This is a genomic window from Mesorhizobium sp. M0833 (genome assembly GCF_040319905.1).
Classification (GTDB): Bacteria; Pseudomonadota; Alphaproteobacteria; order Rhizobiales; family Rhizobiaceae; genus Mesorhizobium.
Window position 1 is genome coordinate 111,303 of record NZ_JAMYOQ010000006.1, and the last position, 56,782, is coordinate 168,084.

The 56,782-nt window shown below is 62.0% G+C and carries 54 protein-coding genes and 2 tRNA genes (2 of these 56 only partly in view); 33 read left to right on the forward strand and 23 right to left on the reverse strand.

Features of this window, described 5'->3' with window-relative positions:
• The 11 genes from NKH98_RS09355 to NKH98_RS09405 all read left to right on the forward strand — a co-directional run.
• Positions 1–2,006 carry the 3' portion of an SPOR domain-containing protein gene (locus NKH98_RS09355; RefSeq protein WP_352897869.1) on the forward strand. It extends 1,684 nt beyond the left edge of the window, so 2,006 of the gene's 3,690 nt are visible here — the last part of the coding sequence; its start codon lies off the left edge, out of view; the stop codon is at positions 2,004–2,006.
• A 118-nt stretch (positions 2,007–2,124) separates the two neighbouring features.
• Positions 2,125–3,144: a beta-N-acetylhexosaminidase gene (nagZ, locus tag NKH98_RS09360; protein ID WP_352505845.1), complete on the forward strand. Its 1,020-nt coding sequence runs from the start codon at positions 2,125–2,127 to the stop codon at positions 3,142–3,144.
• Positions 3,145–3,202: 58 nt separating this feature from the next.
• Positions 3,203–4,003: a segregation and condensation protein A gene (locus NKH98_RS09365; RefSeq protein WP_352505869.1), complete on the forward strand. Its 801-nt coding sequence runs from the start codon at positions 3,203–3,205 to the stop codon at positions 4,001–4,003.
• Positions 4,000–4,779 (forward strand): SMC-Scp complex subunit ScpB, encoded by a 780-nt coding sequence (gene scpB / locus NKH98_RS09370; RefSeq protein ID WP_352451389.1) that lies wholly within the window; start codon positions 4,000–4,002, stop codon positions 4,777–4,779. Before NKH98_RS09365 ends, scpB begins: the two co-directional genes overlap by 4 nt.
• 178 nt (positions 4,780–4,957) lie before the next feature.
• Positions 4,958–5,179: a twin-arginine translocase TatA/TatE family subunit gene (locus NKH98_RS09375; protein WP_352505846.1), complete on the forward strand. Its 222-nt coding sequence runs from the start codon at positions 4,958–4,960 to the stop codon at positions 5,177–5,179.
• 28 nt (positions 5,180–5,207) lie between these two features.
• Complete coding sequence (gene tatB / locus NKH98_RS09380) at positions 5,208–5,894, forward strand: Sec-independent protein translocase protein TatB (RefSeq protein ID WP_352897870.1); 687 nt, start codon at positions 5,208–5,210, stop codon at positions 5,892–5,894.
• Positions 5,891–6,754, forward strand: coding sequence for a twin-arginine translocase subunit TatC (tatC, locus tag NKH98_RS09385; RefSeq protein ID WP_254818322.1), 864 nt, complete (start codon positions 5,891–5,893; stop codon positions 6,752–6,754). The genes tatB and tatC overlap by 4 nt, the downstream gene beginning before the upstream one ends.
• Before the next feature lie 425 nt (positions 6,755–7,179).
• On the forward strand, positions 7,180–8,484 hold the full coding sequence (gene serS, locus NKH98_RS09390; protein WP_352897872.1) for a serine--tRNA ligase: 1,305 nt from the start codon (positions 7,180–7,182) through the stop codon (positions 8,482–8,484).
• Positions 8,484–9,242 carry a 5'/3'-nucleotidase SurE gene (gene surE / locus NKH98_RS09395; RefSeq protein WP_352897874.1) on the forward strand — a complete coding sequence of 253 codons (759 nt, stop codon included), beginning with the start codon at positions 8,484–8,486 and terminating at the stop codon, positions 9,240–9,242. Before serS ends, surE begins: the two co-directional genes overlap by 1 nt.
• The gene (locus NKH98_RS09400; RefSeq protein WP_352897876.1) at positions 9,239–9,904 is read left to right on the forward strand and encodes a protein-L-isoaspartate(D-aspartate) O-methyltransferase; all 666 of its coding nucleotides are present in this window, start codon (positions 9,239–9,241) and stop codon (positions 9,902–9,904) included. Before surE ends, NKH98_RS09400 begins: the two co-directional genes overlap by 4 nt.
• A 263-nt stretch (positions 9,905–10,167) precedes the next feature.
• Positions 10,168–11,700 (forward strand): peptidoglycan DD-metalloendopeptidase family protein, encoded by a 1,533-nt coding sequence (locus NKH98_RS09405; RefSeq protein WP_352897878.1) that lies wholly within the window; start codon positions 10,168–10,170, stop codon positions 11,698–11,700.
• A gap of 97 nt (positions 11,701–11,797) precedes the next feature.
• Here NKH98_RS09405 and NKH98_RS09410 read toward each other — a convergent pair whose 3' ends face one another.
• Entirely contained in the window at positions 11,798–12,673 is an 876-nt protein-coding gene (locus NKH98_RS09410) for an ATP-binding protein (protein WP_352804866.1), read from the reverse strand.
• A 289-nt stretch (positions 12,674–12,962) separates the two neighbouring features.
• Here NKH98_RS09410 and yajC point away from each other — a divergent pair, with 289 nt between their 5' ends.
• From yajC to NKH98_RS09435, 5 genes are all read left to right on the forward strand, one after another.
• Positions 12,963–13,304, forward strand: coding sequence for a preprotein translocase subunit YajC (yajC, locus tag NKH98_RS09415; RefSeq protein ID WP_254818328.1), 342 nt, complete (start codon positions 12,963–12,965; stop codon positions 13,302–13,304).
• Between the two features lie 76 nt (positions 13,305–13,380).
• Positions 13,381–14,427: a SecDF P1 head subdomain-containing protein gene (locus NKH98_RS09420; RefSeq protein WP_254818329.1), complete on the forward strand. Its 1,047-nt coding sequence runs from the start codon at positions 13,381–13,383 to the stop codon at positions 14,425–14,427.
• 88 nt (positions 14,428–14,515) lie between these two features.
• The gene (secDF, locus tag NKH98_RS09425) at positions 14,516–17,068 is read left to right on the forward strand and encodes a protein translocase subunit SecDF (protein ID WP_352897880.1); all 2,553 of its coding nucleotides are present in this window, start codon (positions 14,516–14,518) and stop codon (positions 17,066–17,068) included.
• A 15-nt stretch (positions 17,069–17,083) separates the two neighbouring features.
• Positions 17,084–17,473, forward strand: a complete 390-nt coding sequence (locus NKH98_RS09430; RefSeq protein ID WP_352505854.1) for an Mth938-like domain-containing protein — start codon at positions 17,084–17,086, stop codon at positions 17,471–17,473.
• 25 nt (positions 17,474–17,498) lie between these two features.
• Positions 17,499–18,326: a phytoene/squalene synthase family protein gene (locus NKH98_RS09435; protein ID WP_502894221.1), complete on the forward strand. Its 828-nt coding sequence runs from the start codon at positions 17,499–17,501 to the stop codon at positions 18,324–18,326.
• Between the two features lie 27 nt (positions 18,327–18,353).
• Here the strand turns inward: NKH98_RS09435 and trmFO are convergent, their stop codons facing one another.
• The 3 genes from trmFO to NKH98_RS09450 form a co-directional block, all read right to left on the reverse strand.
• Positions 18,354–19,763, reverse strand: coding sequence for a methylenetetrahydrofolate--tRNA-(uracil(54)-C(5))-methyltransferase (FADH(2)-oxidizing) TrmFO (gene trmFO / locus NKH98_RS09440; RefSeq protein ID WP_352897884.1), 1,410 nt, complete (start codon positions 19,761–19,763; stop codon positions 18,354–18,356).
• 373 nt (positions 19,764–20,136) lie between these two features.
• Positions 20,137–20,277 carry a DUF1127 domain-containing protein gene (locus NKH98_RS09445; RefSeq protein WP_254818334.1) on the reverse strand — a complete coding sequence of 47 codons (141 nt, stop codon included), beginning with the start codon at positions 20,275–20,277 and terminating at the stop codon, positions 20,137–20,139.
• 48 nt (positions 20,278–20,325) lie between these two features.
• Complete coding sequence (locus tag NKH98_RS09450) at positions 20,326–20,466, reverse strand: DUF1127 domain-containing protein (protein ID WP_254818335.1); 141 nt, start codon at positions 20,464–20,466, stop codon at positions 20,326–20,328.
• A gap of 223 nt (positions 20,467–20,689) precedes the next feature.
• On the opposite strand from NKH98_RS09450, the gene NKH98_RS09455 reads away from it, so the two are divergent.
• Positions 20,690–21,808, forward strand: a complete 1,119-nt coding sequence (locus NKH98_RS09455; RefSeq protein WP_352646699.1) for a DUF2157 domain-containing protein — start codon at positions 20,690–20,692, stop codon at positions 21,806–21,808.
• Complete coding sequence (locus NKH98_RS09460) at positions 21,805–22,389, forward strand: GDYXXLXY domain-containing protein (RefSeq protein ID WP_352646697.1); 585 nt, start codon at positions 21,805–21,807, stop codon at positions 22,387–22,389. Before NKH98_RS09455 ends, NKH98_RS09460 begins: the two co-directional genes overlap by 4 nt.
• A 92-nt stretch (positions 22,390–22,481) precedes the next feature.
• Here NKH98_RS09460 and NKH98_RS09465 read toward each other — a convergent pair.
• Positions 22,482–22,566: transfer RNA gene (locus NKH98_RS09465), tRNA-Leu, on the reverse strand.
• Between the two features lie 343 nt (positions 22,567–22,909).
• On the opposite strand from NKH98_RS09465, the gene tig reads away from it, so the two are divergent.
• From tig to NKH98_RS09490, 5 genes are all read left to right on the forward strand, one after another.
• Positions 22,910–24,385, forward strand: a complete 1,476-nt coding sequence (tig, locus tag NKH98_RS09470) for a trigger factor (RefSeq protein WP_352804313.1) — start codon at positions 22,910–22,912, stop codon at positions 24,383–24,385.
• Positions 24,386–24,546: 161 nt separating this feature from the next.
• On the forward strand, positions 24,547–25,068 hold the full coding sequence (locus NKH98_RS09475; RefSeq protein WP_352897886.1) for a hypothetical protein: 522 nt from the start codon (positions 24,547–24,549) through the stop codon (positions 25,066–25,068).
• 212 nt (positions 25,069–25,280) lie between these two features.
• Positions 25,281–25,634 carry a c-type cytochrome gene (locus NKH98_RS09480; RefSeq protein ID WP_502894222.1) on the forward strand — a complete coding sequence of 118 codons (354 nt, stop codon included), beginning with the start codon at positions 25,281–25,283 and terminating at the stop codon, positions 25,632–25,634.
• A gap of 147 nt (positions 25,635–25,781) precedes the next feature.
• Positions 25,782–26,714, forward strand: coding sequence for a heme o synthase (locus NKH98_RS09485; RefSeq protein ID WP_352897892.1), 933 nt, complete (start codon positions 25,782–25,784; stop codon positions 26,712–26,714).
• A gap of 316 nt (positions 26,715–27,030) precedes the next feature.
• Complete coding sequence (locus NKH98_RS09490) at positions 27,031–27,843, forward strand: DUF2189 domain-containing protein (protein WP_352897895.1); 813 nt, start codon at positions 27,031–27,033, stop codon at positions 27,841–27,843.
• 65 nt (positions 27,844–27,908) lie between these two features.
• Here NKH98_RS09490 and NKH98_RS09495 read toward each other — a convergent pair whose 3' ends face one another.
• The 9 genes from NKH98_RS09495 to NKH98_RS09535 form a co-directional block, all read right to left on the reverse strand.
• Positions 27,909–28,382 carry an aminoacyl-tRNA deacylase gene (locus NKH98_RS09495; protein WP_352897897.1) on the reverse strand — a complete coding sequence of 158 codons (474 nt, stop codon included), beginning with the start codon at positions 28,380–28,382 and terminating at the stop codon, positions 27,909–27,911.
• 144 nt (positions 28,383–28,526) lie between these two features.
• On the reverse strand, positions 28,527–28,931 hold the full coding sequence (locus NKH98_RS09500; RefSeq protein WP_352479772.1) for a cytochrome C oxidase subunit IV family protein: 405 nt from the start codon (positions 28,929–28,931) through the stop codon (positions 28,527–28,529).
• Positions 28,932–28,941: 10 nt separating this feature from the next.
• Positions 28,942–29,664 (reverse strand): heme-copper oxidase subunit III family protein, encoded by a 723-nt coding sequence (locus NKH98_RS09505; protein ID WP_254818344.1) that lies wholly within the window; start codon positions 29,662–29,664, stop codon positions 28,942–28,944.
• A 13-nt stretch (positions 29,665–29,677) separates the two neighbouring features.
• Complete coding sequence (locus tag NKH98_RS09510; RefSeq protein ID WP_352897899.1) at positions 29,678–30,382, reverse strand: cytochrome c oxidase subunit 3; 705 nt, start codon at positions 30,380–30,382, stop codon at positions 29,678–29,680.
• The gene (gene ctaD / locus NKH98_RS09515; protein WP_352508763.1) at positions 30,379–32,148 is read right to left on the reverse strand and encodes a cytochrome c oxidase subunit I; all 1,770 of its coding nucleotides are present in this window, start codon (positions 32,146–32,148) and stop codon (positions 30,379–30,381) included. Before ctaD ends, NKH98_RS09510 begins: the two co-directional genes overlap by 4 nt.
• A 91-nt stretch (positions 32,149–32,239) precedes the next feature.
• A complete protein-coding gene (gene coxB / locus NKH98_RS09520) occupies positions 32,240–33,055 on the reverse strand; it encodes a cytochrome c oxidase subunit II (RefSeq protein WP_254818347.1) in 816 nt (271 codons plus the stop codon).
• A gap of 268 nt (positions 33,056–33,323) precedes the next feature.
• Positions 33,324–34,601: a PQQ-dependent sugar dehydrogenase gene (locus tag NKH98_RS09525; RefSeq protein WP_502894223.1), complete on the reverse strand. Its 1,278-nt coding sequence runs from the start codon at positions 34,599–34,601 to the stop codon at positions 33,324–33,326.
• A 68-nt stretch (positions 34,602–34,669) separates the two neighbouring features.
• Positions 34,670–35,119 (reverse strand): DUF2231 domain-containing protein, encoded by a 450-nt coding sequence (locus NKH98_RS09530; RefSeq protein WP_254818349.1) that lies wholly within the window; start codon positions 35,117–35,119, stop codon positions 34,670–34,672.
• 128 nt (positions 35,120–35,247) lie between these two features.
• On the reverse strand, positions 35,248–35,604 hold the full coding sequence (locus tag NKH98_RS09535; RefSeq protein WP_254818350.1) for an SPW repeat protein: 357 nt from the start codon (positions 35,602–35,604) through the stop codon (positions 35,248–35,250).
• 494 nt (positions 35,605–36,098) lie between these two features.
• On the opposite strand from NKH98_RS09535, the gene NKH98_RS09540 reads away from it, so the two are divergent.
• From NKH98_RS09540 to NKH98_RS09550, 3 genes are all read left to right on the forward strand, one after another.
• Complete coding sequence (locus NKH98_RS09540) at positions 36,099–37,193, forward strand: glycosyltransferase family 4 protein (protein WP_352479768.1); 1,095 nt, start codon at positions 36,099–36,101, stop codon at positions 37,191–37,193.
• A gap of 247 nt (positions 37,194–37,440) precedes the next feature.
• Entirely contained in the window at positions 37,441–38,295 is an 855-nt protein-coding gene (locus NKH98_RS09545; protein WP_352479767.1) for a class I SAM-dependent methyltransferase, read from the forward strand.
• A 359-nt stretch (positions 38,296–38,654) separates the two neighbouring features.
• Positions 38,655–41,234, forward strand: a complete 2,580-nt coding sequence (locus NKH98_RS09550; protein WP_352897996.1) for a bifunctional diguanylate cyclase/phosphodiesterase — start codon at positions 38,655–38,657, stop codon at positions 41,232–41,234.
• Between the two features lie 87 nt (positions 41,235–41,321).
• Here the strand turns inward: NKH98_RS09550 and radC are convergent, their stop codons facing one another.
• Entirely contained in the window at positions 41,322–42,068 is a 747-nt protein-coding gene (gene radC / locus NKH98_RS09555) for a RadC family protein (RefSeq protein ID WP_352650918.1), read from the reverse strand.
• A gap of 53 nt (positions 42,069–42,121) precedes the next feature.
• Positions 42,122–42,949 (reverse strand): type I methionyl aminopeptidase, encoded by an 828-nt coding sequence (map, locus tag NKH98_RS09560; protein ID WP_254818354.1) that lies wholly within the window; start codon positions 42,947–42,949, stop codon positions 42,122–42,124.
• 300 nt (positions 42,950–43,249) lie between these two features.
• Here map and NKH98_RS09565 point away from each other — a divergent pair, with 300 nt between their 5' ends.
• A complete protein-coding gene (locus tag NKH98_RS09565; RefSeq protein ID WP_352704499.1) occupies positions 43,250–43,549 on the forward strand; it encodes a DUF982 domain-containing protein in 300 nt (99 codons plus the stop codon).
• Positions 43,550–43,673: 124 nt separating this feature from the next.
• On the opposite strand, the gene NKH98_RS09570 is transcribed toward NKH98_RS09565, so the two are convergent.
• The 3 genes from NKH98_RS09570 to phaC form a co-directional block, all read right to left on the reverse strand.
• Positions 43,674–43,748, reverse strand: a tRNA-Glu gene (locus tag NKH98_RS09570).
• A gap of 173 nt (positions 43,749–43,921) precedes the next feature.
• The gene (locus tag NKH98_RS09575; RefSeq protein ID WP_352897998.1) at positions 43,922–45,034 is read right to left on the reverse strand and encodes a YcbK family protein; all 1,113 of its coding nucleotides are present in this window, start codon (positions 45,032–45,034) and stop codon (positions 43,922–43,924) included.
• A 327-nt stretch (positions 45,035–45,361) separates the two neighbouring features.
• A complete protein-coding gene (gene phaC / locus NKH98_RS09580) occupies positions 45,362–47,197 on the reverse strand; it encodes a class I poly(R)-hydroxyalkanoic acid synthase (RefSeq protein ID WP_352897905.1) in 1,836 nt (611 codons plus the stop codon).
• A 97-nt stretch (positions 47,198–47,294) separates the two neighbouring features.
• Between phaC and NKH98_RS09585 the strand changes: the two genes are divergently transcribed.
• From NKH98_RS09585 to recJ, 5 genes are all read left to right on the forward strand, one after another.
• Positions 47,295–47,681: a hypothetical protein gene (locus NKH98_RS09585; protein ID WP_352704470.1), complete on the forward strand. Its 387-nt coding sequence runs from the start codon at positions 47,295–47,297 to the stop codon at positions 47,679–47,681.
• A 40-nt stretch (positions 47,682–47,721) separates the two neighbouring features.
• Positions 47,722–48,939 (forward strand): LL-diaminopimelate aminotransferase, encoded by a 1,218-nt coding sequence (locus tag NKH98_RS09590; RefSeq protein WP_254818358.1) that lies wholly within the window; start codon positions 47,722–47,724, stop codon positions 48,937–48,939.
• Positions 48,940–48,981: 42 nt separating this feature from the next.
• Entirely contained in the window at positions 48,982–50,295 is a 1,314-nt protein-coding gene (locus tag NKH98_RS09595) for a homoserine dehydrogenase (RefSeq protein WP_352704468.1), read from the forward strand.
• Positions 50,296–50,495: 200 nt separating this feature from the next.
• On the forward strand, positions 50,496–51,479 hold the full coding sequence (gene glpX / locus NKH98_RS09600; protein ID WP_352689960.1) for a class II fructose-bisphosphatase: 984 nt from the start codon (positions 50,496–50,498) through the stop codon (positions 51,477–51,479).
• 60 nt (positions 51,480–51,539) lie between these two features.
• Complete coding sequence (gene recJ, locus NKH98_RS09605; RefSeq protein WP_352897908.1) at positions 51,540–53,324, forward strand: single-stranded-DNA-specific exonuclease RecJ; 1,785 nt, start codon at positions 51,540–51,542, stop codon at positions 53,322–53,324.
• A 21-nt stretch (positions 53,325–53,345) separates the two neighbouring features.
• On the opposite strand, the gene NKH98_RS09610 is transcribed toward recJ, so the two are convergent.
• The 3 genes from NKH98_RS09610 to folE form a co-directional block, all read right to left on the reverse strand.
• Positions 53,346–54,317: a patatin family protein gene (locus tag NKH98_RS09610; RefSeq protein ID WP_352689962.1), complete on the reverse strand. Its 972-nt coding sequence runs from the start codon at positions 54,315–54,317 to the stop codon at positions 53,346–53,348.
• Between the two features lie 84 nt (positions 54,318–54,401).
• The gene (hisI, locus tag NKH98_RS09615) at positions 54,402–54,872 is read right to left on the reverse strand and encodes a phosphoribosyl-AMP cyclohydrolase (protein WP_352479758.1); all 471 of its coding nucleotides are present in this window, start codon (positions 54,870–54,872) and stop codon (positions 54,402–54,404) included.
• A gap of 10 nt (positions 54,873–54,882) precedes the next feature.
• A complete protein-coding gene (gene folE, locus NKH98_RS09620; protein WP_254818364.1) occupies positions 54,883–55,545 on the reverse strand; it encodes a GTP cyclohydrolase I FolE in 663 nt (220 codons plus the stop codon).
• 240 nt (positions 55,546–55,785) lie between these two features.
• Here folE and NKH98_RS09625 point away from each other — a divergent pair, with 240 nt between their 5' ends.
• Positions 55,786–56,232, forward strand: coding sequence for an iron-sulfur cluster assembly scaffold protein (locus NKH98_RS09625; protein WP_352479757.1), 447 nt, complete (start codon positions 55,786–55,788; stop codon positions 56,230–56,232).
• Here NKH98_RS09625 and NKH98_RS09630 read toward each other — a convergent pair.
• Positions 56,229–56,782 carry the 3' portion of a LysR substrate-binding domain-containing protein gene (locus NKH98_RS09630; protein WP_352897910.1) on the reverse strand. 361 nt of this gene lie beyond the right edge of the window, so the window shows 554 of its 915 coding nt (coding positions 362–915); its start codon lies off the right edge, out of view; it ends in the stop codon at positions 56,229–56,231. The two genes, NKH98_RS09625 and NKH98_RS09630, sit on opposite strands and share 4 nt — an antisense overlap.

The window sequence follows — 56,782 nt, forward strand, 5'->3', positions numbered from 1 at the left end:
CGCCGCCCGAGCCGGCCCGCTCGTGGAGCCGCGTGACGCCGGTCGCACAGCCTCAACCCGCTTTTGCAAGCCAGCCGGTGGCTTCGGCGCGTCCCGCACCACCGCCGCAGCCGGCTGCAACGCCGTCCTATCGGGCCGCACCGGTCGAAGAGAGGCCGTCCTATGAAGGCCAGGTATCCCGTGAAGATAGGTCATCCTATGAAGATCGGCCCGCCTACATGGAAGCTGCGCCAAGCTCGCATCAACAGCCTTCCGCCTATGACGAGATGCCCGATGTCGAGACGGTCGACGTGCCCGAGCGCGTCGTGGCGCTGGCGGACGATCTCGACATTCCGGAGCTCAACTTCGACGATGACGAGCCGGTGGCGCCCGCCTACGACGATCTCGATGCCGATTTTGCCAGCCTTCTCACCGAAATGAATGCCACGGATATAGCGCCGGCCCCGGTGCGCAGTGCTGGCTATGACGATGAATACGATGCCGGCTTCGCGTCTGGCTACAAGCAAGATCGCGGCGAGACGCGCGCCTATGGCGCAAAGCCTGCGGAAGCCCCTGTCAGCCCGGCAGCCGCTTCCTATGCAGATGCAGCGGACGGTTTCGATCTGGGCCCATTGCCCGGCGGCCAGCCGGTTTCGCAAGCCGACGATTTCACCTTCGATGAGCTCGACTACGATCCCGAACTGGACGAGGAGATGTCAGTTCCCGGCCTCGCCGAACGCGAGGCCGAAAGGCAGCCGCGCAGGCGCGGGCTGCTGATAGGTGCGGTGGTCGGCGCCGTTGCGATCGCCGGAGGCCTTGGCGCCTTTGCGTTGACCCTCGGCGGCAAGAGCGGCGGCGATGCGCCGGTCATCGTCAAAGCCGACAACAGGCCGATCAAGATCAAGCCGGAAAATCCAGGCGGCACTGTCGTGCCGAACCAGGACAACAAGGTTTATGACGCTGTGGCCAAGGGCGCCAAGCCCGCCGAGCCGGTTCAGCAGAAGCTGCTCACCAACACCGAAGAGCCTGTGGACCTGAAGGCCAACGAACCGGAGAGCCGCGTCGTCGATCTTTCGCCCAATGACCCCGATGCCGCAGACGATATCGACGCACCCGGCACCGAGGCGTCTGATAGCAATGCGTCTGGCACCAACGCGCCTGACACCAATGCACTTGGCGCCAGTGCGGCTGGCGCTACCGACACCGCCGCCGCACCGGCGCCCAAGTCCGAGGATCGCATCGCGCAGGTTCTGCAGGAGGCCGAGAAGGGTGCCGAGACCGTCGCCGTTGCGCCGCGCAAGGTACGGACCATGGTCGTGAAACCTGACGGCTCGCTGGTGGCGCGCGAGGATCCGGCGCCAGCCGCCCCGCAGATGGCCGCTGCCGAGCCGGCCGATCCGGCGCCGCAGCACGTGGCTCCGGCCGCCCAGGCGGACGCCGCCGCGCAGACCGGCACCGTGCCCCTGATCGACCAAATGACAAGCGACCCGAAGATTGGCGACCCGAAGATTGGCGACCAGCCGAGTGGCGACCAGCCGAGTGGCGACCAGCCGAGTGGCGACCAGGCGAGCGGCGATCAGGCCGAAACCTCCAAGCTGCAGCCGGCGCCCAAGCCCGACACAAAGGCTGAAGCCAAGGCCCAGGCGTCAGCCAGCAAGCAGTCGGCCACCACCCCGGCCACGGTTCCGGTGGCGCCGCAGCGCCCGTCCGACCAGCCGGTCGACGTGGTCGGCGAGGTCAAGCCCGATCAGGTTGCTTCCATCGATCCGGCCGCTGCCGGCGCTGGTTCGTGGTCGATACAGATCGCTTCGCAGCCGACAGTCGAAAGCGCCCAGGCGACTTACCAGGATCTGCAGCGCCGCTACGGCAGCGTGCTTTCCGGCCGCACCGCCAACATCGTCAAGGCCGAGATTGCCGGCAAGGGCACCTTCTACCGCGTCCGCGTTCCGGCGCAGTCTCGCAACGAGGCGATCAAACTGTGCACCAGCTACAAGGCCGCCGGCGGCAATTGCTTCGTGTCCCACTAGCGGCACCAAAGCCCCTCGAAAAGCCGGCGCCCGCGCCGGCTTTTTTGCGTGAACGGAAACCTTTGGAGGCAATTGCGGGCGATTCCCTTTGTCGTCGCGAAGCTCTAAACTGTTCCGCATGACCGAATCAAAATCCATGATCCTCGGCTGCGCCGGGAAATCACTGAGCCGCGACGAGATCCGATTCTACCGCAACGAATGCCCGTGGGGCTTCATCCTGTTTGCGCGCAATATCGGCGAGACCGAGCAGATCCGCGATCTGGTCGCCGCCATGCGCGACTGCGTCGGGCGTGCGGACGCGCCGGTATTCATCGACCAGGAGGGCGGCCGCGTGCAGCGCCTGCGGCCGCCGCTGGCGCCAAACTATCCGGCTGCCGGTGCACTCGGCGCCTTGTGGCGCGACGACCATGACGCCGGCACCCGTGCCGCATGGCTAATGGCGCGGCTGCATGCCTTCGACCTGCTGCGCTACGGCATCACGGCGGATTGCCTGCCGGTGCTCGATGTGCCGATCGAGGGCGCCAGCGACGTCATCGGCGCGCGCGCCTATGGCAAGGAGCCGCGCGCCGTCATCGAATTGGGTCGCGCCGCGGCGGAAGGCCTGATGGCAGGCGGCGTGCTGCCGGTGATGAAGCATATTCCCGGTCATGGAAGGGCCTTCGCCGATACGCATTTCGAACTGCCCACCGTCGATGCCTCGATCGGCGACCTGCAGCGGCATGATTTTGCGCCATTCAGGGAGCTCAACCATTTACCGATGGCGATGACGGCGCATGTCGTCTATAGCGCGATCGACCCGAAGAACCCGGCCACCACATCCGGCAAGGTCATCGAAAAGATCATCCGCGGCGAAATCGGCTTCGACGGTCTGTTGATGAGCGACGACACTTCGATGAAGGCACTTTCTGGGGATTTCCCGTCAAAGGCGGCCGCTATCCTTGCGGCGGGCTGCGATCTGGTCCTTCACTGCAACGGCGTGTTCGAGGAGATGGCCGGCATTGCATCGCGAACGACCGGGCTTGAAGGCAAGTCGTTTGAGCGCGCGGAGCGGGCGCTGACCTATATCAGGAACCGTGACGTTGCGGACGAGACCGAGATTCGCGCCGAATTTGCCAGTTATTTCGACGCGGTAGCCTAGCATCAAAGGAAGCGAAGTGGCGGAAGCATTGGACCTGAAGGCCGGCAAGGCCGCACCGATGGACCGCTTGTGGGCCGAGAATGACGATTCCCGGCTGACCGGCGATCCGGCGTTGGTCGTCGATGTGGCCGGTTTCGAAGGTCCGCTCGATCTTCTGCTGCATCTTGCCCGCAATCAGAAGGTCGACCTGTCGCGCATCTCGATCCTGGCGCTGGCCGAACAGTATCTGGCGTTCGTCGAGAAGGTGAGGGCGCTGAGGCTGGAGCTTGCCGCCGACTATCTGGTGATGGCAGCGTGGCTGGCGTTTCTCAAGTCGAAGCTCCTGATCCCCAAGCAGCCCGGCGACGAAGGCGAAAGCGGCGAGGAACTGGCGGCGGTGCTGCAGTTCCGGCTGAAGCGGCTGGAGGCCATGCGCGACGCGGCGGCACGGCTGGTCAACCGCAACCGGCTCGGACGCGACGTGTTTGCACGCGGCATGCCGGAGATGGTGATCGTCGAGAAGCGCAATGCCTATTCGGCCTCGCTCTATGACCTGTTGACCGCCTATGCCCAGCAGCGCCAGAAGCAGGCGATCACCAATGTGACGATTGCCAGGCGCGGCGTGTGGTCGCTCAAGGATGCGCGCGACGTGCTGACCAGGCTGATCGGGTCGCTGCGCGACTGGACGGCGCTCGACAGTTTCCTGGTCGAATATCTGGCCGGCCCGGAAGACCGGCGCACCGCGGTTGCCAGCTCGTTTGCGGCGACGCTGGAACTGGTGCGCGAAGGCAAGATGGAAATGCGGCAGGACCAGGTTTTCGCGCCGCTTTATCTGCGCGGCCGCGCCCAGGCCATCAAGATAGTCGAGGTGACATCATGAGCGAACGCGCCAACGCTTCGGTCATTCCGTTCAAGGTCGACGACGACGCCGAGCAAGGCGCGGTCGCCGAGAATCCGGCACAAAATCAGGGGCAGAATTTGTCGCGGAATCCTGGCGAGCGGCTGCATATGGCGGAGGCCGTACGGATGGCCGAGGCGATCGTTTTCGCCAGCGCCGAGCCGGTCAGCGAAAAACAGCTCACTTCGCGGCTGCCCGACGGCATCAACATTGCCGCGGCAATGGCCGAACTGCAGCAGATCTATGCGCGGCGCGGCGTCAATCTGGTACGCGTCGGCGATGCCTGGGCGTTTCGCACCGCCGGCGACCTCGCCTTCCTGATGAGCCGTGACACGGTGCAGCAGCGCAAACTGTCCCGCGCTGCCCTCGAAGTGCTGGCGATCATCGCCTACCACCAGCCGGTAACGCGCGCCGAGATCGAGGACATCCGCGGCGTCGAGACGTCAAAGGGGACGCTCGACACGCTGATGGAGACCGAATGGGTGAGGATGCGCGGCCGGCGCCGCACGCCCGGCCGTCCCGTCACCTATGGCACGACCGATATTTTCCTCGACCATTTCGCACTGGAGGAGATACGCGATCTCCCCGGCATGGAGGAATTGAAGGGTGCGGGGCTGCTGTCCGGCCGTATGCCGTCGAATTTCTCGGTGCCGCTGCCGCCGGCCGACCCCGATGCGCTCACCGACGACGAGGATCCGCTGACCGATATCGACCTCGAGGAACTCGGTCTTTTGACGCCGCGCGTCACGGAAGATTGAGCCGAGCGCCATCTTAAAGCCACAGGCAGGATGGAACTGCGCCGATTGGTAGCGGGCCGCCGTGCCGAAAGTGCGTGACTTCGGCGACTCATTCATGAACTCTGTCGCAGTTCTGTTTGAATCCGAACCCGAAAGCGCATAGATCAGCGTCTGGGAAACCGTTCGAGAGAGATTTGCTATGGGTTCATTTTCGATTTGGCACTGGATGATCGTTCTGGTGATCGTGCTGCTGGTCTTCGGCCGCGGCAAGATCCCCGAGCTGATGGGCGACATGGCCAAGGGCATCAAGAGCTTCAAGAAGGGCATGGCGGACGACGACGCTGCCGACGACAAGCGTACCGTCGAACACCGTGCCGACGAAACCGTTTCGGTACCGAAGGAAAAGGCCAGCAAAGGCTGAGCCCAAACTTTAGTCGGAACGTATAGCCATGTTCGAAGTCGGCTGGACCGAGATGCTGGTGATCGCGATCGTCATGATCGTGGTCGTCGGGCCCAAGGATTTGCCCAACATGCTGCGCACCTTCGGTCGCACGACGGCGAAGCTGCGCGCCATGGCTTCCGATTTCCAGCGGCAGTTCAACGACGCGTTGAAGGAAGCCGAACTCGACGACGTCAAGAAGTCGGTCGATTCGCTGAGAAGTGTCAATCCGGCAGCCGAGATCAGGAAGCAGCTCAATCCATTCGAACAGGCCGCCGCCGACGTCCGTTCCGGCGTCGATGCCGTGATGAAACCCAAGCCGGCCGTCGATGCAGCCGCTTCGACGGAGCAGGCAGCCGAGCCGCTGAAGAACGGCGCAACGACGATGCCGGGCGTCAGCCCGCCGGAGCCGACGCCGGCCACGCCGATCTTTCCGGCGATGACGGACGAGTCCGTCGTGGCGCCGGCCATGCAGGCGCAAACGGCTGCGGCGGCAGTGCCGCAAAAAGCATCTGCGGCAAGGAAGAAGCCGGCGCCCGCGAAAGCCGCGACCGCCGCGCCGGCCAAGCCCGCAAAGACTGCTGCGCCAAAGGCCGCCGCAAAAGCTGAGCCGAAACCGCAGTCGCCAGCAGCGAAGAAGCCGGCGTCAGCAGCGAAGAAGCCGGCCGCCAGAAAAACGGCGGGAGCCGCCAAGTGAGCGTTTCGGACAAGGAAAAGGACGAGATCGAAAAATCGTCGGCTCCGCTGATGGAGCACCTGATCGAGCTGCGCCGGCGCTTGATCTGGTCGATCGGCGGTTTTTTCGTCGCCTTCCTGGTCTGCTTCTTTTTCGCCAAGCGGCTGTTCAACCTTCTGGTCATTCCGTTCAAATGGGCCACGCAATGGGCCGGGCTCGACCCGCACAAGGTCGAGCTGATCTATACGGCGCCACAGGAATTCTTCTTTACCCAGGTCAAGCTCGCCATGTTCGGCGGCATGGTCATAGCCTTTCCGCTGATCGCCACCCAGATCTATAAATTCATCGCGCCCGGCCTCTACAAGAACGAACGCAATGCCTTCCTGCCGTTCCTGATCGCCTCGCCGATCCTGTTCCTGATGGGCGCGTCGCTGGTCTATTTCTTCTTCACGCCGATGGTGATGTGGTTTTTCCTCGCAATGCAGCAGACCGGCACCAATGACCAGGTGCAGATTTCGCTGCTGCCGAAAGTGTCCGAATATCTTAGTCTGATCATGACGCTGATCTTCTCCTTCGGCCTGGTGTTCCAGTTGCCGGTGGTGACGAGCCTGATGACGCGGGTCGGCATGCTGTCGTCCACGGCCCTTGCCGAGAAGCGTAAATGGGCGATCGTCATCGCCTTCGTCGTGGCGGCGGTGCTGACGCCGCCCGACCCGATGAGCCAGATCGGCCTCGCCATTCCGACGATCCTGCTCTACGAGGTCTCGATCTGGTCGGCCCGGCTGATCGAACGCAGCAAGGAGCGCGACCGTGTGGCTCGCGAAAAACAGGACGCCACGGAAGAGGTGGCCGACAAGCCGGCGGACGCGTCATCGACGTAGGTTCGGTTGAAGCGGACAGCATCTTTCTTCCGGCCGCTGCAACTTTGTTCTTGCTTTGTGCCGGCAGCTATGCTACTAATCTGGGTATGGTGCCAATTGGCTCCAAAAACCCGCCCACTCAGGCGGGTTTTTTTGTTTCTTCCTTTTGAAGTTCCGGTGTTGCCGCCTGAGGTCGGCGGGACAGCGCCCCCCTCTGTCCTGCCGGACATCTCCCCCACTTGGGTCCCACTTGGGGGGAGATTGGCAACTTCGCCGATGGCTTGCTTTTTCAGCGCCGGAGATTGGCGAAAGCCGCAGTGACGGCCGATCTCCCCACCCGTGGGGGAGATGTCCGGCAGGACAGAGGGGGGCGCGAAGGAACTCTGCCTTGACGCCTTGCATCGATGCGGTTTACCCCCTCTGGCCTACTCAAGGACGAACAGACCATGCTTGACATCAAATGGATTCGCGACAACCCGAAGGCCCTTGTCGAAGCGCTCCAGAAGCGCTCGTGGTCGGCTGAGGATGCGCGGTCCACGGTCGACGACCTGATCGCGGCGGATGAGGCGCGGCGCGAGCATCTGACCGAGCTGCAGGCCAGACAAGAACGCCGCAACGCCGCCTCGAAGGAGATCGGCAATGCCATGCGCTCGGGCGACGCCGCTCTTGCCGAAAGGCTGAAGGCCGAGGTCGGCGAGATCAAGGCCTTCATCCAGAATGGCGAGGCGCGCGAGCGCGAGCTCGACAAGGCGCTGAACGATGTGTTGGCAGTGCTGCCAAACGTGCCGTTCGACGACGTGCCGGTCGGCAAGGACGAGCACGACAACGTCGTCAAGCGCGTCGTTGGCGAGGTGCCGACGCGGCCGAACTGGGTGAAGGAGCATTTCGAGATCGGCGAAGCGCTCGGCATGATGGATTTCGAGCGGGCAGCACGGCTTTCCGGCTCGCGCTTCACCGTGCTCAAAAGCGGCCTGGCGCGGATGGAACGCGCGCTCGGCCAGTTCATGCTGGATCTGCACACCACCGAGCACGGCTATGTAGAGATCCAGCCGCCGTTGATGGTGCGCGACGAGGTGCTTTTCGGGACCGGCCAACTGCCGAAATTCGAGGAGGATTTATTCTTCGTTCGGCACGGGGACGGCAGGCTTGGCCTGATCCCAACCGCCGAAGTGCCGCTCACCAATCTCGTTCGCGACGAGATCACGCCGCACGAAAAACTGCCGCTGCGCTATACGGCGCTGACGCCGTGCTTCCGCTCCGAGGCGGGCTCGGCCGGGCGCGACACGCGCGGCATGCTGCGCCAGCACCAGTTCTACAAGGTCGAACTGGTGTCGATCACCGACCAGGAGACTTCGGTTGCCGAGCATGAGCGCATGACCGAATGCGCCGAGGAGGTGCTGAAGCGGCTCGGCCTGCCGTTCCGCACCGTGACGCTGTGCACCGGCGACATGGGCTTTGGCGTGCGCAAGACCTACGACATCGAGGTCTGGCTGCCCGGCCAGAATGCCTATCGCGAGATATCGTCGTGCTCGGTATGCGGCGATTTCCAGGCGCGGCGCATGGACGCCCGCTACAAGGACAAGGACGGCAAGGGCAACCGCTTCGTCCACACGCTGAACGGTTCGGGCACCGCCGTCGGCCGCGCTCTCATTGCCGTCATCGAAAATTATCAGAACGAGGACGGCAGCGTAACCATTCCTGAAGCGCTTCGGCCTTACATGGGCGGTCTGGAAAAGATCGAATCGACATAATGCGCATCCTTCTGACCAACGACGACGGCATCCATGCCGAGGGCCTTGCATCACTCGAACGCATCGCGCGCACGCTGTCGGAAGACGTCTGGGTGGTGGCACCGGAACAGGATCAGTCCGGCTATGCGCATTCGCTGTCGATCTCGGAGCCGCTGCGGCTCAGGAAAATCGGCGAAAAGCACTTTGCGGTGCGGGGAACGCCGACCGACTGCGTCATCATGGGCGTCAAGAAGATCCTGCCCGAAGCGCCTGACCTGATCCTGTCCGGCGTCAATTCCGGCGCCAACATCGCCGACGACGTCACCTATTCGGGCACGGTCGCCGGCGCCATGGAAGGCGCGCTGCTCGGCGTGCGCTCGATCGCCATCAGCCAGGCCTATTCCTATGTCGGCGAGGACCGCGTCGTTCCCTACGAGACCGCCGAAGCGCTGGCGCCGGCGCTGCTCGAAAAGCTCGTCGCCATGCCGTTGCCGGACGGCGTGCTGCTCAACGTCAATTTTCCGAATTGCGAGCCGCAAGAGATCGGCGGCATTGTAGTCACTTCGCAGGGCAAGCTGGTCCACAGCCTGTGGGTCGACGAGCGGCGCGACGGGCGCGGCCTGCCATACTACTGGCTGCGCTTCGGCCGCGAGCCGGTCGAGGGCAAGCAAGGCACCGACCTCCACGCCTTGCGCAATCGGCTGGTGTCGGTGACGCCGCTGCAGCTCGATCTCACCGCGCATGAAATCCGCGATCAACTGGCCAAGGCGCTCGCATGAACTCGAACCACCCTGCAACGGTCGACGAGCGCGAAGGTTTCGCTGCCTTCCTGCTTCGCCTGCGCGGCAGGGGCACGGTGCCGAAGGCGCTGATCGCCGCCTTTGAGGCGACGCCGCGGCGCGGCTTTCTGTCTCCGCATTTTCACTCCATAGTCTGGTCGGACCGCATGCTGCCGATCGAATGCGGCGAGGCCATCGAAGGCGCCGACCTGCAGGCGGCGGTGATCGCGGCACTTGCCATTGAGCCGGGCAACCGGGTGCTCGAGATCGGCACCGGGTCCGGCTACACGGCGGCGGTGATGTCGCGGCTTGCCGCTCGGATCGTCACCATCGACCGTTACAAGACGCTGGCCGAACAGGCCCGGCAGCGCCTTGAGGCACTCGCCATCGGCAATGTCATCGTGCGTCAGGCGGACGGTTCCAACGGGCTGGCCAACGAAGCGCCGTTCGACCGCATCGTTGCCTGGGCGGCCTTCGACAGCCTGCCGCGCTTTCTCCTCGATCAATTGTCGAGCGGCGGCATCGTCATCGCGCCGATCGGACCCGACGAGGGCGAGCAGGTGCTGGCCAAGCTTACCAAGGTCGGCAGCCGCTTCGAACGCGAGGATATCGGCCTGGTGCGCCTGCAGCCGATCCTGCACGGTGTCGCCGCCGTCATCTAGGCTGTGTCGATATTCAGGTGAGGTCGGCCTGCAAATGGCGGCTTCCTCCGCTTCCGGTGCTCACGTACCCAAAAGTACGCTCCGCTCCGGTTCTCGGAACCCACCATTTTCGGCTCGGCCTGACTTGAATCTCGGCACACCCGGCGCCCGGATCCTCGAATATTTTAAGAAAATTTGCGTCTGATTCTGCAGGTTTAACCGACCGGTAACATTAACGCGCTTTAATCACACTCAGTTGTACCGGGTCTGTGCGGGTTAGTGCGATGCAATTCAGTGTTTTGAAGGCAAACGGACGCAATCTGGCGCGTGGCTGCGCCGTCCTCATGATCGCAGGCGCTGCGACGGGGTGTAGTTCCCAGGTGGCGCGGTTCAACAGCGTCGACGACGTGTTCACCGCCTCGACCAACAACCAGCGCGCCATCATCGACAAGCAGGATGCTGCCCAGCCCTATCCGGGCGATGTTGCGGCCGCGCCGATCGACGGCAGCCACACCCAGTCGGTCAGCCGCTCAAGCCTCGAACCGGTCACGGCACAGCAATTGCCGCCGCCGGCTCCCGCGCTGGCGCCTGCCGCCCGTCCGGTGCGTACCGCTGCCGCGCCGGCCCTGGCACCTGCCGCTCCTCGTGTCGACAGGACGGCAACCGGCACAGTCGCTCCGGCGGCAAGGCCGTTCAAGAACGCCGAGCCCGACGCGCCGCGGATAGCGACGGCCGCCGGCGCGCCACATGCAACCGAGATCGTCGTCAAGGACGGCGAGACCATTTCCGGCCTGTCACGGCGCTACGGCGTGCCGGCCGATGCCATCATGAAAGTCAACGGGCTGAGCGCGACCAAGGGGCTGAAGACCGGCCAGAAGCTCGTCATCCCGGCCTATGCGTATTCGAGCAACGGCGCCGCGCCAAAAGTCGCCGATGCCAAGCCCGCGAACGGCACCAGGCACGACCAGCCGGCCGAAGCGCCGGAGAAGGTGGCCGTGCTGCCGCAGCAGCCGAAACTCAGGGAAGGCAAGTCTGCCGCGCAGGTGGACGCCTCGGCTGCCGTGAGCCAGCCGAAGGATGGAAAGACTGCGGCGAAGGTGGCTTCGGCGACGGCCAAACCGGCCGGTGCCGGCGGCACTTACACGGTTCAGCAAGGCGATACGCTGTCCGCCATTGCCAGAAAGACCGGCGTCGGCGTCGTTGCGCTGAAGCAGGCGAACGGCATGCAGGATGGACTGCTCAAGATCGGCCAGACCCTGAAAGTGCCGGCCGGCGGAACCGCTGTCGTCGCCGGCGTGAAGCCGGCAAAGGTCGATCCGGTGACGACGGCCACCACCCAGCCGCCGGCCAAGGCCACGCCGACGCAGACGCTCCCCTCCTACACGCCGCCGAAGAAGGATGCGAAAGTCATCCAGCAGGCCGAGGACGACGATGCGGTGGCGCCGGACGCGACCGGCATCGGCAAGATGCGCTGGCCGGTGCGCGGCCGCGTGATCTCAAGCTTCGGCGGCGGCAAGGACGGCGTCGACATTGCCGTGCCCGAGGGGACGCCGGTCAAGGCGGCTGAAAACGGTGTCGTCATCTATGCCGGTGACGGCCTCAAGGAATTCGGCAACACGGTGCTGGTGCGGCACGAAAACGGTCTGGTCACCGTCTACGGCCACGCCAGCTCGATCGAGGTGCAGCGCGGCCAGAAGGTCAAGCGCGGCCAGGAAATCGCCCTGTCCGGCATGAGCGGCACCACCGACTCGCCGAAACTGCATTTCGAAGTGCGCAAGAACTCGGCGCCGGTCGATCCTTCGACTTATCTCGAATAGACGACGAAAAGCGATTTGCGGGCCACCTGACCTTCAGCCCGCCGAGGAAGTCCGCTTCGCAAGATGCGGGCTTCTTCTGCTGTTAGTCCTTGAGCGGCTAATCCTTCAGCGGCTTGCCGAGCCTGCCAGCCAGGTCCTGGGTGAACTGCCAGGCGACGCGGCCCGAACGGCTGCCGCGCGTCGTCGCCCATTCCAGCGCCTCGGCGCGCAGCGTCTCGGGATCGATGGCGAGATCGTGATGGTGGACATAGCCGTCGATCATGTCGAGATATTCGTCCTGCGAACATTTGTGGAAGCCAAGCCACAGGCCGAAGCGGTCCGACAGCGAAACCTTCTCCTCGACCGCTTCGGACGGATTGATCGCCGTCGAGCGCTCATTGTCGATCATGTCGCGCGGCAACAAATGCCGCCGGTTCGAGGTGGCGTAAAAGATGACGTTGGCCGGACGGCCCTCGACGCCGCCTTCAAGTGCTGCCTTCAGCGATTTATAGGACGTGTCGTCATGGTCGAATGACAGGTCGTCGCAAAACAGGATGAAGCGGAAGGGCGCTGCCTTCAGCAGGCTCATCAGCTTCGGAAGCGTGTCGATGTCTTCGCGATGGATCTCGACGAGCTTGAGCGGCAGGTCGAGCTTGGTCGAAGCGTTGACCGCGGCGTGCACGGCCTTGACCAGCGACGATTTGCCCATGCCGCGCGCGCCCCACAACAGCACGTTGTTGGCGGCATAGCCGGAGGCGAAGCGCTCGGTATTGTCGACCAATATGTCGCGGACGCGGTCGACCCCGCGGATCAGGCCGATGTCGACGCGGTTGACCTTGAGCACCGGTTCCAGATAGCCGGGATCGGCCTGCCAAACGAAGCAATCGGCGTCGCCGAGGTCGGTTTGCGGCACTGGCGGCGGCGCGAGGCGGGCGATCGCCTCGATCAGACGGTCGAGCTTCTGGCTCAGGATATCGATGGTGCTGTCGGTCATCTCTTGTCTTTTTGTTCGCATTCGGGACGGTGCGGCAGGCCAACCTACCTGATTTCAGCGGTTTCGAAACTCGTCCCAAGCATTTGTTCGGGCATCATCTTTTGCGAAAACCGAGCGTCGCTTTTCGGGATCACCCTCTAACACGGCTCACCAGGCCGGAAAAGCAGCCGATTTGCCCGGCCGCGCAGTTGCATTGGCAACGTTACCGACTATATTCCGGCCAAATTTGGCGGGGCCGTCAAATTCCCAGAACGGTTTGCGGCTGTTTTTAAAATTCAGGAGTACCTCGATGTTCGTGACACCGGCATACGCCCAAGGCATCGGCGGGGACTCGTCCGCAATGTTTATCCAGATCGTGCCGTTTGCTCTGATTTTCGTGATCATGTATTTTCTGATCATCCGGCCGCAGCGCACGCAGCTGAAGAAGCGCGGCGAGATGCTGGCGGCGGTTCGCCGTGGCGACACCGTCGTCACCGGCGGCGGCTTTGTCGGCAAGGTGACCAAGGTCATCGACGACAACGAGCTCGAGATCGATCTCGGCGGTGGCACCAAGGTGACGGCGCTGCGATCGACGATCGCCGACGTGCGCGTCAAGGGCGAGCCGGTGGCGAACCAGAACGCCAAGAAATAACCGAATTGTCGGCGGAACGATCCGCGGGCAGGGCTCTGACGAACGACGGCATATGTTCCACCTTTGGCGCCTGAAGATGATCCTGAAGTGGCTTGCCTTGGCCGGCACGGTTGTCTTCCACGCGACTAATATCTTCGCCGCCGGTTTGCATACCACGCGACCCGAATGGCTTGCCGAAAGCCAGTCAATAGTTGAAGCAAGCCAGCAAGATGGTCCACACATCCTGCTCAGGTTGGATGTGACCGACGTGATCGAGGGCCGGCTGAAAGCGACACGCGACGAGGTCCGGTCGCTGCTACGCGAAGCAAGGATCGGCTATACCGGCCTTGCCAGTTCGGCTCGGACCGTTCAGGTGCACATAACAGATCCGGCTCAGCTTGACCTCGCCAAGGCGGCAATCAAAACGGTGACCGATCCTGTCGCGGACAGCGGCGTCCAGGAAATGACCCTGGACGACAGTGAGCCCGGCCTGCTCAAATTCACCGTAACGGATGCAGGTTTGAAGTATCGAACTTCGGCCGCGCTTGCACAGTCGGTTGAAGTCATCAAAGATCGTATCCGCGACCTGGGCGCCACCCACCCGGTGGTTCGGTCAACGAATGAAGACGGCATATTGGTCCGCACGTCGGGCGTTGCCGATCCGCAAAGGCTAGGACAAATCCTCACCCGGCCCGGTCACCTGAGCTTCCAACTCGTTGATCTGTCGATGCCAGTCGACGAGGCAATCAGCGGCCGCCCGCCCGTCGGCTCGGCGGTTTTTTATTCGATGGACGATCCTCCGGTTCCCTACTTGATCGAAAATCGGGTTATCCTTTCAGGTAAAAATGTGCTGGATGCGCAAGCAACCCGCAATTTGGCGACCGATGAACGCGTCGTCTCATTCCGGCTTGATTCCCGGGGTACGGCGCGTTTCAAATGGGCTACGACGCAATATATCGGCAAGCCGTTTGCGGTTATATTAGACGATAAGGTTATTTCGGCGCCTGTTATCCGAGAGCCCATTGAAGGCGGCACCGGTCAGATATCGGGAAATTTCACCGCTGAAAGCGCCAATGACCTCGCCCTGCTGCTGCGCACCGGCCCCTTGCCAGCAAGATTGACAATCGCCGAGGAAGCACGATAGGGCCGGCCGTGGTCAGAATTAGAAATATGCCCGCAAACCGACCGATGGCGGAATGCTGCCGCTTGTACGCCTGAACGGATAAGAACTGATGCTTTATTTTTCGCGCTTCAAGATGATCCTGATCTGGCTGGCCGTGGCCGCCACAGTGGTCCTCGCTGCGCCCAACCTTTTTTCCGCCAGCACGCTGGCCAAGCTTCCCGACTGGGTGCCGAAGCGGCAGATGACGCTCGGCCTCGACCTCCAGGGCGGCTCGCACATCCTGCTCAGGATGGATCCGAACGATCTGATCAAGGATCGGCTGGAGACGACGCGCGATGAAATCAGGACGCTGCTGCGCGATGCCAAGATCGGCTATACCGGCCTTTCCGGAACGGGCCGCACGGTGCAGGTCCGCATCACCGATCCCGCACAGATCGACGCTGCCAAAACAACCTTGAAACCATTGACCAATCCGGTGGCCGCAGGCCTGTTCAGCGGCGGCTCCATCCAGGAGATGACGCTGGATGATTCCGAGCCCGGCCTGCTCAAATTCTCCGTCACCGATGCGGGGATCAAATATCGCACCTCGACGGCGCTGACGCAGGCGATCCAGGTTGTCGAGCGTCGCGTCAACGAACTCGGCACCACCGAGCCGATCGTGCAGCGCCAAGGCGACGACCGTATCCTGGTGCAGGTGCCTGGTCTCCAAGACCCGCAGCGGCTGAAGGAAATTCTTGGCCAGACGGCAAAGCTGACCTTCCAGATGGTCGACCAATCGATGCCGGTGCAGGATGCGCTGAACGGCCGCCCGCCGCCGGGATCCTCGGTGCTGTATTCGCAGGACGATCCGCCGGTTCCGTACCTGATCGAGAACCGCGTCATCGTTTCGGGTGAAAACCTGGTCGATGCCCAGGCGACGTTCAATTCCCAGACCAACGAGCCGGTTGTTTCGTTCCGGTTCGATTCGAAAGGGGCGCAGCGGTTCGGCCAGGCGACGGCACAGAATGTCGGCAAGCTGTTTGCCATCATCCTCGACAATCAGGTGATTTCGGCGCCGCAGATCCGTGAACCGATCCCGGGCGGCACCGGACAGATATCGGGGAATTTCACCGCCGAGAGCGCCAACGATCTCGCCGTGCTGCTGCGCGCCGGCGCCTTGCCAGCGACGCTGACGGTAATCGAAGAGCGGACGGTGGGGCCGGGACTTGGCCAGGACTCCATCCATGCCGGCAAGGTCGCCGGCATCATCGGGTCGATCCTGGTGGTGGCATTCATGTTCGTCGCCTACGGCTTCCTCGGCTTCCTCGCCAACATCGCGCTGGCGGTGCATGTGGCGATGATCGTCGGGCTGCTGTCGCTGCTTGGAGCGACACTGACCCTACCCGGTATCGCCGGTATCGTGCTGACCATCGGCATGGCGGTCGATTCGAACGTTCTCATCTATGAACGCATCCGCGAGGAGCGACGTGCCGGCCGCTCGGTCATTCAGGCGATCGATACCGGTTTCAGCAAGGCGCTGGCGACCATCGTCGATTCCAACGTGACCTCACTGATCGCGACCGTGGTGCTGTTCTGGCTCGGAACCGGGCCGGTGAAGGGCTTTGCCGTCACCTATGCCATCGGCATCCTGACTACGGTCTTCACCGCCTTCACCTTCACACGCCTGCTCGTGTCGATCTGGCTTCGCCGCGCCCGTCCGAAGGAGTTGCCGCGGGCGCCTGTGACGTTCATTCCACCAGGCACGAAAATTCCGTTCATGGGTATTCGCCGCTGGACGTTCACACTGTCCAGCGTGCTTTCGGTGCTGTCGGTCATCGGCTTCATGACCATCGACATAAATTACGGCATCGATTTCAAGGGCGGCTCACTGATCGAGGTGCAGTCCAAGGCCGGCAATGCCGATCTGGCCGACATCCGCGGCAGGCTGACGGAACTTAATATCGGCGAGGTGCAGGTTCAGCAGTTCGGCGAACCGAACGACGTGCTGATCCGCGTCGGCACGCAGGCGGGCGGCGAGAACGCTGAGCAGACCGTCATCGACAAGGTGCGCGGCGAGCTGCAGGACCAGTATGATTTCCGCCGCGTCGAAGTGGTGGGGCCGACGGTCTCGGGCGAGCTTGCAAAGCAAGGCACCATCGCCATGCTTATCGCGCTGCTCGGCATCCTGATCTATGTCTGGTTCCGCTTCGAATGGCAGTTCGCGGTCGGCGCCATCGTTGCGACCGTGCACGACGTGGTCATGACGATCGGCTTCTTCGTTATCACCGGCCTGGAATTCAACCAGTCGTCGCTGGCGGCGATCCTCACCATCATCGGTTATTCGCTCAACGATACGATCGTCGTGTATGACCGCGTTCGCGAGGATCTGCGAAAATACAAGCGAATGCCACTGCCGCAGCTGCTGAACAACGCCATCAACGAGACGCTGTCGAGGACGACGCTGACCTCGGTGACGACGATCCTGGCGTTGCTGGCGCTGGTGCTGTTCGGCGGCGAGGTGATCCGCTCGTTCACCATGGCGATGCTGTTCGGCGTCGTGTTCGGCACTTATTCGTCGATCTTTATCGCCGCGCCGCTGCTTATCCTGTTCAAGCTGCGGCCGCAGGCCACAGCGTCCGATGAGGAAAAGCCGGTGGGCGGCGGCAAAGCCATAGCTACCTGACGGCTTGCCTCAAAAGTGGCCAAGGGCATCGTCATCCGCGAGGCGCATTTCCCGGGCCGCGCACCGATCGAGGCTTACGGCAATGGCGGTTTCCGCTTTGCCGACATGTCGCATCGCGGCTCGCTGCTGTGCCTGCCTTCGGGCATCTATGGCTGGGAGCCGGCCGATCCGTTGGCGCTGACGGCAGCGGATTTCGCCAAGCTGTTCAACGAGGCCGCCAAGGTTGAGATCCTGTTGGTCGGCAGCGGCAAGGATCTGAGGCCATTGCCTGCCGCGCTGCGTACGGCGCTGAAAGAAGCGGGCATTTCCGCCGATCCGATGTCGACGGGGGCGGCGGTGCGGACCTATAATGTGCTGCTGGCGGAAGATCGCGCCGTGGCCGCAGCGCTCATCGCCGTCGACTGACGTGGCCGAAAACACCAAAGTCGTCATGGACACGGTGCGTGCCGCCGACCATGACCGCTATCTCAGTGTGCTCTATGCGCCCGAGAACAAGCGCGACGCGCTGTTTTCGCTCTATGCCTTCAATGCCGAAGTCGCCGGCATACGCGATCGCATCCACGAGGCGCTGCCGGGCGAGGTGCGGCTGCAATGGTGGCGAGACGTGATCGCCGCCGAAGAGGATCGGACTCAGATCGGCCATCCCGTGGCGGACGCGCTGAGGGCGGCGATTTCCGCCCACCGCCTGCCTAAGGCCGCCTTCGAGAACATGCTCGAAGCGCGCATCTTCGATCTCTATGACGATCCGATGCCGTCGCGCACCGATCTCGAAGGCTATTGCGGCGAGACTGCCGCAGCACTCATCCAGCTTGCGGCGATGGTGCTCGATTCGGTCCAAGCACCACGCTTTGCCGAACTTGCCGGCAGGGCAGGTTGTGCGCAAGCGATGACCGGTCTCCTGCTTCTGTTGCCGCTGCATCGCAAGCGGGGACAGTGCTTTGTCCCGGCCGATATTTTGGCGGCGGCGGGATCGTCGCCGCAAGAATTCGTTGCGGGCGACGGCGGGCCGGGCGCGGAACGCGCGGTCGCCGCGATGATCGCGCTGGCACGCGAGCATCTTTCCGCTTTCGAGCAGGGGGCGTTCGCTCTGCCGGTTTCACTGCGCCCGGCCTTTCTGCCGCTGGCTCTGACGCGCGCCTATCTCGACAAGATGGACGGCTCCCGCCATTCACCGCTTGATAGCGCGGTGCGGCTTTCGGCCTTGCGCCGGCATTGGCTCTTGTTCCGGCGCGCGACACGGGGCTGGCCGGTCGCATAGTTGGCTGCCGCGTAGCCAACCCGACCGTTATTCCGCAGCTTGCGCTGTTGCAGGCAGCCCCAGCCATTCGCGGCAGTCGGCCAGCGCGCGCGATGTCACCGCGTGCCGCTTGGCGACCGTCTTGTCCTTGCCGCGCAGCCGCTTGCCTTCGATCTTTGGCGCGTCCACCGGCGGGAACAGGCCGAAATTGACGTTCATCGGCTGGAAGGATCGCTTTCCCGGCTCGTCGTCGGAGACAATATGGCCACCAGTGATGTGGTTGAGCAGCGCGCCGAAAGCGGTGGTCAAGGGCGGCAGGGACGGCGCATGGCCAAGCCTTTCGGCGGCGGCGAAACGCCCGGCAAGCAAGCCGATGGCGGCGCTCTCGACATAACCCTCGCAGCCGGTGATCTGGCCGGCAAATCGCAGGCCGGGCCGCGACTTCAGCTGCAGCGAAGCGTCGAGCAGCGTCGGCGAATTGATGTAGGTGTTGCGGTGCAGGCCGCCGAGGCGGGCGAACTCGGCGTGTTCCAGCCCGGGGATGGTGCGGAATATGCGCACCTGCTCGGCGTGCTTCAGCTTGGTCTGGAAGCCGACCATGTTATAGAGCGTGCCCAGCGCATTGTCCTGGCGAAGCTGAACGACGGCATACGCCTTTACAGACGGATTATGCGCATTGGTCAGTCCCATCGGCTTCATCGGCCCGTAGCGCAATGTCTCGACGCCGCGCTCGGCCATCACCTCGATCGGCAGGCAGCCGTCGAAATAGGGCGTGCCTTCCCATTGCTTGAATTCGGTTTTCTGGCCGTCGACCAGCGCCTGTATGAAGGCAAGGTACTGCTCCTTGTCCATCGGGCAGTTGATGTAATCCTTGCCGGTGCCGCCGGGGCCGACCTTGTCGTAGCGCGACTGGAACCAGCAGATGTCCATGTCGATGGTGTCGAAATGGACGATCGGCGCGATGGCGTCGAAAAAGGCGAGCGCGTCGGCGCCGGTTGCTTCCGCGATCGACTGGGCGAGCGAAGGCGCTGTCAACGGTCCGGTGGCAACGATCGCCTGGTCCCAGTCCGCCGGCGGCAGGCCGGTCACTTCCTCGCGTCGGATGGTGATGAGCGGGTGGGCTTCGAGCTTCTTGGTGACCGCTTCGGAAAATCCGTCGCGGTCAACGGCAAGCGCACCGCCGGCCGGCACCTGATGCGCGTCGCCGGCGCTCATGATCAGCGAACCGGCCAGCCGCATTTCGGCGTGCAGCAGGCCGACGGCATTGGTTTGCGCATCGTCGGAGCGGAAGGAGTTGGAACAGACGAGCTCGGCCAGCCCGTCGGTCTTGTGCGCGTCGGTACCGCGGACGGGACGCATTTCATGCAGGACAACGGGAACGCCGGCTTCGGCCGCCTGCCAGGCGGCTTCGGAGCCGGCAAGTCCGCCGCCGATAACGTGAATGGGGTTCTTGTCCATGAGCGCCGAAATAGTCGCTTGGCGCAAGGATTGCAATTGCCACGCGGGAGAATGGCTGACGGGGGAAGCCGCCCCAAAACAACAACACCCGCCGGGGGAGGAGGTCCGGCGGGTGTCGTTTTGTTGGTCGATCCTCGGGAGGAGGTGAAGATCGACCGTATTCGTCATCGCCGGGGAGGAGGTCGGCTTTGACGAAATTCTTTTCGCCGTGTGAAAGGGCGCGAAACCCTTTTAGAAACAACCTGGAAACAACGCCCGCCGGGGGAGGAGGTCCGGCGGGCGCCGTTTTTGTGGTCAACCCTCGGGAGGAGGTGACGGCTGACCGTATCCGTCAGGGTCGGGGAGGAGGTCGACCCTGGCGAAATTCTTGTGGTTAGATCGCCTTGCGAGCGATCATCTTGATCTCGTCGCGGACGATGCCGAGATCGTTGAGCTGGCGGTTCGACAGGCGACCCAGCTCGGTAACCGTCTCGCGGTAGACGCGCCAGTTACGATAGTTGCGGATCAGGTTCATTGTCGTTCTCTTTTCAAAACTGGTTCGGACCATTTGCGGCCCGAAGGATTAGACCGACTTGCGGGCGACGTAGTGAATGTCGCTGCGGCTGATGCCGAGATCGGTCAGTTCACGGGTGCTCAGGCGGCTCAGCTCGGACACGGTGTCCCTATAGCGGCGCCAGTTGCGATAGTTGCGGATCAGGTTCATGGTAGTCTCGTTTCGTCTTTCTTTCGGATCATTCCGTCTTTGTGTGCACCGTGAAAATAGGTGGGGTCATATCGATTTAAAAGCGCTATTGGTGCATGGCAGCAATGCAATTTGTGCAATGCAACATTAACGCGCGTCCGGTTTTCCGCCCAGATCGGAAAAATGCCGTTAGGTCAAACGCTTGGCCGGACAAGCTAAAAGGACCGAGCAAAGGGGGAGGGGCATGGCGAGCTATTCGTCACGGGTCAGGTCGGATATCGCACGATGGCAACAGGCCGGCCTGATCGACGCGCCGACAGCCGTTGCGCTGACGCGAGACGTCGAGGCAAACGAACGCAAATCGCTGAGTTTCGGCTCGATCCTGGCGATGATGGCGGCGCTGCTGTTCGGCGCCGCTACCCTGATCTTCATCGCCGCCAACTGGGAAGTCATCCCGCGGTTGGTGCGGGTCGCGGCACTTTTTGCCGTTATCCTTGCCGGCTATGTCGGCGGGGCGGTGCTGAAGATGCGCGACCATGCGGCGATCGGCGAGGCGCTGTGGATCGTCGCGGCAGCAGCGTTCGGCGGATCGATCGCGCTGATCGGCCAGATGTATCATTTGTCGGGCGACGAGGCCTCGGCCTTGATCACCTGGGGCGCCGGCACGGCGCTGGCGGCGGTGGCGCTGCGCTCAAACCCGCTGACCGTCGCTGCCGTCGGCATCGCCGATGCCTGGCTGTTCCTGAGAGGGTTCGACTACTTCCGGCGCACGGAATTTCCGCATCTCTTCGTGGTCATGGCGCTAATTGTGTTCGCCGTTTCGTTCTGGACGCGCAGCCAGGCGGCGCGCCACCTGATCATCCTGTCGGTCCTTTTCTACCTCGTGCTGTTGGCCATGGAATACGACACGCTGCAAGTCGCCATCCCGCTCGTTGCCGCGTCGGTGCTGCTTTTTACCGCTGCGATCTTTGCTGCCGGGCCGGTCGAGAGGGTTTTGCAACTCGGCGGCAGGTTACCCTTGCACGCGCTGATCGGCTTTCTCACCGGCCTGGCGATGATTCAATTCGAACTGGCGGATGAAAGCAGCTACAATGGCGGCTTCGCCATTGCCTCGGCTGTTGCGCTGGCCGGCATCGTCGCGGCGATCGTGCTGGGCGGCCGCGAGAGCCGGGGACTGCGCTGGGTTGCCTATGCGGGCTTCGCCTTCGAACTCGCCATCATTTATGTGGTGATGCTGCAATCAATGCTGGACACGGCAGGCTTCTTGCTTGCGGCGGCGGTGCTTCTCGCCGTTCTTGCTTTCATTATCATCCGCATAGAAAAGCGCATGAACGCCTCGAACATGACAGGAGCGGCGGCATGATGACCGGCAAAAGACTGATCATCTCGGCGCTGGTCCTGGCGCTCGTCCAGATCGGCTTTCTGAGCTGGATCATCGCCGGACGCGCGGCGATCCTGCGCGATGGCAAGCAGGTCCTGCTCAGGGTCGAGCCGATCGATCCGCGCGATCTCTTGCGCGGTGACTACATTCTGCTCGGCTACGATATTTCGCGCATACCGGTGAAACTGATCGGCAACATTCCGGCCGGCAAGCTTTCCAGCGAGGAAACGTCGATCGTGGTCAGGCTGAAGCAGGGCGCCGATGGCTATTGGGGGCCGACCGCGGCTTGGTTCGGGCAAGCGCCGGCGCCGGCAGCATCCGGTGAAGCCGATATCGTCGGACACGTCTCCGAGGGCTGGGATATCAGCCAGGGAGCAACGACGATCGCGCCGGAGTACGGCATCGAGCGCTTCTATCTGCCGGAAGGCGAGGGGATAGCGATCCAGAACGACATGCGGGTGCGGCCGTTCGGCATCCGCGTGGCGATCGCGGCCAACGGCACGGCGCAGATCAAGGCGCTGGTCGACGGCGACAAGACACTGTTCGAGGAACCGCTTTATTAGATCGCGCTACTGCCTTGCCAATGACCCTCCTTCGCCAGGGCTTCGGAGGAGCTTCGAGTGGCCTGCCACCCGAAGCTCGAAGAGCGAAGGGATGGTGCGGATGAAGGGACTCGAACCCCCACGCCTTTCGGCACTGGAACCTAAATCCAGGGCGTCTACCAATTCCGCCACATCCGCATTGCCCGGCCAATCCCATGTAGCCATCATTCTGTCAATGTCAGAGCTCACATCGGTATCCTTGGCCGGAATGCAAAGATGGTTGAAAATCAGCGTCGCCTGTGACAAAAGGCGTGTCGAATGTGACGGGACGCGACGATCCGCTTCTGCAGAATGTGATAAGAAGTAGGAAAAACAAAGACTTATTCACATTTTGGAGCGTATTTCTGGAAGATTTGTGCCGCCTTGAGCGGACAGATCGCCAAGTCCCGCACCAAAAGCCATTCCCGGCAAGATCATACCGGCAGGCTGTAAGCGGCAGGGGCCGTTTGACGGCCTCATTGGTGGAAACAAAGGTTTTATGATGCAGGTCACCGAAACGCTCAACTCCGGTCTCAAGCGCGAGATCAAGATCACCGTGCCGGCTGGTGACATGGAAGCCAAGCTGATGGCGCGGCTCTCCGATGCCAGGAACAAGGTCCGCATCAACGGCTTCCGCCCCGGCAAGGTGCCGGTGCAGCATCTGCGCAAGGTCTACGGCAAATCGTTCATGGCCGAAGTGGTCAACGAGATCCTCAATGACTCGACCCGTTCGATCATCACTGGGCGCGGCGAAAAGGCTGCCATGCAGCCCGAAGTGATCATGACCGAGGACGAGAAGGAAGCCGAGAAGATCCTGGCAGGCGGTGCCGACTTCGAGTTCCGCCTGAACTATGAGGTCATTCCGCCGATCGAGATCAAGGATTTCTCCGACATCAAGGTGACGCGCCAGGTGTTCGACGTGCCGGATGAAGAGATCGACGAGCAGGTCAAGCGTGTCGCTGAATCTGCCCGCACTTACGAGCCGAAGACCGGCAAGGCCGCCGAGGGCGACCGCGTGACCATCGATTACGTCGGCAAGATCGACGGCGAAGCCTTCAACGGCGGCGCCGGCACCGATCAGCCGCTGGTGCTCGGCTCGAAGGAATTCATCCCCGGCTTCGAGGACCAGCTGGTCGGCAGCAAGGCCGGCGACGAGAAGCAGGTCACGGTTACCTTCCCGGAAAACTACCAGGCGGCGCATCTGGCCGGCAAGGAAGCCACTTTCGACGTGACCGTCAAGGAAGTGTCGAAGCCCGGCGAACTTGAGATCAACGACGAGATGGCCAAAAATCTCGGCCTGGAATCGCTGGAGCGCCTCCGCGAGGTGGTGCGCGGTCAGATCGAGAACCAGTTCGGCTCGATAACGCGCCAGAAAGTCAAGCGGCAGTTGCTCGACCAGCTCGACGCTGCCTACTCGTTCGAGGCGCCGTCCAAGCTCGTCGAGGCCGAGTTCAACAACATCTGGAACCAGGTCAATCGCGATCTCGAAGCTGCCGGGCGCACCTTTGCCGACGAAGAGACGACGGAAGAAGAAGCGCGTGCTGAATATATGCGGCTTGCCGAGCGCCGCGTGCGTCTCGGCCTGGTTCTCGCCGAAATCGGCGAGAAGGCCGGCGTCACGGTGACGGACGAGGAACTGCAGCGCGGCCTATTCGAGCAGGTGCGCCGCTATCCGGCAAACCAGCAGCAGGAAGCCTTCGAATTCTACCGCAACAATCCCGAAGCGCTGAACACGTTGCGCGCGCCGATGTTCGAAGAGAAGGTGGTCGACCATCTGCTCGGCCAGATTTCGGTCACCGATGTCAAGGTCAGCAAGGAAGAGCTGCTGGCCGACGACGAGGATACGGAGACAACCAAGGCCAAGCCGGCGAAGAAGGCGGCTGCGAAAAAAGCGGACGCAAAGAAGGCCGACGACGACGCCGAAGAGCCGAAGAAAAAGGCCGCGCCGAAGAAGAAGGCCGCCAAGGACGCTGAATAACGTTCCTGCTGAATTCCGAAAGGCCGCCTTCTCGAGGCGGCCTTTTTCGTTGTGGCGCAGACGCAACGGATTTCACGTATCTGGCGGTCGAGGTAGCGATACGAAGCTTTGATGATTATCTGCGCTGGGTTGCGAAATCGCAGCGGTTGTTGGAGGCATCGTTGAGACAGTTCTTCGGTATCGGAAGCGTGGCGGCGGCGTTCCTGCTTGCGTCGGTCTTCGGCATTGCCCAGGCTGATACGGTTCTCGATAACTGGCGGTTCGACAAGAGCAGCGATGGCCTTGTCACCGCCTCGCTTTACGCGACCAACAAGCTCATCACCGGCGGCGGCGCATTGAGCTACAGCCCGGTGTTGACGATCGCCTGCCGGACCGCCGGCGAACCGCGTTGGAGCGAATGGCTGCAGCTGAGCGACACCGTTTCCGCCAGCCGAACCATCGCCATGTCGGTGACTGTCGACCAATCCGCCAAGCTCAACGAAAGCTGGTCGGTCGGGCCGCACAGCAGGATGCTGGTCCGCGACGGTGCCGACGGCATCAGGCGACTGATTTCCGCGGACCGGCTGCTGCTGTCCTGGCGGTTCGGGCTGCTGTCGGGGCGCGGCAAAGCCGAGTTTGACCTCGCCGGAGTTGAAGAGGCGGTCGGCCGGATCGCCGCCACCTGCAACACCAAAATGCCTTGAGCGGATTGTCCGCATTAATCCATTGCATGATCGAACTCTACCTGCCGGCCGGGTTCCGTGGTATGTAGGTGCCGCAACTCCAAGCAGTGGATATCCGTTCTGCCATTCAAGAGCGCATGCCAGCGGACTAAATGTCGGCCTGCGCAGGTCAGCCAGGGCAAATTGGCGATCAGGGAGGAAATGCCATGCGTGCCATTGTGTTTTTTATCGTCATGTCCGTCGCGACCGTCGTTGCCGGCCCCTCGCGGGCACAGGATGCCGCGGCGGGTGAGAAGGTGTTTGCCAAATGCAAGGTCTGCCACGTCGCAGACAAGGACCAGAACAAGGTCGGTCCGTCGTTGAACGGCGTCATCGGCCGAACGGCCGGGACGCATCCGGGGTTCAGCTATTCCAAGGCGATGACCGAGGCCGGCAAGTCGGGCGTCAAATGGGACGAAGCCACGCTGACGACTTACCTTCGCGATCCAAAGGCGATGGTCAAAGGAACGAAGATGGCGTTTCCCGGCCTCAAGAAAGACGAGGACATCGCCAATGTCATTGCCTACCTGAAGCAATTCTCCAAATAGCGCGGCTCTTCCGCCGGATCTTGGTATCGCAAACAGGTCGAGGCATAGCCTCGGCCGCAATCTGCCGGCAGTGTCGGTGGGGAGGGCGGCTCGTTGCAAAAAAGACATTGGCCGGCTAGGCTGCCGTTCCCATCGGTGGTCGTCTGAATGTCGACTGAAGAAAGCCGTCTCAAGGATACCGGCATCCGCCTCTCGGAGGCGACGGCGGGTGATTTCATTGCGCTCTTGAAACCACGGGTCATGGCGCTAGCCGTGTTTACTGCCTTCGTCGGCCTGATGGTGGCGCCCGGCGTGATGAATCCAGTTATCGCCCTAATCGCCATCGGCGCAATCGCGGTTGGAGCGGGAGCCGCCGGCGCGCTCAATATGTGGTACGACGCAGACATAGACGCCTTGATGTCTCGGACGTCCAAGCGACCAATTCCGTCCGGTCGCGTCACGCCTGGCGAAGCTCTCGGCTTCGGTCTGGTGCTTTCCGCACTGTCGGTCATGACGCTCGGCGTGCTGGTGGGGTGGCTTGCCGCATCGTTGTTGGCGTTCACCATCTTTTTCTATGTCGTTATCTACACAATGTGGCTGAAGCGCTCGACGCCACAGAATATCGTCATAGGCGGCGCGGCAGGCGCCCTTCCTCCGGTAATCGGGTGGGCGGCCGCAACAGGCGCAATCGGCATTGAAAGTCTCATTCTGTTTCTTATTATTTTCCTCTGGACGCCGCCTCATTTCTGGGCGCTGGCCCTTTTCAAAGTCGGCGACTATGCCGCGGCGGGCATCCCGATGATGCCGAATGTGGCCGGCCAGCACTCGACCAGAAAACAAATCTTCGCCTATTCGCTGCTTTTGGCGCCAATCGGCGTGCTCCCTTGGGGCTTCGGCTTCGCGAGCGGATATTACGGCACTGCTTCAGCCGCGTTGGGTGCAGGTTTCATTTGGCAGGCCTGGAAGGTTCTCGTCGCCGACAAGGAGATGAAGCCGGCAAAGGCGCTGTTTGCGTATTCGATTGTCTATCTTTTCGCAATATTTGCGGCGTTGCTTGCCGACACCATTGTAATGCGAGTGATCGCTTCAGCCGGCTATTGACCCCGGCTCAAAAAATCACGTTGGCAGAGCACAAAATCCCACCAACAGCAGAATAACGACGCCAAGGCCGAGTATGAGAACTGTCCTTCCGTCCATGACCTTCACCTTCGACTAGAAGAGCATATCGAAGAACCACGTCCGTAGCTAGTCGGGCTACCCGGGACCTCCTACTCCCGGGCCTTCCTACAAAGCGCGACAAGTCCCCCGCATGAGAGTATATTGATCATGGTGCAGGTCGCGGTTTGCGTGGGCCAATCATGCAGAACGGCAGCACCGTAAAACGCGACCTTACCGGACCTGGTCTGGAGGAATGGTCATGGCAAGCTTTCACGTGATAGCAGGCGCCAGCGAGACGCTGGAACCTACGAGAATTCGAAAAATCGGTGTCTCCGATCTTTTTGATGCGCTCAGGCGTGGCGTCGATGATTTCATGGTCAAGCCGTCGCACATCGTATTTCTCTGCCTGATCTATCCGATTGCCGGAGTCGTGCTTGCTGTCTGGACATCAGGCAACAACACGCTGCCATTGCTGTTTCCGCTTGTGTCCGGCTTTGCGCTGATTGGTCCGTTCGCGGCGGTCGGCCTCTATGAGATCAGTCGGCGGCGGGAAGCCGGGCTCGACGCCTCGTGGAGACACGCCTTTGAGGTCAGGAGTTCTCCAGCGCTGCCGGCTATTGCAGCGGTCGGCGTCATGCTGCTTGCGATCTTCATCGCCTGGCTTTTGACGGCCCAGATATTTTACCAGACCCTGTTCGGCCCGGCGCCGCCGCAATCGCTGTCCAGCTTCATCAGTGAAATATTCGCCACGGGACGCGGCTGGACGCTCATCATCCTGGGGCACGCCATCGGCTTCGTGTTCGCCGCGGTTGTGTTGTGCACCACGGTCGTCGCATTCCCGTTGTTGCTCGACCGCGATGTCGGCGCCTACGAAGCCATCCACACCTCGGTGCGCGTTGTTCTAGCCAACCCGATCGTGATGGCGGTGTGGGGCCTTATTGTCGCCGTCGCCCTGATCATTGGATCGCTGCCAGTGTTCGCCGGGTTGGCAGTCGTGCTGCCGATCCTTGGTCATGCCACCTGGCATGTTTACCGGAAAGTTGTGGAATCGCCGCCGGCGACCAGACCATGAGCTGAAAAAATGCACTCTGCCCGCACCGGCGAAAGTGCCGGTGCGGGCAGAGTGAGGCAGAGCTTTCAATAGGCGGGGTGGCTGAAACGGGCTTGGCGCGCGTCCTTTGTCAGGTCGCGGAAATCTTTGCCGCTCACATGCACAAGCGTCTTGTGGTCGCCGCCCTCGAAATAGATTTCGGGAGCGTCGCCGAGGCTTTCATCGAGAACCACAGGCACATCATAGGCAGCGCCAATCGGCGGCACAGCGCCGACGTCGCAATCGCCGAACAACGAGACCACCTCGTCTTCGGAGGCAAGTCCAAGAGGCTTCTCCATGACATCCTGCAATGTCGCGAGTTCTATCCTGTGCGTGCTTGGAACCACGGCGAGCGCGTAGCCACGGTCGAGGTGAACGACCACCGATTTGGCCATTATGCTGCCGGGCACATGTGCCGCAATGGCGGATTGTCTGCTTGTCGCGGTGCGGTGATGCTCGACGGTGTCGTAGGAAATTCCTTTCCTATCGATGAAGTCCTTCAGTCTGTTTGCGATGGTCATCTTGGGCGCCCCTTGCTCGTGTTCGCGACGCATGTGGAAACGCCGGCATCGCCTGTCGTTTCCGATATCAACAGAAATGGACCAGCCGTGGATTGTTTCAAGGCTAAGCCTCAAGGACCGGACCGCGTGGATCCGGATTGCATGTCAGGGCCCGGCCCCGAAAAACGCCATTCGGGTGAGCAGCGTGTAGTCCGCTTCGAAGACCATCATCGTCACGAACACCAGCACCAGCACCGGCGGCAGGATGATCGCGTATGTCAGCGCCAGCCGTTCCCAGGCCATGTGCATGAAGATGGCGACGATCAGTCCGGCCTTGAGCATCATGAAGATCAGGATCAGCGACCATCTGAGATAGCCATGGAGACCGAAATAGTCGACCAGATAGGAGCAGGTGCTGAGGATGAACAGCCACGCCCACACCACCAGATAGAGCTTGATCGGGTGCTCCTGATGAACCTCCGCCGGGGTAACGCCGGTCGTCGTCGCATCATGCCTATGGGCGCTGTCCAGTGCGTGTTGTCCCAGGCCGTTTGCGGTTGCTTCAGCCATGTCCTGCCTCTCACCAAAGATAGAAAAATGCGAAAATGAACACCCAGACCAGGTCGACGAAATGCCAGTAGAGCCCCATGATTTCGACGTTCTCGTAGCGCCCCCTCCGGCTGGTGAAGAAGCCGGGCCGTCCGACGTCGAAATCCCCGCGCCAGACCTTTCGCGCCACGATGATCAGGAAGATCACCCCGATCGTCACATGCGTGCCGTGGAAGCCGGTAATCATGAAAAAGGATGCGCCGAACTGTGCAGCGCCCCAGGGATTGCCCCAAGGCCGCACGCCCTCGGTGATCAGCTTGGTCCATTCGAAGGCCTGCATGCCGACGAAGGTCGCGCCGAGTGCTGCGGTCAAGAGCATCAGGACTGCCGTCTTGCGGCGGTCGCGGCGGTAGCCGAAATTGACCGCCATGGCCATCGTTCCGCTGCTCGAGATCAGCACGAAGGTCATGATGGCGATAAGGATCAGCGGAATGTCGGAGCCGCCGATGCGCAGGGCGAAGACCTCGCTCGGATTGGGCCAAGGCACGCGTGTGGAAATACGTGCGGTCATGTAGGAGAGCAGGAAGCAGCCGAAGATGAACGTGTCGCTGAGCAGGAAGATCCACATCATGGCCTTCCCCCAGGACACGTTCTTGAACGCTCGCTGATCCGAGGACCAGTCGGCGGCGATGCCTTGCCAGCCCGCGGGCCGCGGCTCTGTTCGGCCGATGTGGGCCAGTGTCGTCTCTGCCATCCGCCCGTTCCTCCTAGGTCAGCAACCCTCGGCAAATGTCGATTAAAGTCGAAGCCCAGCCGGCCAGAAGCGCAAAGATGGCGAGCCAGACGAAAAGCAGGAAATGCCAGTACATGGCGCACAGCTCGACACTGAGGCGAAGCCGCTGCGGCTGCGCTCCGTTCCAGGCGCCGACGCTCGTTCTGCCCAGCCCGACCAGTCCTCCCAGTATATGTAGGCCGTGCATTCCCGTTAGCAGGTAGAAGAAGCTGTTGGCCGGATTGGATGCCAGAAAATAGCCGTCCGCACTCAGTTCCCGCCATGCCACAAGCTGTCCAATCAGGAAGACGAGCGCCGTGAGTCCAGCTGTGGCGAGGCCGAGCCTGACCATGTCCACTTGACCCTTGCGCGCCGCGAGCGAAGCGCACTGTATCGCAATGCTGCTCAAGACCAGTACGCCGGTGTTAAGCCAGAGCAGGGGCGGGATGGGCAGCGGCCGCCAATCCGACAGCGCCATGCGCATGAAGTAAGCACTGGTGAACAGCGCGAACAGGCAGCCCACGACGGCAAGGAAGACGCCGAGACCGATCTTTGCGGTCGGCAGCGCCGATCGGTGCAGAGCGACAAAGTCCCTGGCCATACCTTGCTCGAGCCAAGGCTTCGTCATTAGCCGCTGATGGGAAAGCCACCACCCAGCAATACCGGCGATCACGAGCAGGAAGACCAGGATTACGCTCATGCCGGCTCCCTGGAGGGCGCGAAGGAGCCCGGAACGTTTTGTGGTATGAAGTCCTCCTTGGCTCCCGGTACGCTGTAGTCATAGGCCCAGCGATAGACGATCGGCAGATCCTTGCCGAAATTGCCGTGGGCGGGCGGTGTTTGCGGCGTCTGCCACTCGAGCGTCGTTGCCCGCCACGGATTGCCGCCAGCCTCACGGCCATGGCGGATGCTCCAGATGAGATTGAACAGAAACACAATCTGGGCAAAACCGACCATAAAAGCCATGATGCTGATAAACGAGTTCAGGTGGTGGGCCGATTCCGTCATGATCGTCATGTCGGTCAATTCGTTGTAGCGCCGTGGCACGCCCATCAAGCCGAGATAGTGCATGGGAAAGAAAATCAGATAGGCGCCGAGGAAGGTGATCCAGAAGTGGAACCGGCCCAGTGTCTCGTTCAGCATCCGGCCGGTGACCTTTGGGTACCAGTGGTAGATCGCCCCGAAAATCACGAGGATCGGCGCGACCCCCATGACCATATGGAAATGGGCAACGACGAACATGGTGTCCGACAGCGGAACGTCGACAACGACATTGCCGAGAAACAAGCCGGTCAACCCGCCATTGACGAAGGTGACGATGAAGGCGAGGGCGAAAAGCATTGGAATGGTGAGGTGGATATCGCCGCGCCACAGCGTCAGCACCCAATTGTAGACCTTGATGGCGGTCGGAACGGCGATGATCAGTGTCGTGGTGGCGAAGAAGAAGCCGAAATAGGGATGCATGCCGCTGACATACATATGGTGCGCCCAGACTACGAAGCTCAACGCGCCGATGCCGACGATGGCCCAGACCATCATGCGGTAGCCGAAGATGTTCTTGCGCGCATGGGTGCTGATCAGGTCGGACACGATGCCGAAGGCCGGAAGCGCAACGATGTAGACCTCGGGGTGGCCGAAGAACCAGAACAGATGCTGGAACAGGATCGGGCTGCCGCCGCCGTGCTGCAACTGTTCGCCCATCTCAACGATCGCCGGCATGAAGAAGCTGGTGCCGAGCGCCCGGTCGAGAAGCATCATCACGCAGGCGACGAACAGCGCCGGGAAGGCGAGTAGCGCCATGACGGTGGCGGTGAAAATACCCCAGACAGTGAGCGGAAGGCGCATCAGCGTCATGCCGCGCGTGCGGCCCTGCAGCACCGTCACGACATAGTTCAGGCCGCCCATAGTAAACCCGATGATGAACAGGATCAGCGAGACGAGCATCAGGATGATGCCCCAGTCCTGGCCGCCGGGCGTACCGGTCATGATCGCCTGCGGCGGATAGAGCGTCCAGCCGGCACCCGTCGGTCCGCCGGGCGCGAAAAAGCTCGACACCAGAACCAGCACGGCCAGCAGATAGATCCAGTAGCTCAGCATGTTGACATAGGGAAAGACCATGTCGCGAGCGCCGACCATCAGCGGAATCAGGTAGTTGCCGAAGCCGCCCAGGAAGAGTGCGGTGAGCAGGTAGATCACCATGATCATGCCGTGCACGGTGATGAACTGGTAGTAGGCTTCCGGGGTGATGAAGTCGAATGTGCCGGGGAAGCCGAGTTGCAGCCGCATCAGCCAGGAAAGCACCAGCGCGACCATGCCGATCGCCGTCGCCGTCGCCGAATACTGGATGGCGATGACCTTGGCGTCCTGCGAGAAAACGTATTTCGTCCACCAGCTGTGCGGATGGTAGAGTTCCATTTCCGCGACTTCGGCCGGCGGTACCGCATCTGCAGGTGTGATATCGACCATATGAACACCTCCGTGCCCTTTTCGGCCAGCCCGACAGTTCGGGCTTGCCGCACTATTTTCAATCCCGACGGCGCACCGTCGTTTCGGTTTCCTACTCTGCCGAGCCCATCTGTTGGGGCGCGGACAGCTGCGCAAAAGTCTGCTGCTGGCCAAGCCACGCCAGATAGTCTTCCTGCGTATCGACCATGACCACGCCATGCATCATCGGATGTCCCTGGCCGCAGAGTTCGGCACACAGGACCTGGAAGGTTCCGGTCTTGGTCGGAGTGAACCAGAAATAGGTGACCGAGCCCGGGATCATGTCCATCTTGGCGCGGAATTCCGGCACGTAGAAATCGTGCAGCACATCGATCGAGCGGAGCAGCATCTTGACCGGTTTGCCAACCGGGAGGTGCAGGTCGGCCGCTTCCACTACGACATCGTCCTGGCCGTTGGCATCGGTGGCGATGACGCCGAGTGGATTTTCAGCGTTGACGTCGCGAGTGTCGGATGTGCCGAGCTTGCCGTCCTTGCCGGGCAGGCGGAAACTCCATTGCCACTGCTGGCCGACGACTTCGACCTCGGTTGCGTCGCTTGGAACGTTAACGAACCGGCTCCAGACGAACAGGCCAGGAACGAGCAAAGCCGTGACGCCAACCGCGGTGACGACCGTCAGCCAGGATTCGAGCCGCCTGTTCTCAGGTTCATATGCCGCCTGATTGCCTTCCCGATGACGGAAGCGGAAGACGCAATAGGCCATGAAAAGAACCACGGCGGCGAAGACGACGCCGGTGATCCAGAAAGTTATGATGATGGTGTTGTCGATATAGTCCCAGTTCGAGGCAATCGGCGTCCACCACCATGGGCTCAGGAAGTGGAACAACACCGAGCCCACGACTATCAGAACGAGTACAAGCGCAACGGCCATGTCCCGGTTCCTCCCGGTATTCCAAGCAGCGCAAGCCGTCCCGGGAAATACCAAGTGCATCATAACTTGATTTGCGATGAAAATTCTAGAGCCGGCTGTGGGAAGGGCAAAAATACCATTTCGCGGCGCTGGCGGTCCTTCGGTCGGCGGTGACAGCGGCAGGCAATGGCGAGCACACCGAATGCGCTTGGCAGAACCACGGAACGGCGATCGTCGGGGATCCCTTCCACCTGCTCGACCGACAGCTCGACGAAGGGAGCGGGCCACTTTATTGGCCGGCAGATGTCATCCGCCAAACTGTGTTGCCGACATCGTCGGCTATGAGCAGGGCCCCGGTTTTGTCGACAGCCAGGCCGACAGGCCGGCCGCGCGCCTTGTTGTCCTTGTCCAGGAAGTCGGTCACCACGTCGGTAGCGACGCCGCTAGGATGGCCGCCGCTGAATGGTACGAACACCACCTTGTAGCCATTGAAGCGCGTGCGGTTCCAGCTGCCGTGTTCGCCAACGAAAGCGCCGCCGCGATATGCCTCGGGGAGGCTGTTTGCCGTATAGAAGGCCAGTCCCAGAGGGGCGACGTGGGAACTCAGCGCATAGTCCGGAACGATCGCTTTCGCGACCAGGTCCGGACGCTGGGGCATGACGCGGGGATCGAGATGCTGGCCATAATAGCTGTATGGCCATCCGTAGAAGCCGCCATCCTTTACCGACGTCAGATAATCCGGCACGAGATTGGGGCCGAGCTCGTCGCGCTCATTGATCACTGCCCAGAGCGCCCCGGTCTGCGGCTCCCAGCTCAGGCCGTTTGGATTGCGCAAACCGCTGGCGAAAATGCGCGACTGGCCGGTGGCCCGGTCCACCTGCCAGATGGCGGCGCGGTTCTTCTCGGCCTCGATGCCGTTTTCGGCGACGTTGCTGTTCGAGCCGATGCCGACATAGAGCAGCGAGCCGTCGGGGCTTGCCACCAGGCTCTTCGTCCAATGGTGGTCGATCGGGCCGCCGGGCAGGGCGGTTAGCGGCGTTCCGGGCGCGGTGATCTTTGTGTCACCAGTGTTGTAGGGATAGCGGACCATGGAATCGGTATTGGCGACGTAGAGATCGCTTCCCACCAGCGCCACGCCGAAGGGCGAGTTGAGGTGGTCGAGGAATACGCTGGTCAGCTCCGGCTTGCCATCGCCGTCGGCGTCGCGCAGCAGCGTAATGCGGTTGCTCGGGCCGCTGTCGCCGCCCGAGGTGACCCAGGACTCGATCCAGCCCATCACCAAATCCTTGGGCCGTTTGATCGGTTCGCGGCCAGGCGCCTTGGACTCAACCACCAGGACATCGCCGTTGGGCAGCACATAAAGCGACCGCGGATGCTGCAAGCCGTTGACAAAGGCCTGGATCTGCAGCCCCTGCGCGACTGTCGGCTTTTCGTCGTTCTTCCATCCGACCACGGAAGCGAGATGCATGGGCGGGAAGAAATATTGGACCGGCTCCGGCAGTTTTGGATTCGGCCCTATCTGACTGCTGGGGTCCGGGTCGTTGCCGCTGCACGCTGCAAGAGTGATCGCCGCAGTGCAAATGAGCACGGACACCGTGATGCGCCTGGTCTGACTGATGGAGCTTGCTGCGCGTATCAATCCGCCACTCCGACGTGATGCCGGTAAACCATGGACCAGCCCAGCCAACCGGTGAAGATAAGGATGAGCACGACAACCGCCGAGAGGATCAAGCCGGTGGGAACGATGGAGGTCCATGCATCGCGAGTGTGCACGAGCATGTTGATGATGGACAACGCCAGCGCCAGCAGATTGCCGAGCACGTGCGGCCAGGCGGGGGGCTGTGCCCTTACCAGCGGATTGGCCAGGAAATCGATCAGCCCCGCGATCGCTGCAAGGCAGCCCATGATCACGCCGACGGTAACCAGCCAAGCGGAGAAGTCAGCCCACATCATCTCCGCTGTTCGCCAGTAGGCCAGATCCGTCAGCAGGGTGCCGACGAAGCAGGCGATCGGAAACGGCACCAGCATCGGATGAATAGGATGTCCTGCAATCCTGGCCGTCGAACGCGGATTGTCACCGACCATGATGCGCCATCCTTCTTGGTTCTCGTCCAGACAACCGCCTACCCGGCCTCCGGCGGCTGTTGCCGAGAGGCCGGCAGACGACCGATCGATTTGTCAGGCCCAAAAAGGGCGCTGGCTGGCTGCGCCTGCTAGGCGGCCGACTGGGTCGGCGGGTTCTGGTACATCATCCAGAGCTCGATAGCCGCAAGCACGGCGACCAGAATGCCGATCACGACATGCACGGTCATTGCCGTGGTCGCCTGGAATCCAAGCACCCAGGGCGATACGAGAACCCACAGTCCGACGACCAGGTTTACCCACTCTTCCCACACGGCAAATGCTGCGAGGGCGGCAACCGACAGCACGACGATCAAGATTCCGCTGCCGAGGGCGTTCTGCGTCTGCGGGCCTGCCGCAAACGTGAAGATCCAGGGAGAGAAGAACAGAATTGCCCCAAGGATCAGGTTGGCTACGTCACAGAGCCTGGCGTTTGTCCACTGGTTCATGGCATCCTCCATAGGGAGCGTTTATGGCTCCCGAGTTCGGCAAGGTGGTGCCTGAGTTCGGCGAGATGCGCCCGAAGCCGCTCACTCCGTGTCACGGTAGTGCCCTGCCCAGCTGGAATTCCGCATCTGGCGGTACTCCAGCCAAATCCGGCTATCTAACTGAATTCCGGGCTTTATGTTCCATTCGGCACCGGCACGCCTGGATCACTTGGTGGTGATCGAGCGATCCAAAGCTGCCTGTCAGGGGGCGGCGGGGCGGCGGCGCGTAGCTCATTCTGTCTTTTTATCGAGCCGGTGAAACATTTCTTATGGATCGCAGTTCTTGGATCCAGAGGAGTTGAATAAGGGCAACCTGCTTGCACGGGAGGAGCACGGACGGCACAACTATAAATACGCTCTGCATAGAATACTTCGCAGCGAGAAGCTCTCGCTTGTCTTGGTTGCCGCCGAAGCTTGTTTGAAAGACGGCGGTCGCCGCCGAAAAGATTTTCTAAATGAAAATAGCCCAGATCGCGCCGCTAACCGAATCCGTGCCGCCCCGAACCTACGGTGGAACCGAGCGAATTGTTTCGTATCTGACCGAAGAACTTGTCCGACAGGGCCACGAGGTGACGTTGTTCGCCAGCGCCGATTCTCGTACCTCAGCCGAGCTGGTGCCGTGTTGCGACGTCGCGCTGCGCCTGAATCCCAGGGTCCAGGACGGTGGTCCGCACCACGTTATGATGCTTGAACGGGTGCGCCGGCGAGCCGATGAATTCGACGTTTTGCATTTCCACGTCGATGTTCTGCACTTCCCCATCATTCGGGATTTTGCCAGGCGAACGGTTACCACGCTTCACGGCAGGCTCGACCTGCCCGATCTGGCGCAGCTTTATGCTATGTTCGACGACGTTCCCCTGGTCTCGATTTCCTTCGACCAGCGCCGGCCCGTGCCGCCAGTCAATTGGATTGGAACCGTGCATCATGGCCTGCCCCGCGATCTTCTGCCATTCCACCCGAACACCTCTGGCTATCTTGCGTTTCTCGGTCGCATCTCGCCGGAAAAGGGGCCGGAAGCGGCCATAGAGATAGCAGCGCGGGCCGGGTTTCCCCTGAAGATCGCCGCCAAGATCGACAAGGTGGACCAGTCGTTCTGGAAGGAAAGGGTCGGGCCGCAAGTGCTGCGGCATTCGAACGTGGAGTTCATTGGCGAAATCGATGAGCGGCAAAAGGCGGATTTTCTGGGCAATGCGAAAGCGCTTTTGTTCCCAATCGACTGGCCGGAACCCTTCGGGCTCGTAACGATCGAAGCAATGGCCTGCGGTACGCCGGTGGTTGCGTTCCGGCGTGGCGCCGTCCCGGAGATCATCGATGACGGTGTGTCCGGATGGATCGTGGATACCGTCGAGGAAGCTGTGGGCGCGCTCCAGCGGATAGACAGCCTCGATCGCGCACGAGTGCGGCAGACGTTCGAGAAGCGGTTCACGGTCGAGCGCATGTGCAGCGATTATGTGGCACTCTACCGAGCACTCACGAACGGCACGGCGGGCGCAGGTGCCCCCACAAACGAACTCTCCCGAAATGTCGCGATGGTGGCTGTGCCGGGCTGAGGAACCGACAATCCACATGCAGACCACGAGGATGGCGTCAGGTGCGCCTGCAGGGTCTTATTGCCAAGCGCGGCGACTGCGCCAGAAGCCTTTGATCTGCGGCAAGCGTTCCAGAAGCTATGGTGTCCGCGAACGGTGGCAAACTGCCGCCCGGTCCGGATTGACGCGCGATACGTTCGCTGCAAAGGTAGTTTAACGACTTGTTTACCATGCGTCAGTCAGGGGTGGGGGGAATTTGGAACGGTTTTTGGGTGCGAACCGCCTTAATTGGGATGATCGGGCCGAACTGCACTCGACCGACACAACGGGCAGCTACCACATCGAGAATGTGCTGGCCGGCGGATCCAATCTCTACGAGCTGGAAACGCGCGAGGTCGGCGATATTGCCGGCAAGGATATCGTCCACCTGCAGTGTCACATCGGCCTCGACACGATCAGCCTGAAGAATCTCGGCGCAGGCAGTGTGACGGGGCTCGACTTTTCACCGGCGGCGATCGCGGCGGCGCGGGATTTTGCTGCGAAGGCAGGCACCGACGTGCGCTTCGTGGAAGCGCCACTGTTCGAAGCGGTGGAAGCGCTCGGTCGGACCTTTGACATCGCTTACGTTACATGGGGCTCGGTAAACTGGCTGGACGACGTTTTCCGTTGGGCGCGGGTGGTTGCCGACCTCCTGAGACCCGGCGGCCGTCTCTACATGGCCGAGGGCCATCCATTGATGTTTCAGTGCGATCGAAAGGCCGCGGCCCTGGAATTGAAGCACGACTGGCGAACGCCGATAGCTCGACCGCTCGCCTGGAACGAGGAACTGACCTACACCGGCGATGACCGCATCCTGAAGCATCCTCGCTATTATGAATGGATCCACCCGATCAGTGACGTGGTGAATGCGCTGATTTCAGCTGGTCTGACGCTCGATTTTCTCAATGAGCATGACACTGTTTCGTGGCAGCACTTTTCATTTGCCGTGCGGGCCGGCAAGGATATGTACGGCCTGCCAGAGAACTCTCCCAAGATACCGATGGCCTATTCCATTGGCGCGACGAAGCGCAGCATCGGCAAGATACCATACCTTGTGTCTCCCAAGGCGATCGAGGGGCACTAGTCCAGGTCGACGCTCCTGAGTACTCGGGTCGGAGCGTCGAAGTTTGCAATCGCTCGCGCTCCTCGATCTTCCGAAGGATCGCCGGCGCCAGCGCATCTCAACTCAATCAGTGGGACCATGTCAGTGGAAGTCGGCAGCTGGCTCCAACCGCTCGGGCCTGCAGCATCAGCAACGGGTCGGAAAGCGCAAAGCTCTAAGGAGCGTGAAGGTGACATTAAACATTGAAAGCTAATGTTTCCTCATCGGGTCGACCCGGGAACCTGAAATGGCACTTGAGGAATCGCCTATTGGCTTTTTTCCGCGCTAAGTTCGGCGGCATCAAGGAGGTCGTCTTTTCGTCGGCAAATATTCCGGCGGCGATCGCGCTTGTCGTCATACTTATCAGCGCCGCGTTCGCGGAGCACCAGAACAAAGTCGTCTCGGACCAGGCCGTCCGTGCGGACGTGTTGACCAAGGTCAATCTCATCCGCGCCAAGCTCGAAGGCAATATCAACGGAAACCTTCAACTCGTGCGTGGATTGGTCGCCGCCGTCGTGACCGAGCCTTATATGGGACAGCAACGCTTCGCCTCGCTGGCGAGCAATCTATTTGGCGCCGACTCGCAATTGAACAATATTGCCGGCGCGCCCGATCTGGTCGTTTCCCTGATGTACCCGATGGAGGGTAATGAGCAGGCGATGGGCCTGGACTACCGCAAGAACGAGCGGCAGCGTGCGGCTGCGCTGAGGGCGCGAGATGAACGCAAGCTGGTGCTTGCCGGTCCCGTCGAGCTGAAGCAGGGGGGACAAGGCTTCATCGGCCGCTTTCCGGTTTTCGTGCCCAGCGCGGGCAACACGGAAAGGTTCTGGGGCATTATTTCAGCCGTTGTCGACGTGCAGCGCCTTTACAAAGCGAGCGGCATGCTTGACGACGATCTCGGGATCGACGTAGCGCTGATCGGCAGGGACGCCCTCGGTCACCGAGGTGGTCAATTCTACGGCAATGAGGAGATCAGCAAAAGCGATCCGGTGACGGCTGACGTTTTGCTTCCTTCCGGCTCGTGGCAGCTCGCTGCCATTCCCAAGAACGGCTGGCCTTCGACGCCAAGTAACGCATGGTTGTTGCGCGCGATCATGGCGACGGCCGGGGCCTTGGTTGTGTTCCCTTTCCTGGTCACTGGTCGTCTGATAGGCGAAAGACAGCGCAATTATGCGGAATTGCGCCGATTGTCACGACGCCTCGAACTCGCTCTGGAAGCTTCGGCTATCGGGGTTTGGGAACACGATCTCGCGACCAACGAGCTTACATGGGATGAACGCGTCAATGAAATATATGGCAAACCAGCGGGGGAGCACCGGGGCTACACAGACTGGGCGGGAGCGATCCATCCAGATGATCTGGCTGGCGCCAACGCAGATTTCGATACGGCGGTGGCCAGCGGACGACCATATTTGTCGGAGTACCGGATTGTGCGCCCGAATGGCGAGGTCCGTCATGTCCGGTCCAAGGCGATCCTTTACCGGGCCACAAACGACACCCCAAAAATGATCGGCGCGGAATGGGACGTGACTGCCGACGTCCTGCTGAACAAGGATCTGGTTCGCGCAAAACAGCTGTCGGAGTCGAAAAATGCAGAACTCGAGTCGGCCAAGGCGCGCATAGAGCACATTGCGCTTCATGACTCGCTGACCGGCTTGCCCAACCGGCGTTACCTCGACCAGGTACTGGAAGACTACGCGGCAAACGCCAGGCGCTCAGGCGGGCGTGCGGCACTGCTTCACATCGATCTGGATCGGTTCAAGCACATCAACGATACGCTGGGCCACGCCGCCGGTGACGCGATGCTGGTTCACGCGTCGACAGTCCTCAGATCGAAGGTCGGCGACGAAGGATTCGTCGCCCGCATTGGAGGAGACGAATTCATCGTTCTGTGCGTGGTACGCGACGATACCAAGCAACTGGCGCTGCTTGCCGATCGGGTCATCAGCCAGATGCGCGAGCCCGTCTATTATCAGGGCCACCGGTGCCGTTTTGGCGTCAGCGTGGGTATAGCTGTCGACAACGGAAAAGATGTCGAAGCCAAACACCTGCTGGTGAACGCAGATATCGCGCTTTACCGAGCAAAGAGCCGAGGGCGCAATCGATACGAATTCTTCACTGACGCGATGCAAAGCGAAATCGTCGATACAAAACGGATTGCCGACGAAATTCTCGGCGGCCTCGAGCGCAACGAGTTCATCCCGTTCTACCAGCCCCAATTTGACGCAAAGACGCTCGAAATCGTTGGGGTTGAGGCGCTGGCGAGGTGGCAACATCCAGTAAAGGGTATTTTGGCGCCCGACATCTTCCTGAGGATTGCGGAAGAACTGAACGTCGTCTCGATCATCGACCAAGCCATATTGAAGCAATCGCTTTCGGATTTCGAAGAGTGGTCCGCTGCAAAACTTAACATTCCACGGGTATCGGTCAATGTCTCGGCGAGGCGCCTTCAAGACGAGGAGCTTATCAAGAGCCTGCGAGAACAAGATATCAAGAAAGGAACAGTTTCGTTCGAGCTTGTTGAGTCGATTTTCCTGGACGAGAACGACGATCTCGTCACGTGGAACATCGAGCAAATAAAAGAACTGGGGATTGACGTCGAAATAGACGATTTTGGTACCGGTTACGCTTCGATGGTCAGTTTGCTGAAGTTGCAGCCGCGCCGACTGAAGATAGATCGGCAGCTGGTCACCCCAATCGTCAAATCGCCGCAGAGAAGGCAGGTTGTCTCGTCGATCATCGAAATCGGCAAATCGCTGGGTATCGAGGTCGTGGCGGAAGGCGTCGAGACGATGCAGCACGCACGGCTACTCAAGGGCCTGGGCTGCGACATATTGCAGGGTTATGCCTTCGGCCACCCGTTCGACTCCGAGGGACTTAAGACATTTGTCCGATCGCGGCGCCTGCGCACGGCCAGCTGAGCCTCGGCGCCAGAATTTATCGAGCGACCGCCTTGACGTTGCGGTACATAGGCGCATAGCGGACAAAGCTGAAAACAACGCCAAACCTCAGATCAGCAGCAGGCCCTTCATGCTGGAGTGGCCTTTCCTGCCGATGATGATGTGGTCGTGAACGGCAATGCCAAGCGGTTTGGCCGTCTCTATGATCAGCTTGGTCATCTCGATGTCGGCGCGCGACGGCGTCGGGTCTCCCGACGGATGATTATGCGCCAGAATGATCGCCGTGGCAGAGAGCTCCAGGGCGCGCCTGACCACCTCGCGCGGATAGACCGGTGTGTGGTCGACGGTGCCGACCTGCTGCACTTCGTCGGCGATCAGCGCGTTTTTCTTGTCGAGGAACAGGATGCGGAACTGCTCGCGCTCCTCGAAGGCCATCACCGACCGGCAGTATTCGAGAACCTGCGTCCAGGTCGACAACAGCTCGCGGCCGGCGATCTCGCCGCGCGCCATGCGTTGCGCCGTTGCCGCAACCACCTTGAGGTCGAGCGCCACCGCCGGGCCGATGCCCTTCACTTCCTGCAGGCGCTCGACGGGCGCGCCGAGGACCTCGGCCAATGTACCGAAGCGTGCCAGCAAGGCCTTGGCGACTGGCTTGGTGTCGGCGCGCGGGATCAGCCGGAACAATAGAAGCTCGAGCAGTTCGTAGTCGGGGAGGGTGTTGGGACTGGCGGCGAAGCGCTCGCGCAAGCGGTCGCGATGACCGAGATAATGCGGCTTGTCGGCGGCCACGGCCTTCGCGGGCGATCGCACCGGCCTTTCGGGAAAGAAGGCCCGCTCGTCGTCGTCACCGTTCATGGCTGCCCCACCCAGCATTTGCCGGGCACGGTAACGCCCCGATCTGCCAGACACTAGGCCCGCAGGCCGGGGCGGTCGAGGTTTTTTGGCGACAGCGTGAAGATCTCGCAGCCGGTCTCGGTGACGCCGATCGTGTGTTCGTACTGCGCCGACAGCGAACGGTCGCGCGTCACCGCGGTCCAGCCGTCCGACAGCACTTTCACATGCGGCCGGCCGAGATTGATCATTGGCTCGACGGTGAAGATCATGCCCGGCCGCATCTCGACGCCTTCGCTGGCGCTGCCGTAATGCAGGATATTCGGCGCGTCGTGAAACAGCCGGCCGACGCCGTGGCCGCAGAAATCGCGCACCACCGAGCAACGCTCGGCTTCGGCATAGGTCTGGATGGCGGCGCCGATGGCGCCGGTGCGGGCGCCCGGCTTGATTGCCGCGATGCCGCGCATCAGGCACTCATACGTGACTTCGAGCAGCCGCTCCGCGGCACGCTTGATCGTGCCCACCGGATACATGCGCGAGGAGTCGCCATGCCAGCCGTCGAGTATATAGGTGACGTCGATATTGACGATATCGCCATCCTTCAACGGCTTGCTGTCGGGTATGCCGTGACAGACGACGTGGTTGATCGAGGTGCAGGATGATTTCGTGTAGCCGCGGTAGTTGAGTGTCGCCGGAAGCGCGCCATGGTCCATGCCGAACTCGAAGACGAAGCGATCGATCGCTTCGGTGGTGACGCCGGGCGCCACCATCGATACCAGTTCGTCGAGGCAGCGCGCGGTGAGATCGCAAGCCTTGCGCATGCCGATAAAGCCTTCCTCGTCGTAAAGACGGATCTGGCCGGTGTTTCTGAGCGGTGCCGTGGCGGCGTCGAGATAGGTGACCATTTTTATCCGTCTTGCAGGGATGCGAGGGCTGGATGAGCCCCCGCCAGAGAAATCTCCCCAGATTTGGCACTGGAAGGCGCAAGGTTCAAGGACGAACTGCCGGCGACGGTCGAGGACCTGCGATATTCACGCCAGGGGGCGTCCTCCTTTGCCTGTAGCGGCCTAATGCTTCCGCCGGGTTCATTGGCTACCGCAGTGACGACACATTTCTAGGCGAGAAGTCGGCCCAAGCATGAAGCCGCCACGGCAACTTTTTGCCGAACGATGTTGCTGCGGGGGTGTCGGTTCGGGAGAGGTCGAATGGACAGACTGCAATTTGCGGTGCCGGTGCGTATCGCGCCTGTGCCCGGCCAGCCGGTCGAGGAAATCTACAGTGTCGAGCAGGCGCTCGATTTGCTGCAAACGTGGCCGGTTCGCCGGAAGGGGCCAACCTACCAAGCCGCGTTCAATGCCTGTTTTGGCGCCACGGTGGACATCGTCGAGACCGAAGACGCATGGCGGGCCTTCATGGCCTTTTGCCGGGTGAGCGGCTTGCTTGCCAGGGACATGATGGTTCCTCCGCGCAAGCGCGGCGGCGAGGCGAGGGGGCTGAGGGCGTAGGGAGCCGTCGACACGATCCGCAGTCTGTCTTCGCCCCTTTGCTGACACCCCCTCAGAGTGGGTAGGGTCCAGCCACGCTTGCCAGCATCACGCTGGCGATAGACATATGCCAAGTTGAAATTGCTGGTACGCCCAAGGGGAATCGAACCCCTGTTACCGCCGTGAAAGGGCGGTGTCCTGACCGCTAGACGATGGGCGCGCTCAGATGTGAGCGCTTATAGTTGCGTCGCGACAAACCGGCAACCCGTCTGCCGCCGGCTGCGACAACTTTTTTCCTTTGGCTCCAAACCGCGTCTTTCCGACAGCCAAGCTGGTTTTGCGGCATGATGTAGCGTCGCCGAGCGAACTTCGCAGTGGCCGAAGAACCTCGCCCTAACCGCGCCTGCGGCAACGCCAGTTCCAGTCGCGCTCGGGGCCGACATCGACATGGACGGATTCGGTGTGGCAGTAGGTGCCGACGCCGCCGCGGCCCGGCATGGTGCGGATGTAGCTTGCCAGTTCCCACTTCGAGACGCCGGGAACCTGGATGTCGGCGGCGGCGCAGTACATGTGCAGCGAATTCTTGGCGCCGTTGGCGCGGCGGTTGCGGGCCGGATCGCGATAGCCGGAGGTGACCGTCATCTTGCGGCCGTAGTGGCCTTCGATCGTCTTCAGCACGCGAACCAGCGACGGCTTCAAGCAGGCGACATCGACGCTTTCGTTCTGTTTCAGGAGGCCGTTGGGCGCCAGCCGGGCAAGGCCGGCGGCGGAGGCGACCTGGTAGGCGCCACCCGAACCTTCGTCTTCGTTGAGATCGACGTCGCTCTCATCGTCGAGGCCGGATTTGCGCTTGATCTCGAACAGCGCCGTCTGGCGCACGCCCGGCAGCGCATCGGCCGTGAAATGGCTGGTATCGCCGGTCGACACCAGCTGCACCGGCTTTTCTGCCGAATTGGCCGAGGCCAGGGTAACGGTGGGTTTTGCCGCAGGCGTCGCCTTGGCCTGCACGACCGCTGCCTGCCCGCCCGATCTGCTGTTGGCCGGCGATGCTGCCGAAGCGGGGGTGGCGCTGAACAGCGAGGCCAGGAAGTTTTTCTTCGGTGCGTAGGCCTGTGGCTGCGGCATCTCGCCGGCGGTTACATAGACCGGGTTGTTCGTCGCCGCCGCGGCGGCCTTGGCGTCGGGCTTCGATGCATCAGCACTGTTCTGTGCCACGGCCTGTTCGGCCGTCTGGGCGTTTGGTTGCAGCGGCTGCGGCGTGTGTCCCGCGATCGTCTCGGCTGCCGTTGGAACGGCGATCGGGAAGCCGGCATCGGGCTTGGCCCCTGGCTTGGCTATTGGCACATAGGCGACTTGCTCGGGAAGGTTGGCGTCACCGTCGGCATTCATCGTCATTTGTGCGGTTGTCATCTGCGACGATGATGCGGCCGTACTGGCCTGGGGCGTACCGGCGGCCGTGCTGATTTCGGTAGCCGAGGTATTGTAGCCTGGCATGCCGACCGACATGGTCGGGTCGCCGGCCGAGGTGCAGGACGCCAGGAGCATCGAGAAAAGCGCCGCCACAATGGCGCGGCTTTCTCCCTTCGCGAGGCGCGATCCTGCTGATCTCAAAACAAAATTCCCCCTCGATATCCGACCGGTTCGTCATTGGCGCGGCGCCGAAACGTCTCGTCGAAATGACCCTTGTTCCCCGAACCGGAAACGAGACCTGTGTCAAATCTGCAAGCCTCAAAGTAATTTGGCGGCTAGAGGATGAATCAAGGCTGCTCAGGGTTGACGGCACCATTTCGCCCGCTTTTGGCGGCGCGTCAACTCACCACACATTACAGATGGTTACACGCGCACCTTGACATAGGTGCCGGGGGCTTCGCCTAGAACTTGCATATGCTCGCCCGGTTTGCGGGCCGGTACGCGGGTATTGTCCTTGGCTTCGATCCAGCGTTGCCAGTGCGGCCACCAGGAACCGGGGTGGGCTGTGGCCCCGGCGAGCCATTTGTCAAAGTCGCCGGCCGGCTTGCCGCCGGTCCAGTATTGATATTTCTGCGCCGCCGGCGGATTGACGACCCCGGCGATGTGGCCGGAGCCGGCCATGACGTAGTCGACCTCGCCGCCGAAATATTTCGAGCCGAGGAATACCGATAGCGCCGGCGCGATGTGGTCCTCCTTAGAGGCGAGGTTGTAGACCGGAATGGTAACGTCCTTCAGCGAAACCGTGCGGCCCGCCAGTTCCATCATGCCTTGCGAGAGCCTGTTCTCGAGATAGCAATTGCGCAAATAGAAGGAATGGTTGGCAGCGCCCATGCGGGTCGAATCGGCATTCCAGTAGAGCAGGTCGAAGGGCAGGGGATCCTTGCCGCGCATGTAGTTGTTGACGACATAGGGCCAGATCAGGTCGCCCGAGCGCAGCATGTTGAAGGCAGTCGCCATCTTGGTGCCGTCGAGATAGCCTTTCTCGTTCATCGCCTTCTCGACGGCCGCGACCTGCTCCTCGTCGACGAACACTTTTAGATCGCCGGCATAGGTGAAATCGACCTGGGTCGTGAAGAAGGTGGCGGATTTGATGCGGTGGTCGCCTTCCTGCGCCATCAGCGCCAGGGCCGCCGCCAGAAGCGTGCCGCCGACGCAATAGCCGATGGCGTTGACCTGCCTTTCGCCGGTTGCCTTCTCGATCGTGTCGAGGCCGTATTGCAGGCCCTCCCTGATATAGGCCTCCCAACTCTTGGCGCCGTGCCGCTCGTCCGGGTTGATCCAGGAGATTACGAACACGGTGTGGCCTTGCTCGACCGCCCAGCGAATGAAGGATTTTTGCGGGTTGAGATCGAGGATGTAGTATTTGTTGATCCATGGCGGGCAGATCAGCAGCGGCCGCTTGAGCACGGTGTCGGTAGTCGGCTCGTATTGCAGGATTTCGGCGACGTCGCTGCGGCCGACCACCTTACCCGGCGTGGCGGCGAGATTCTTGCCGATCTCGAAGGGCGAATAATCTGCCTGCCGCAGCTTCAGGTCACCCTTGCCCGCGGCGATGTCCTCGGCGAGCATCTTCATGCCGCGCACCAGGTTTTCGCCGTTCGAGGCGACAGTCTCGCGAAACAATTCCGGATTGGTCAGGATGAAATTCGACGGCGAGATGGCATTGGACACCTGCTTGACATAAAAGCCGGCCTTGTGGCGGGTATGCTCGTCCAGGCCGTCGGCGTGCTCGACCAGTTCGGCCGCCCAGCGCGAGGTGACCAGATACGCCTGTTTGAGGAAATCGAAGAAGGCGTTGCGGCCCCATTCCGGGTCCTGGAAACGCTTGTCGCCGCGCTCGGGCTTGACCGCATCCTCGGCGTCCTCGGCGCCGGCGCCGACGCGCTGGACAGCATTGGCCCAGACGGTCATGTAGCCGGAAAACAGCCGCGTTTGCGCCTCCAGCGCGCGCTGCGGGTCGGAGAGCCAGTACTCGGTGAGCTTGGAGAACGTCTTCACCATGTCGACGACCGGCTCGGCGACGTGATCGCGTACCTCGCCCTTTTCCCGCGGCTCGGCCCATGCCGAGGCGGCTTTGCCGGCCTGCTCGATCATGCGGGCCATGTTCAGAGCGAAGCGTTCCGGGTCCTTCACCAGATATTGCTCGACGGTCGAAGGTTGGTCATCTTCCGCTTTGCCCGAATCGGGTGTTTTGGCCATGGTTCGCGGGGTTCCTCCCGAAGCGTTTTGTTGACATATTACCATGGGATATCGAACAGGGTCCAATGTGCTCTAACCCGGCCGCCAGGAAAACAATATGACGATTAATATTGGCAAGAACGTTTTTTCCGGCACTGGTCGTTTTTGCCGCATGGCGCTCGTCATGTTGGCGATGGCCGGTTGCACGAGCAGCAACATGGAAGGTGCGGCGCCCGCCACCGGCCTTGTCGGCGCGAAGGACACCGGTTCCTATCCGAACCTGAACATCCGGCCGCAGGTGGCGGCCGAGCAATTCACCGACGAGGAAAAGAACGCCAAGCTCGCCCAACTGAAGGCCGAGAAGCAGAGCCAGACCGCCAAGGGCGGCGGCGTCAAGGTTGCGGACCAGGCAGCGCTGGACCAGCTGGCAAAAAAACACGGCGCCGAGGCGCTGAAGCAGATCGAAGGCAAATGCGACCCCGCTCTCGACCCTAGTTGCAAATAAGCTTATACGCGCGACCGCAACCTCACTGTCTGGAACTGCCATGGAAGAATTTCACAAGGTCCGCCGGCTTCCGCCCTATGTCTTCGAACAGGTCAACCGCCTGAAGGCCAGCGCCCGTTCGCGCGGCGCCGACATCATCGATCTTGGCATGGGCAATCCGGACCTGCCGACGCCCAAGGCCATCGTCGACAAATTATGCGAGGTGGTGCGCGATCCGCGCACGCACCGATATTCGTCGTCGCGCGGCATTCCGGGTCTGCGCCGTGCACAGGCCAACTACTATGCCCGCCGCTTCGGCGTGAAGCTCGACCCGGACAGCCAGGTGGTGGCGACGCTCGGCTCGAAGGAGGGCTTCGCCAATATGGCACAGGCGATCACCGCCCCCGGCGACGTGATCCTGTGCCCCAATCCGACCTATCCGATCCACGCCTTCGGCTTCATTATGTCGGGCGGCGTCATCCGCTCGCTGCAGGTCGAGCCGGACGACGGCTTTATCCCGGCCCTGGAGCGCGGCATCCGCCATTCGATCCCGAAGCCGCTGGCTCTGATCCTCAATTATCCGTCCAACCCGACGGCACTGGTCGCTTCGCTCGATTTCTACAAGGAGGTGGTGGCCTTCGCCAGGAAGAACGACATCATCATCCTGTCGGATCTTGCCTATTCGGAGATTTATTTCGACGGCAATCCGCCGCCTTCGGTGCTGCAGGTGCCGGGCGCCATAGACGTCGCCGTCGAGTTCACCTCGATGTCGAAGACCTTTTCGATGCCGGGCTGGCGTATGGGTTTTGCGGTCGGCAATGAACGGCTGATCTCGGCGCTGACGCGGGTGAAATCCTATCTCGACTATGGCGCCTTCACGCCGATCCAGGTGGCGGCGGCGCATGCACTGAACGGCGACGGCGCCGACATCGCCGAAGTGCGCGACGTCTACCGCAAACGCCGCGATGTCATGGTCGACTCCTTCAGCCGTGCCGGATGGACCATTCCCGCACCGGCGGCATCGATGTTCGCCTGGGCGCCGATCCCGGAGCCGTTCAAGCACCTTGGCTCGCTTGAGTTCTCCAAGCTCCTGATCGAGCACGCCGACGTCGCGGTGGCGCCGGGCGTCGGCTTCGGCGAGCATGGCGACGATCACGTGCGCATCGCGCTGGTCGAAAACGAGCATCGGATCCGGCAAGCGGCGCGCAACATCAAGCGCTTCCTCGCATCCAGCGCCAAGCAGCCGAATAATGTCGTACCGCTCGCCGCGCATCGCTGATCTTATACACATCGACCGAATTGTTGAGGGGCGTCGCCGGACATGGCTGAAGCGTTGCGTGTTGGAATTGCCGGCCTCGGCACCGTCGGTGCGTCTGTGGCCCGTGTGCTGCGCGACAAGGCGGCCGAACTGACGCGGCAGTGCGGACGCGATATCGTGGTGTCGGCGGTTTCGGCCCGCGATCCCAAACGCGACCGCGGCGTTGATCTTGGCACAGCACAGTGGTTCGACGATGCCGTCAAGATGGCGCAGATCGCCGAGATAGATGTCTTCGTCGAGCTGATCGGCGGCGACGAAGGCCCGTCGCGCTCGTCCGTCAAAGCGGCGCTCGAGGCCGGCCGACATGTCGTTACCGCAAACAAGGCATTGCTTGCCAAGCACGGGGTGGCATTGGCCGAGATCGCCGAGAGGAAAGGCGTGCTGCTCAATTACGAGGCGGCGGTGGCCGGCGGCATTCCGGTTATCAAGACAATGCGCGAGGCGATGGCCGGCAATTCGGTGACCCGCGTTTTCGGCATCCTCAACGGTACCTGCAACTACATACTGACACGCATGGAGGCCGAGGGCCTGTCCTTCGATGCCTGCCTGAAGGACGCGCAACGGTTGGGCTATGCCGAAGCCGACCCGACCTTCGACATCGAGGGCCACGACACCGCACACAAGCTGTCGATCCTGACCAGCCTGGCTTTCGGCACGAGGATCGCCGCCAACGATATCTATATGGAGGGCATCTCCAACATCAGCCAGGCCGATATCCGTGCGGCCGGCGATCTCGGCTACCGGATCAAGCTGCTTGGCGTCGCCCAACGCACCGAAAGCGGCATCGAGCAGCGCGTGCATCCGACCATGGTGCCGACGGCCTCGGTCATCGCGCAAGTGCACGGCGTCACCAATGCGGTGGCCATCGAGACCGACATCCTCGGCGAATTGCTGCTCTCCGGCCCCGGTGCCGGCGGCAACGCCACCGCATCGGCGGTGATCGGCGACATCGCCGACATCGCTAAAAGCCGGCCTGGCTTCCAGCATGGTCCGGTTTTCGGCCGGCCGGCGAAGGAGCTCAAGCCCTATAAGAAGGCGCAGATGCGCAGCCATGCCGGGGGTTATTTCATCCGGCTGACCGTGCACGACCGCCTCGGCGTCTTCGCGGCAATAGCCAAGCGCATGGCCGACAACGACATTTCGCTGGAATCGATCGTCCAGCATGCCGCCGGTCCGGAAACCGAGGCACAGAAGACCGTCATCCTGGTGACCCACGAGACGACCGAGGCGGCGGTGCGCAAGGCCGTCGACGGCATCACCAGGGACAGCCTTCTGACCGACAAGCCGCAAGTCATCCGCATCGAGCGGGCCGGATAGAAGTCTCCTTATTTGCCTTTAATCGATTGATATTGCTGCGTTTTCAAAAAGGTCCAGCGCAGGTCTTGCTGTTGTCACGGGGCTTTGACACAAGGAGCGCGTCTCTGGCGGGAGGCTAATGCATGTCGCCCAAAAGTGTGCGGCGGTTTTTGGGACGACGACATGCATGAAAACAAAGTGCCAACGAGGATTGTCCATCGATGAATGTGGCCCAGAACATTGTCGCCGGCCTCGACCGGATACTGACCATGGAATTGGTGCGCGTCACCGAACGCGCCGCGGTCGCGGCCGCCAGATTGCGCGGACGCGGCGACGAGAAAGCCGCCGACCAGGTTGCGGTCGATGCCATGCGGCAGGAACTCAACCGTCTTGCCATCAACGGCACGGTAGTGATCGGCGAGGGCGAGCGCGACGAGGCGCCGATGCTTTATATCGGCGAGGAAGTCGGTACCGGCAAAGGCCCGGCTGTCGACATCGCGCTCGATCCGCTCGAAGGCACGACGATCTGCGCCAAGAACCTGCCCAACGCATTGGCCGTTATCGCCATTGCCGAAAAAGGCAGCCTTTTGTTCGCGCCGGATGTCTATATGGACAAGATCGCGATCGGCCCGGGCTATGCCGACGGCATCATCGACATCGATGCCTCGCCGGCCGAAAACATCGCCAGCCTCGCCAGGGCCAAGGGCGTGCCGGTGGCGGAGATCACCGCCTGTATTCTCGACCGGCCACGCCATGGCGCGTTGATCGAAGCCGTGCGGGCGACCGGCGCCGCGATCCGTCTGATCGGCGACGGTGATGTCGCCGGGGTCATCCACACCACCGATCCGGACGAGACCGGTATCGACATTTATCTCGGCACCGGAGGCGCGCCGGAAGGCGTGCTCGCAGCTGCCGCCTTGCGCTGCACCGGTGGCCAGATGCAGGGCAGGTTGATCCTCGATACGCCGGAAAAGCTGGCGCGCGCCGCCAAGATGGGCATCTCCGACCCCAAACGGATCTACCACACGCAAGACATGGCACGCGGCGACGTGCTGTTTGCCGCGACCGGCGTCACCGACGGCAATATGCTGGCCGGCGTCAAGTTCGGCCACAATTTCATCACCACGCACACGATCGTGCTGCGCTCGTCATCGCGGACCGTGCGCGAGATCAAGGCCAGGCACCAGGATCTGGAAAAGTTTTGATTTCGACTCAGTTAGCCGTTGCATATTGTGCGCAATGACAAATTGCAGACGGCGCATCACGTGACGGGGGAAAGACGCTTTTTCCTCGATGTCAGGCAATCGGCCACCGGCGTTTCCTGGGAACACCGGCTGACCGAGCGCCAGGACATGGCCGCGCTCGCCATCGCGCAAGGTTATGGCGTGCCCGACATCGTGGCGCGCGTGCTGGCCGGGCGCGGCGTCACCGCCGAGCAGACCGAGCGGTTTCTCGATCCGACCATCCGCAACCTGCTGCCCGACCCGGCATCGCTGACCGACATGGACAAGGCCGCCTCTCGTATCGCCCAGGCGGTGACGGCCAGGGAAAAGGTAGCGATCTTTGGCGATTACGATGTCGACGGCGCCGCCTCGTCGGCGCTGCTCAAGCGCTTTCTCGCGCATTTCTCGGTGCCGTCGGAGATCTACATACCGGACCGCATCTTCGAGGGTTACGGCCCCAATCCGGAAGCGATGCGCGAACTCGTCTCGCGCGGCGCGGCGCTGATCGTCACCGTCGATTGCGGCACCAATAGTGCTGCTTCCATCGATGCGGCGAAGGCCGCCGGCGCCGACGTCGTGGTGCTCGATCACCATCAGGTCGGCGGGCCGTTGCCGGCGGCGGCTGCGGTCGTTAACCCAAATCGCGAGGACGACCTTTCCGGCCAAGGTCATCTTTGTGCCGCCGGCGTCGTCTTCCTTTGCCTGGTGCAGACCGCGAAGATCCTGCGCGGCCGCTTGCCGGATGCCGCACCGCCGGACCTGCTTGCGCTGCTCGACCTGGTGGCGCTGGGCACAGTCTGCGACGTGGTGCCGCTCACCGGCGTCAACCGCGCCTTCGTGATCAAGGGGCTGCAGGTGGCGCGGCAGCAGAGAAACGAAGGGCTGGCGGCGTTGGCGCGGGTCTCGCGTATAGGCGAGCCGATCAGCACGTTCCATCTGGCCTTTCTGATCGGTCCGCGCATCAACGCCGGCGGGCGCATCGGCGACGCAGCACTTGGCAGCCGCCTGCTTGCAACCGACGACCCGGTCGAAGCCCGCACCATCGCCGAGACGCTGGATCGGCTCAACCAGGAGCGGCAGTCGATGGAGCAGGAGATGCTGGCCGCGGCGCGCTCAGAGGCCGACGCCGAGCTTGCCGGCGGCAATGGTCCGGCCATCGTGGTCACAGCCAGCAGCAACTGGCACCCGGGCATTGTCGGCCTGCTTGCCTCGCGGCTCAAGGACCATGCGCGCCGGCCCGCATTTGCCATTGCCTTCAACGCCAACGGTGTCGGTACGGGTTCAGGCCGTTCAGTGTCTGGCTTCGACCTCGGCCGGCTGGTGCGCGAGGCTGCCGATGCCGGACTTATCGTCAAGGGCGGCGGCCACGGAATGGCGGCCGGCATCACTGTCGAGCGGGCGAAGCTCGGCGAACTCAGGGCTTTCTTCGAAGAGCGCGCGGCGGTGGACGTGTTCCGCCTGCAAGGGCAGGAGAGCCTGGCGATCGACGGTGCGCTTGCCGCCGAGGGCGCGACGCTCGCGCTGCTCGATGCACTTGAGAGGGCAGGGCCGTTCGGCGCAGGGCATGTCGCGCCGGTGTTCGCGCTGCCGCGCCACCGGCTTGTCGATGCGCGGGCGGTCGGCACCAACCACATCCGCGCCGACCTGCAGTCGGAAAGCGGCGGCCGCATCCAGGCGATCGCCTTTCGCGCCGTCGATACCGCGCTCGGCGAATTCCTGTTCAAGAACAGGGGTAAGCCGGTGCATGTAGCCGGCTCGCTGTCGGGCAACCACTGGAACGGCAACCGCACGGTGCAATTTCGTATCGTCGACGCGGCGCTTGCCTGAGAAGCTCGCCGTCCGCTCTGCCTAAGCGAGGACGGTCTGCAGCCGGGTCAAGTCGCCGATCTGCGCCATCGTTGCCTGGTAGCCGATACGGATTGCTTCGTCGGCGCGGTGGAATTCGGTCAGGCCGATATGGCTGAGCTTCGGCTGCAGCGATATGTCCGGCGGGTCGCCGGCCAGCCTGGCGCGCGAAATGCGATCCTGAATGATGTTGAAGGCCTCGACCATGACGCCGGTAATGCCGAGCCGCGTCTCGCGCGACTGGCGTTCGGGATCGGCGTGGCCGGCCCGCGGCGCGTCTTTCTCGATGACCAACTCGCCGGCATTGTGCTTGATCACCGCGGCGCGGCCGAACAGATCGTAGTGAAGGTTCACCGCGACCACGAGCGGCTGCTCGTAGGCACGGCAAACCGAGACCGGCACCGGATTGACCAGGGCGCCGTCAACCAGCACACGCCCATTGCAGGCGACCGGCTCGAACACGCCGGGCAGCGCGTAGGAGGCGCGCATTGCGGTGCTCAACGAGCCGCTCGACAGCCAGATCTCATGGCCGGTGCGGATTTCCGAAGCGACGCAGACGAATGGTTTTGGCAGGTCCTCGAAGCGGATGCCGGCTATGTGCTCGCGTAGCCGCGCATCGAGCTTCATGCCACCGAACAGGCCGCTGCCGCGTAGATTGAGGTCGAGAAGGCCAAAAATGCGCCGCCTGGTCAGGCTGCGCGCGAATTCTTCCAGCTCGTCGAGCTTGCCGGCAACATAGCAGCCGCCGACCAGCGCGCCGATCGAGGTGCCGGCGATCATCGACACTTCGATGCCGGCTTCGTCAAGCGCGCGCAGCACGCCGATATGCGCCCAGCCGCGCGCACAGCCGCCACCCAATGCCAGCGAAATCCCTGTTTTGCCCGGAGATATGGTTTCGGATGCGCCCGCGGCCGAGGAGAGGCCATTCGCCTCCCGAACGTCAGGTCTGTTGCGCAATGACGCCCAGTCGAGCATCACAATCTCCCTTGTCCCACGGTCATCCTACAGGCGGGCCGTATCGAAATCATGAATACACGTGGCTGAAGTGCTGCGAATGGTTCATATTGATGGTGTATTGGGCTTTCGATAGGTTTTTTCTGCATCGAACAGCGGCTTGCTGCCGTCGCTGGCAAGCGTCCCTTTGCCATCGCTCAGCCCCACCGTCCGATAAAAGCATGAACGTCGGCCGGTGTGACAAGTTGCTTCATGACCCAGCACTTTGACGCGCAACCATATCGCGTCCTGGTCACAATCCGTGAGCATCTCGACGACCTGCTGGACATTGCCCGAGGTTTCGCCCTTCTTCCACAGCGCGTTGCGCGAACGCGACCAGTAGTGCGCGATGCCGGTCTCGAGCGTTAGCGCCAGCGCCTCGGCATTCATATGCGCGACCATCAGCAGCATGCCGTCTTCGGCATCGGTGACGACGGCGGTGACGAGGCCGCCGGCATCGAAGCGCGGCGAAAGGACCGTGCCTTCCTCAAGCGCCTTCTTGTCTGAGGGAGCTTTCGGGAATTCCAATGCCGACATTCGCCGGTCCTTATTTAACGAAGGTGGGGCGGGTCTGATCAGTTCCGCCGCCGCGCACCATGGTGACGAAGCGGACCTGCTCTTCGGGTGTATCCTTGAAGGCGCCGGTGAAGGTCGAGGTCAGCGTGGTGGAGCCCTGCTTGCGGATGCCCCGCATGGCCATGCACATATGCTCGGCTTCAAGCATGACCGCCACGCCGCGCGGATTGAGGACGTCCTGGATGACGCCGGCAATCTGCGCCGTCATCGCTTCCTGGGTCTGCAGGCGATGGGCGAAGATGTCGACGACGCGGGCGATCTTGGACAGGCCGACAACCTTGCCGTCAGGCAGATAGCCGACATGCGCCTTGCCGATGATCGGCACCATGTGATGCTCGCAATGCGAGTGGAAGGATATGTCCTTGACGAGGACGAGGTCGTCATAGCCGGCGACTTCCTCGAAGGTGCGGCCAAGTTCCTCGGCTGGGCACATATCATAACCGTTGAACATTTCGCGGAATGCCTTGGTGACGCGCTTCGGCGTGTCGATCAGGCCCTCGCGGTCAGGGTTGTCGCCGGTCCAGCGCAGCAAGATGCGCACAGCGGCTTCGACTTCGGCCTCGCTCGGCCGGTCGGTGACCGGCTTTTCCATATAGGCGGACCGCGGCATGAGTTTCTTGATAACGGCGTCCATAAAGGCGTCTCCCGTAGTTCCTCTCTCAGGAGGAACGAGTTGAACGGACCACGACCTTTCGGGTGTCAGAAACTCGCCCGGTTTCCAGCCCGTAAGTGGCGTGAACAGAATTGGGCACGACGAGGTTTGTGGTCGCCTTGTCGATACCCGACTACCGCCATTATATATGTTCGTGCCGAGCGAAAGGAAGACGCCAGAGCGGCAATGACTGTTCGCTGGGCGGCGACGGATTGGAAAAATATGATCGACGATGTCTACAATGCGAAAATTCTGGGTTTTGCTGGAAACATCGCACGGATCGGCCGGCTCGACCGCCCCGACGCAACCGCACGAGCACATTCCAAGCTGTGCGGCTCGACGGTGACCGTCGATCTGAAAATGGATCATGGCGTCGTCACCGATTTCGCGCATGACGTGAAGGCCTGTGCGCTTGGCCAGGCATCCTCTTCGATCATGGCGCAGCATGTCGTCGGCGCCAGCGCCGAAGAATTGCGCAGCGTGCGCGAGACGATGCTGAAGATGCTGAAGGAAAACGGCCCGCCGCCCGAAGGCCGCTTCGCCGACCTGAAATACCTGGAACCAGTGCGCGACTACAAGGCGCGCCACGCCTCGACGATGCTGACGTTCGACGCAGTGGTCGACGCCATCGGCCAGATCGAAAAGAAGCGGGCGGAAGAGGCGGCTTAAGCCTTTGCAAGGAAACGCCGGCTTTCGGCGAATTCCGCCCGGACCCAATCGGCAAAAGCCCTGGCCTGCTCTGAAAGGTCATTCAGCCTTCTGGCCACCAGCCAATAGGCGCCGGACGCGACGTCGATGTCGAAAGGCTTGATCAGCGCGCCGGACGCAAGTTCTTCGCCGATCTGCAGAAGATCGCCCAGCGCGACACCATGTCCAAGCAAGGCTGCCTGCTTCGAAAGCGAAGCATCCGCCAGCATCGGGCCGCGCGCAGGCACGGCCTCAGCCGCCACGCCGGCCGCTTCGAACCAGCGCGCCCAAGCCTGACGGTTTTCTTCGTGCAGCAATGTGTAGCGACCAAGGTCGATCGGTTTTTCCAGAGCTGGGCCGGATGCAAGAAGCGCCGGCGACAGGACTGGTGAATCGATGACCGCGGCAAGCTGTTCGGCTTCGCTGCGTGGCCATGAGGTGGCGTGCGCACTGAAGCGCAGGGCAAGTTCGGGCTGATCGCTGCGAAACTCTATCAACCTCGGGTCGACCTCAAGGGAAACGTCGATATCGG

Bases quoted from the DNA above. Each gene is read 5' to 3' on its own strand.
- tatB (WP_352897870.1), top strand. From the start codon at position 5,208: ATGTTCGAAGTCGGCTGGACCGAGATGCTGGTGATCGCGATCGTCATG.
- secDF (WP_352897880.1), top strand. From the start codon at position 14,516: ATGCTTTATTTTTCGCGCTTCAAGATGATCCTGATCTGGCTGGCCGTG.
- NKH98_RS09375 (WP_352505846.1), top strand. From the start codon at position 4,958: ATGGGTTCATTTTCGATTTGGCACTGGATGATCGTTCTGGTGATCGTG.
- NKH98_RS09530 (WP_254818349.1), bottom strand. From the start codon at position 35,119: ATGGTCGGTGACAATCCGCGTTCGACGGCCAGGATTGCAGGACATCCT.
- surE (WP_352897874.1), top strand. From the start codon at position 8,484: ATGCGCATCCTTCTGACCAACGACGACGGCATCCATGCCGAGGGCCTT.
- NKH98_RS09590 (WP_254818358.1), top strand. From the start codon at position 47,722: ATGGAAGAATTTCACAAGGTCCGCCGGCTTCCGCCCTATGTCTTCGAA.
- trmFO (WP_352897884.1), bottom strand. From the start codon at position 19,763: ATGGACAAGAACCCCATTCACGTTATCGGCGGCGGACTTGCCGGCTCC.
- NKH98_RS09450 (WP_254818335.1), bottom strand. From the start codon at position 20,466: ATGAACCTGATCCGCAACTATCGCAACTGGCGCCGCTATAGGGACACC.
- NKH98_RS09505 (WP_254818344.1), bottom strand. From the start codon at position 29,664: ATGGCAGAGACGACACTGGCCCACATCGGCCGAACAGAGCCGCGGCCC.
- NKH98_RS09625 (WP_352479757.1), top strand. From the start codon at position 55,786: ATGATCGACGATGTCTACAATGCGAAAATTCTGGGTTTTGCTGGAAAC.
- NKH98_RS09405 (WP_352897878.1), top strand. From the start codon at position 10,168: ATGCAATTCAGTGTTTTGAAGGCAAACGGACGCAATCTGGCGCGTGGC.
- NKH98_RS09490 (WP_352897895.1), top strand. From the start codon at position 27,031: ATGGCAAGCTTTCACGTGATAGCAGGCGCCAGCGAGACGCTGGAACCT.
- scpB (WP_352451389.1), top strand. From the start codon at position 4,000: ATGAGCGAACGCGCCAACGCTTCGGTCATTCCGTTCAAGGTCGACGAC.
- NKH98_RS09565 (WP_352704499.1), top strand. From the start codon at position 43,250: ATGGACAGACTGCAATTTGCGGTGCCGGTGCGTATCGCGCCTGTGCCC.
- NKH98_RS09495 (WP_352897897.1), bottom strand. From the start codon at position 28,382: ATGACCATCGCAAACAGACTGAAGGACTTCATCGATAGGAAAGGAATT.
- NKH98_RS09420 (WP_254818329.1), top strand. From the start codon at position 13,381: ATGATCCTGAAGTGGCTTGCCTTGGCCGGCACGGTTGTCTTCCACGCG.
- map (WP_254818354.1), bottom strand. From the start codon at position 42,949: ATGGTCACCTATCTCGACGCCGCCACGGCACCGCTCAGAAACACCGGC.
- ctaD (WP_352508763.1), bottom strand. From the start codon at position 32,148: ATGGTCGATATCACACCTGCAGATGCGGTACCGCCGGCCGAAGTCGCG.
- NKH98_RS09610 (WP_352689962.1), bottom strand. From the start codon at position 54,317: ATGCTCGACTGGGCGTCATTGCGCAACAGACCTGACGTTCGGGAGGCG.
- NKH98_RS09460 (WP_352646697.1), top strand. From the start codon at position 21,805: ATGATGACCGGCAAAAGACTGATCATCTCGGCGCTGGTCCTGGCGCTC.
- NKH98_RS09365 (WP_352505869.1), top strand. From the start codon at position 3,203: ATGGACCGCTTGTGGGCCGAGAATGACGATTCCCGGCTGACCGGCGAT.
- radC (WP_352650918.1), bottom strand. From the start codon at position 42,068: ATGAACGGTGACGACGACGAGCGGGCCTTCTTTCCCGAAAGGCCGGTG.
- NKH98_RS09540 (WP_352479768.1), top strand. From the start codon at position 36,099: ATGAAAATAGCCCAGATCGCGCCGCTAACCGAATCCGTGCCGCCCCGA.
- serS (WP_352897872.1), top strand. From the start codon at position 7,180: ATGCTTGACATCAAATGGATTCGCGACAACCCGAAGGCCCTTGTCGAA.
- NKH98_RS09435 (WP_502894221.1), top strand. From the start codon at position 17,499: ATGGACACGGTGCGTGCCGCCGACCATGACCGCTATCTCAGTGTGCTC.
- NKH98_RS09480 (WP_502894222.1), top strand. From the start codon at position 25,281: ATGTCCGTCGCGACCGTCGTTGCCGGCCCCTCGCGGGCACAGGATGCC.
- glpX (WP_352689960.1), top strand. From the start codon at position 50,496: ATGAATGTGGCCCAGAACATTGTCGCCGGCCTCGACCGGATACTGACC.
- NKH98_RS09585 (WP_352704470.1), top strand. From the start codon at position 47,295: ATGACGATTAATATTGGCAAGAACGTTTTTTCCGGCACTGGTCGTTTT.
- NKH98_RS09510 (WP_352897899.1), bottom strand. From the start codon at position 30,382: ATGAGCGTAATCCTGGTCTTCCTGCTCGTGATCGCCGGTATTGCTGGG.
- NKH98_RS09500 (WP_352479772.1), bottom strand. From the start codon at position 28,931: ATGGCTGAAGCAACCGCAAACGGCCTGGGACAACACGCACTGGACAGC.
- NKH98_RS09445 (WP_254818334.1), bottom strand. From the start codon at position 20,277: ATGAACCTGATCCGCAACTATCGTAACTGGCGCGTCTACCGCGAGACG.
- tig (WP_352804313.1), top strand. From the start codon at position 22,910: ATGCAGGTCACCGAAACGCTCAACTCCGGTCTCAAGCGCGAGATCAAG.
- NKH98_RS09595 (WP_352704468.1), top strand. From the start codon at position 48,982: ATGGCTGAAGCGTTGCGTGTTGGAATTGCCGGCCTCGGCACCGTCGGT.
- NKH98_RS09400 (WP_352897876.1), top strand. From the start codon at position 9,239: ATGAACTCGAACCACCCTGCAACGGTCGACGAGCGCGAAGGTTTCGCT.
- yajC (WP_254818328.1), top strand. From the start codon at position 12,963: ATGTTCGTGACACCGGCATACGCCCAAGGCATCGGCGGGGACTCGTCC.
- coxB (WP_254818347.1), bottom strand. From the start codon at position 33,055: ATGGCCGTTGCGCTTGTACTCGTTCTGATAGTCGTGGGCTCGGTGTTG.
- nagZ (WP_352505845.1), top strand. From the start codon at position 2,125: ATGACCGAATCAAAATCCATGATCCTCGGCTGCGCCGGGAAATCACTG.
- NKH98_RS09535 (WP_254818350.1), bottom strand. From the start codon at position 35,604: ATGAACCAGTGGACAAACGCCAGGCTCTGTGACGTAGCCAACCTGATC.
- NKH98_RS09455 (WP_352646699.1), top strand. From the start codon at position 20,690: ATGGCGAGCTATTCGTCACGGGTCAGGTCGGATATCGCACGATGGCAA.
- folE (WP_254818364.1), bottom strand. From the start codon at position 55,545: ATGGACGCCGTTATCAAGAAACTCATGCCGCGGTCCGCCTATATGGAA.
- NKH98_RS09410 (WP_352804866.1), bottom strand. From the start codon at position 12,673: ATGACCGACAGCACCATCGATATCCTGAGCCAGAAGCTCGACCGTCTG.
- NKH98_RS09485 (WP_352897892.1), top strand. From the start codon at position 25,782: ATGTCGACTGAAGAAAGCCGTCTCAAGGATACCGGCATCCGCCTCTCG.
- hisI (WP_352479758.1), bottom strand. From the start codon at position 54,872: ATGTCGGCATTGGAATTCCCGAAAGCTCCCTCAGACAAGAAGGCGCTT.
- NKH98_RS09575 (WP_352897998.1), bottom strand. From the start codon at position 45,034: ATGTCGGTCGGCATGCCAGGCTACAATACCTCGGCTACCGAAATCAGC.
- phaC (WP_352897905.1), bottom strand. From the start codon at position 47,197: ATGGCCAAAACACCCGATTCGGGCAAAGCGGAAGATGACCAACCTTCG.